This is a genomic window from Commensalibacter communis, from assembly GCF_947179015.1.
GTDB classification, from domain to species: Bacteria; Pseudomonadota; Alphaproteobacteria; order Acetobacterales; family Acetobacteraceae; genus Commensalibacter; species Commensalibacter communis.
The window spans coordinates 1-57,671 of the sequence record NZ_CAMXCM010000004.1 but is presented as its reverse complement, the minus strand read 5'-3'; the positions used below and the strand labels follow the sequence as shown (position 1 = coordinate 57,671).

General features: G+C 36.4%; 55 protein-coding genes and 1 tRNA gene (1 of these 56 running past the window's edge). 30 read left to right on the top strand and 26 right to left on the bottom strand.

Going from position 1 to position 57,671, the window contains the following annotated elements:
- Positions 1 to 320 carry the 5' portion of a hypothetical protein gene (locus PQG54_RS08305; RefSeq protein ID WP_271789982.1) on the bottom strand. The gene continues 439 nt to the left of window position 1, outside the view, so the window shows 320 of its 759 coding nt (coding positions 1–320); the start codon lies at positions 318 to 320; the stop codon falls past the left edge of the window.
- Between the two features lie 108 nt (positions 321 to 428).
- Positions 429 to 1,976: an alanine/glycine:cation symporter family protein gene (locus tag PQG54_RS08300; protein ID WP_271789981.1), complete on the bottom strand. Its 1,548-nt coding sequence runs from the start codon at positions 1,974 to 1,976 to the stop codon at positions 429 to 431.
- Positions 1,977 to 2,198: 222 nt separating this feature from the next.
- Here PQG54_RS08300 and PQG54_RS08295 point away from each other — a divergent pair, with 222 nt between their 5' ends.
- A complete protein-coding gene (locus PQG54_RS08295) occupies positions 2,199 to 2,954 on the top strand; it encodes a tetratricopeptide repeat protein (protein WP_271789980.1) in 756 nt (251 codons plus the stop codon).
- Between the two features lie 108 nt (positions 2,955 to 3,062).
- Here the strand turns inward: PQG54_RS08295 and PQG54_RS08290 are convergent, their stop codons facing one another.
- Positions 3,063 to 4,328, bottom strand: a complete 1,266-nt coding sequence (locus tag PQG54_RS08290; protein ID WP_271789979.1) for a serine hydrolase domain-containing protein — start codon at positions 4,326 to 4,328, stop codon at positions 3,063 to 3,065.
- A gap of 196 nt (positions 4,329 to 4,524) precedes the next feature.
- Positions 4,525 to 5,271 (bottom strand): SDR family NAD(P)-dependent oxidoreductase, encoded by a 747-nt coding sequence (locus PQG54_RS08285; protein ID WP_271789978.1) that lies wholly within the window; start codon positions 5,269 to 5,271, stop codon positions 4,525 to 4,527.
- Between the two features lie 119 nt (positions 5,272 to 5,390).
- Here PQG54_RS08285 and PQG54_RS08280 point away from each other — a divergent pair, with 119 nt between their 5' ends.
- Entirely contained in the window at positions 5,391 to 5,741 is a 351-nt protein-coding gene (locus PQG54_RS08280) for a DUF5713 family protein (RefSeq protein ID WP_271789977.1), read from the top strand.
- A gap of 272 nt (positions 5,742 to 6,013) precedes the next feature.
- Here PQG54_RS08280 and PQG54_RS08275 read toward each other — a convergent pair whose 3' ends face one another.
- On the bottom strand, positions 6,014 to 7,366 hold the full coding sequence (locus PQG54_RS08275) for a DUF3472 domain-containing protein (RefSeq protein WP_271789976.1): 1,353 nt from the start codon (positions 7,364 to 7,366) through the stop codon (positions 6,014 to 6,016).
- Positions 7,367 to 7,599: 233 nt separating this feature from the next.
- On the bottom strand, positions 7,600 to 9,048 hold the full coding sequence (locus PQG54_RS08270) for a glycoside hydrolase family 32 protein (RefSeq protein WP_271789975.1): 1,449 nt from the start codon (positions 9,046 to 9,048) through the stop codon (positions 7,600 to 7,602).
- 258 nt (positions 9,049 to 9,306) lie between these two features.
- Here PQG54_RS08270 and PQG54_RS08265 point away from each other — a divergent pair.
- The 6 genes from PQG54_RS08265 (at position 9,307) to PQG54_RS08240 (ending at position 13,890) form a co-directional block, all read left to right on the top strand.
- A tRNA-Leu gene (locus PQG54_RS08265) sits at positions 9,307 to 9,390 on the top strand.
- Positions 9,391 to 9,439: 49 nt separating this feature from the next.
- On the top strand, positions 9,440 to 10,618 hold the full coding sequence (locus PQG54_RS08260) for a phosphoserine transaminase (RefSeq protein WP_271789974.1): 1,179 nt from the start codon (positions 9,440 to 9,442) through the stop codon (positions 10,616 to 10,618).
- Positions 10,619 to 10,663: 45 nt separating this feature from the next.
- Positions 10,664 to 11,821 (top strand): ATP phosphoribosyltransferase regulatory subunit, encoded by a 1,158-nt coding sequence (locus PQG54_RS08255; RefSeq protein WP_271789973.1) that lies wholly within the window; start codon positions 10,664 to 10,666, stop codon positions 11,819 to 11,821.
- A 62-nt stretch (positions 11,822 to 11,883) separates the two neighbouring features.
- Positions 11,884 to 13,170 carry an adenylosuccinate synthase gene (locus tag PQG54_RS08250; RefSeq protein ID WP_271789972.1) on the top strand — a complete coding sequence of 429 codons (1,287 nt, stop codon included), beginning with the start codon at positions 11,884 to 11,886 and terminating at the stop codon, positions 13,168 to 13,170.
- A gap of 91 nt (positions 13,171 to 13,261) precedes the next feature.
- Positions 13,262 to 13,456, top strand: coding sequence for a hypothetical protein (locus PQG54_RS08245; RefSeq protein WP_271789971.1), 195 nt, complete (start codon positions 13,262 to 13,264; stop codon positions 13,454 to 13,456).
- A gap of 5 nt (positions 13,457 to 13,461) precedes the next feature.
- Positions 13,462 to 13,890 (top strand): hypothetical protein, encoded by a 429-nt coding sequence (locus PQG54_RS08240; RefSeq protein ID WP_271789970.1) that lies wholly within the window; start codon positions 13,462 to 13,464, stop codon positions 13,888 to 13,890.
- A gap of 115 nt (positions 13,891 to 14,005) precedes the next feature.
- On the opposite strand, the gene PQG54_RS08235 is transcribed toward PQG54_RS08240, so the two are convergent.
- On the bottom strand, positions 14,006 to 14,785 hold the full coding sequence (locus PQG54_RS08235; RefSeq protein ID WP_271790062.1) for an SEL1-like repeat protein: 780 nt from the start codon (positions 14,783 to 14,785) through the stop codon (positions 14,006 to 14,008).
- A gap of 563 nt (positions 14,786 to 15,348) precedes the next feature.
- The gene (locus PQG54_RS08230; RefSeq protein ID WP_271789969.1) at positions 15,349 to 16,236 is read right to left on the bottom strand and encodes a LysR family transcriptional regulator; all 888 of its coding nucleotides are present in this window, start codon (positions 16,234 to 16,236) and stop codon (positions 15,349 to 15,351) included.
- Positions 16,237 to 16,383: 147 nt separating this feature from the next.
- Here PQG54_RS08230 and PQG54_RS08225 point away from each other — a divergent pair, with 147 nt between their 5' ends.
- Complete coding sequence (locus tag PQG54_RS08225; RefSeq protein ID WP_271789968.1) at positions 16,384 to 18,027, top strand: alpha-keto acid decarboxylase family protein; 1,644 nt, start codon at positions 16,384 to 16,386, stop codon at positions 18,025 to 18,027.
- 552 nt (positions 18,028 to 18,579) lie between these two features.
- Here the strand turns inward: PQG54_RS08225 and PQG54_RS08220 are convergent.
- Entirely contained in the window at positions 18,580 to 18,756 is a 177-nt protein-coding gene (locus PQG54_RS08220; protein WP_271789967.1) for a hypothetical protein, read from the bottom strand.
- Positions 18,757 to 18,985: 229 nt separating this feature from the next.
- Here PQG54_RS08220 and PQG54_RS08215 point away from each other — a divergent pair, with 229 nt between their 5' ends.
- Positions 18,986 to 19,813 (top strand): hypothetical protein, encoded by an 828-nt coding sequence (locus PQG54_RS08215; RefSeq protein ID WP_271789966.1) that lies wholly within the window; start codon positions 18,986 to 18,988, stop codon positions 19,811 to 19,813.
- The gene (locus tag PQG54_RS08210) at positions 19,806 to 20,510 is read left to right on the top strand and encodes an acetolactate decarboxylase (protein ID WP_271789965.1); all 705 of its coding nucleotides are present in this window, start codon (positions 19,806 to 19,808) and stop codon (positions 20,508 to 20,510) included. Before PQG54_RS08215 ends, PQG54_RS08210 begins: the two co-directional genes overlap by 8 nt.
- A gap of 19 nt (positions 20,511 to 20,529) precedes the next feature.
- Here the strand turns inward: PQG54_RS08210 and PQG54_RS08205 are convergent, their stop codons facing one another.
- Together PQG54_RS08205 and PQG54_RS08200 are read right to left on the bottom strand one after the other, a co-directional pair.
- Positions 20,530 to 21,036 carry a DUF6678 family protein gene (locus PQG54_RS08205; RefSeq protein WP_271789964.1) on the bottom strand — a complete coding sequence of 169 codons (507 nt, stop codon included), beginning with the start codon at positions 21,034 to 21,036 and terminating at the stop codon, positions 20,530 to 20,532.
- 37 nt (positions 21,037 to 21,073) lie between these two features.
- The gene (locus PQG54_RS08200; protein ID WP_271789963.1) at positions 21,074 to 21,955 is read right to left on the bottom strand and encodes a LysR family transcriptional regulator; all 882 of its coding nucleotides are present in this window, start codon (positions 21,953 to 21,955) and stop codon (positions 21,074 to 21,076) included.
- A 106-nt stretch (positions 21,956 to 22,061) separates the two neighbouring features.
- Between PQG54_RS08200 and PQG54_RS08195 the strand changes: the two genes are divergently transcribed.
- Positions 22,062 to 22,499 carry a PACE efflux transporter gene (locus tag PQG54_RS08195; protein WP_271789962.1) on the top strand — a complete coding sequence of 146 codons (438 nt, stop codon included), beginning with the start codon at positions 22,062 to 22,064 and terminating at the stop codon, positions 22,497 to 22,499.
- Between the two features lie 185 nt (positions 22,500 to 22,684).
- On the opposite strand, the gene PQG54_RS08190 is transcribed toward PQG54_RS08195, so the two are convergent.
- Positions 22,685 to 22,870 carry a hypothetical protein gene (locus PQG54_RS08190; protein ID WP_271789961.1) on the bottom strand — a complete coding sequence of 62 codons (186 nt, stop codon included), beginning with the start codon at positions 22,868 to 22,870 and terminating at the stop codon, positions 22,685 to 22,687.
- 531 nt (positions 22,871 to 23,401) lie between these two features.
- Between PQG54_RS08190 and PQG54_RS08185 the strand changes: the two genes are divergently transcribed.
- Complete coding sequence (locus PQG54_RS08185) at positions 23,402 to 23,848, top strand: PACE efflux transporter (RefSeq protein ID WP_271789960.1); 447 nt, start codon at positions 23,402 to 23,404, stop codon at positions 23,846 to 23,848.
- Positions 23,849 to 24,236: 388 nt separating this feature from the next.
- Here the strand turns inward: PQG54_RS08185 and PQG54_RS08180 are convergent, their stop codons facing one another.
- The gene (locus tag PQG54_RS08180; RefSeq protein ID WP_271789959.1) at positions 24,237 to 25,301 is read right to left on the bottom strand and encodes an NADH:flavin oxidoreductase/NADH oxidase; all 1,065 of its coding nucleotides are present in this window, start codon (positions 25,299 to 25,301) and stop codon (positions 24,237 to 24,239) included.
- Positions 25,302 to 25,394: 93 nt separating this feature from the next.
- Here PQG54_RS08180 and PQG54_RS08175 point away from each other — a divergent pair, with 93 nt between their 5' ends.
- The 3 genes from PQG54_RS08175 (at position 25,395) to PQG54_RS08165 (ending at position 27,663) form a co-directional block, all read left to right on the top strand.
- A complete protein-coding gene (locus PQG54_RS08175; protein WP_271789958.1) occupies positions 25,395 to 26,297 on the top strand; it encodes a LysR family transcriptional regulator in 903 nt (300 codons plus the stop codon).
- Between the two features lie 294 nt (positions 26,298 to 26,591).
- On the top strand, positions 26,592 to 27,353 hold the full coding sequence (locus PQG54_RS08170) for an AzlC family ABC transporter permease (RefSeq protein WP_271789957.1): 762 nt from the start codon (positions 26,592 to 26,594) through the stop codon (positions 27,351 to 27,353).
- The gene (locus PQG54_RS08165) at positions 27,343 to 27,663 is read left to right on the top strand and encodes an AzlD family protein (protein ID WP_271789956.1); all 321 of its coding nucleotides are present in this window, start codon (positions 27,343 to 27,345) and stop codon (positions 27,661 to 27,663) included. The genes PQG54_RS08170 and PQG54_RS08165 overlap by 11 nt, the downstream gene beginning before the upstream one ends.
- A gap of 102 nt (positions 27,664 to 27,765) precedes the next feature.
- On the opposite strand, the gene rpoH is transcribed toward PQG54_RS08165, so the two are convergent.
- Together rpoH and PQG54_RS08155 are read right to left on the bottom strand one after the other, a co-directional pair.
- Entirely contained in the window at positions 27,766 to 28,668 is a 903-nt protein-coding gene (gene rpoH, locus PQG54_RS08160; protein WP_271789955.1) for an RNA polymerase sigma factor RpoH, read from the bottom strand.
- A gap of 449 nt (positions 28,669 to 29,117) precedes the next feature.
- Positions 29,118 to 30,107: an RluA family pseudouridine synthase gene (locus PQG54_RS08155; RefSeq protein WP_370866901.1), complete on the bottom strand. Its 990-nt coding sequence runs from the start codon at positions 30,105 to 30,107 to the stop codon at positions 29,118 to 29,120.
- A gap of 27 nt (positions 30,108 to 30,134) precedes the next feature.
- Here PQG54_RS08155 and PQG54_RS08150 point away from each other — a divergent pair, with 27 nt between their 5' ends.
- The 6 genes from PQG54_RS08150 (at position 30,135) to PQG54_RS08125 (ending at position 37,686) form a co-directional block, all read left to right on the top strand.
- Positions 30,135 to 30,512 carry a hypothetical protein gene (locus PQG54_RS08150; protein ID WP_271789954.1) on the top strand — a complete coding sequence of 126 codons (378 nt, stop codon included), beginning with the start codon at positions 30,135 to 30,137 and terminating at the stop codon, positions 30,510 to 30,512.
- A gap of 457 nt (positions 30,513 to 30,969) precedes the next feature.
- Positions 30,970 to 31,236, top strand: a complete 267-nt coding sequence (locus PQG54_RS08145; RefSeq protein ID WP_271789953.1) for an FIG domain-containing protein — start codon at positions 30,970 to 30,972, stop codon at positions 31,234 to 31,236.
- A 95-nt stretch (positions 31,237 to 31,331) separates the two neighbouring features.
- Positions 31,332 to 32,474: an MFS transporter gene (locus PQG54_RS08140; RefSeq protein WP_271789952.1), complete on the top strand. Its 1,143-nt coding sequence runs from the start codon at positions 31,332 to 31,334 to the stop codon at positions 32,472 to 32,474.
- Between the two features lie 48 nt (positions 32,475 to 32,522).
- Positions 32,523 to 33,302: a DeoR/GlpR family DNA-binding transcription regulator gene (locus PQG54_RS08135; protein WP_271789951.1), complete on the top strand. Its 780-nt coding sequence runs from the start codon at positions 32,523 to 32,525 to the stop codon at positions 33,300 to 33,302.
- Between the two features lie 224 nt (positions 33,303 to 33,526).
- Positions 33,527 to 34,699 (top strand): M20 aminoacylase family protein, encoded by a 1,173-nt coding sequence (locus PQG54_RS08130; protein WP_271789950.1) that lies wholly within the window; start codon positions 33,527 to 33,529, stop codon positions 34,697 to 34,699.
- Positions 34,700 to 35,070: 371 nt separating this feature from the next.
- Positions 35,071 to 37,686, top strand: a complete 2,616-nt coding sequence (locus PQG54_RS08125; RefSeq protein WP_271789949.1) for a GH39 family glycosyl hydrolase — start codon at positions 35,071 to 35,073, stop codon at positions 37,684 to 37,686.
- Between the two features lie 198 nt (positions 37,687 to 37,884).
- Here PQG54_RS08125 and PQG54_RS08120 read toward each other — a convergent pair whose 3' ends face one another.
- From PQG54_RS08120 to PQG54_RS08100, 5 genes are all read right to left on the bottom strand, one after another.
- Positions 37,885 to 39,132 (bottom strand): calcium-binding protein, encoded by a 1,248-nt coding sequence (locus PQG54_RS08120; protein WP_271789948.1) that lies wholly within the window; start codon positions 39,130 to 39,132, stop codon positions 37,885 to 37,887.
- Positions 39,133 to 39,263: 131 nt separating this feature from the next.
- Positions 39,264 to 39,629, bottom strand: coding sequence for a MerR family transcriptional regulator (locus tag PQG54_RS08115; protein WP_271789947.1), 366 nt, complete (start codon positions 39,627 to 39,629; stop codon positions 39,264 to 39,266).
- 36 nt (positions 39,630 to 39,665) lie between these two features.
- Positions 39,666 to 40,859, bottom strand: a complete 1,194-nt coding sequence (locus tag PQG54_RS08110) for an MFS transporter (RefSeq protein WP_271789946.1) — start codon at positions 40,857 to 40,859, stop codon at positions 39,666 to 39,668.
- A gap of 105 nt (positions 40,860 to 40,964) precedes the next feature.
- Complete coding sequence (locus tag PQG54_RS08105; protein WP_271789945.1) at positions 40,965 to 42,194, bottom strand: mechanosensitive ion channel family protein; 1,230 nt, start codon at positions 42,192 to 42,194, stop codon at positions 40,965 to 40,967.
- A gap of 271 nt (positions 42,195 to 42,465) precedes the next feature.
- Positions 42,466 to 44,205 carry a beta strand repeat-containing protein gene (locus tag PQG54_RS08100; RefSeq protein ID WP_271789944.1) on the bottom strand — a complete coding sequence of 580 codons (1,740 nt, stop codon included), beginning with the start codon at positions 44,203 to 44,205 and terminating at the stop codon, positions 42,466 to 42,468.
- Positions 44,206 to 44,559: 354 nt separating this feature from the next.
- Here PQG54_RS08100 and PQG54_RS08095 point away from each other — a divergent pair, with 354 nt between their 5' ends.
- The 8 genes from PQG54_RS08095 to PQG54_RS08060 all read left to right on the top strand — a co-directional run bounded on the left by PQG54_RS08095 (position 44,560) and on the right by PQG54_RS08060 (position 54,854).
- Entirely contained in the window at positions 44,560 to 46,734 is a 2,175-nt protein-coding gene (locus PQG54_RS08095) for a tetratricopeptide repeat protein (RefSeq protein ID WP_271789943.1), read from the top strand.
- A 74-nt stretch (positions 46,735 to 46,808) separates the two neighbouring features.
- Complete coding sequence (gene larC / locus PQG54_RS08090; protein WP_271789942.1) at positions 46,809 to 48,065, top strand: nickel pincer cofactor biosynthesis protein LarC; 1,257 nt, start codon at positions 46,809 to 46,811, stop codon at positions 48,063 to 48,065.
- Between the two features lie 127 nt (positions 48,066 to 48,192).
- Positions 48,193 to 48,684, top strand: a complete 492-nt coding sequence (locus PQG54_RS08085; RefSeq protein ID WP_271789941.1) for a DUF3576 domain-containing protein — start codon at positions 48,193 to 48,195, stop codon at positions 48,682 to 48,684.
- Between the two features lie 24 nt (positions 48,685 to 48,708).
- A complete protein-coding gene (gene leuS, locus PQG54_RS08080) occupies positions 48,709 to 51,321 on the top strand; it encodes a leucine--tRNA ligase (RefSeq protein ID WP_271789940.1) in 2,613 nt (870 codons plus the stop codon).
- Positions 51,318 to 52,031: an LPS assembly lipoprotein LptE gene (lptE, locus tag PQG54_RS08075; protein ID WP_271789939.1), complete on the top strand. Its 714-nt coding sequence runs from the start codon at positions 51,318 to 51,320 to the stop codon at positions 52,029 to 52,031. Before leuS ends, lptE begins: the two co-directional genes overlap by 4 nt.
- A gap of 19 nt (positions 52,032 to 52,050) precedes the next feature.
- Complete coding sequence (gene holA, locus PQG54_RS08070) at positions 52,051 to 53,115, top strand: DNA polymerase III subunit delta (RefSeq protein WP_271789938.1); 1,065 nt, start codon at positions 52,051 to 52,053, stop codon at positions 53,113 to 53,115.
- A gap of 97 nt (positions 53,116 to 53,212) precedes the next feature.
- Positions 53,213 to 53,389 (top strand): hypothetical protein, encoded by a 177-nt coding sequence (locus PQG54_RS08065; RefSeq protein WP_271801717.1) that lies wholly within the window; start codon positions 53,213 to 53,215, stop codon positions 53,387 to 53,389.
- Between the two features lie 214 nt (positions 53,390 to 53,603).
- Positions 53,604 to 54,854, top strand: coding sequence for a tyrosine-type recombinase/integrase (locus PQG54_RS08060; RefSeq protein ID WP_271789936.1), 1,251 nt, complete (start codon positions 53,604 to 53,606; stop codon positions 54,852 to 54,854).
- Here the strand turns inward: PQG54_RS08060 and PQG54_RS08055 are convergent.
- The 6 genes from PQG54_RS08055 to PQG54_RS08030 all read right to left on the bottom strand — a co-directional run.
- The gene (locus PQG54_RS08055; RefSeq protein ID WP_271789935.1) at positions 54,782 to 55,180 is read right to left on the bottom strand and encodes a helix-turn-helix transcriptional regulator; all 399 of its coding nucleotides are present in this window, start codon (positions 55,178 to 55,180) and stop codon (positions 54,782 to 54,784) included. The two genes, PQG54_RS08060 and PQG54_RS08055, sit on opposite strands and share 73 nt — an antisense overlap.
- A gap of 75 nt (positions 55,181 to 55,255) precedes the next feature.
- Positions 55,256 to 55,600: a hypothetical protein gene (locus PQG54_RS08050; protein ID WP_271789934.1), complete on the bottom strand. Its 345-nt coding sequence runs from the start codon at positions 55,598 to 55,600 to the stop codon at positions 55,256 to 55,258.
- Positions 55,597 to 55,887: a hypothetical protein gene (locus PQG54_RS08045; protein WP_271789933.1), complete on the bottom strand. Its 291-nt coding sequence runs from the start codon at positions 55,885 to 55,887 to the stop codon at positions 55,597 to 55,599. The genes PQG54_RS08050 and PQG54_RS08045 overlap by 4 nt, the downstream gene beginning before the upstream one ends.
- Before the next feature lie 89 nt (positions 55,888 to 55,976).
- On the bottom strand, positions 55,977 to 56,309 hold the full coding sequence (locus PQG54_RS08040; protein ID WP_271789932.1) for a hypothetical protein: 333 nt from the start codon (positions 56,307 to 56,309) through the stop codon (positions 55,977 to 55,979).
- Between the two features lie 67 nt (positions 56,310 to 56,376).
- A complete protein-coding gene (locus tag PQG54_RS08035) occupies positions 56,377 to 56,826 on the bottom strand; it encodes a hypothetical protein (protein ID WP_271789931.1) in 450 nt (149 codons plus the stop codon).
- A partial coding sequence (locus PQG54_RS08030; RefSeq protein ID WP_271807715.1) for a DEAD/DEAH box helicase family protein occupies positions 56,816 to 57,671 on the bottom strand: 856 nt, incomplete at its 5' end. The genes PQG54_RS08030 and PQG54_RS08035, both read right to left, overlap by 11 nt.

Sequence of the window (57,671 nt, the reverse complement as noted above, 5' to 3'; positions counted from 1 at the left end):
AAAGGAATTATAAAGTTATTTTTTTGCAAAATTTTTCTTTTATTACAATAATCATCAATGCGATAATTATCAGAATATAAACCTTTACTTGCTCCTTGATATTGATAGTGGTCTTTAAAATCATCTAATCTACTGGGTAAGATATGTTTAACTATTTCCAATGTAAGACTGTACCATTGTTGATAATTATCTCTAAATTTAGAAGTAGTTTGACTTGAATCTTCTGAATCACATTCACTTTGTATAGCTTGATTTAAATTTTCACCTTTTTCAATCAACCTATCCAGTTCTTCGCGGAATTTGTTTTCTCTTGCTGCCATTGGAACCTACTTAAATATTATTACGATTTATATATGGATAATATAAGTTTCGTTTGAAAAATACCATTGTTTTTGACTGAAGGTGAGGGCGATGGTAGGTGATTTAGTTTACTTCACATCCTTTTTCTCATTCCAACATTCAGTCATAAACCCATATTGTTCAGAATCAAAGGATACCCCTTTATTTTTGCGATAATCAGCAAGTGCTTTTAATACAAAGGGTAATCCCAAGAGTAACAAAGGAATATTGAGATACACCATGACGATATTCATGAGGTCAGAAATATACCATAAATTTCCCAGCTCTAATCCTGCTAGGATGGTTAAGATCCCAAAGGGAACAAATACCAAAGATCCCAATATTCGAATGATTAAAATAAAGCTGTATTTTTTAGAAATAAAATTGGCTGAAATTTCGGCAAAAGAAATCATGCCGAGCAGGGTTGTAAACGCAAATAATCCATAACAAGCACACATAATAATTTCAATGATGGTGGCAACGGACGAGGGGACAAGGGTATGAACCGAGGTCAAATATAAAGTGATTTTTGAGGCTCTGACGGACTCCCACATCATACCATCAACTGATCCAGTCCAAACATGTGCCATAATGACGATAAAACCTGTCATGGTGCAAATGACCATCGTATCGAAAAAGACCCCAAAACTTTGGACTAATCCTTGTTCACAAGGGTGACGATTATTGGCAATCGCCGCCGCCATCGTGATGGTTCCTTGACCCGCTTCGTTCGACATCAAACCTCTTTTGACCCCTTGGGCAAGGGCAGTTCCTATTGCTCCACCAAAAATGGCATGAGGGGCAAACGCACCGACAATAACTTCACGGAAAAAATAAGGAATTAATGGAAAATTAATGAGAATAATAATAATGGATATACCAATAAAGATAACGGCTTTGATGGGAACTAACACATCAGAATAAGCCACAACACGGCGGATCCCACCAAAGATAATAAAGGCGCATGCGATGACAAGAATAACTGCAATCGTATAATATAAAGTCGATTGATGGCTATAGTGATGCCCTGTTGTGGCTTGTGCAATGGCACCAATGGCAGAGAACACGTTAAACGTTTGAGCAGGGATATTAAAGAGCGCATAGGTGATAAAAACGCACGATAAAAAGAAGCCAACAAAGTGGTTATTTCCAAGCAAGCGTTTCCCATAAAAAGGTAATCCACCAACAAATTCATCACCTTTCTTTTCTTTGAAAAGCTGTGCCAATACAGATTCAGTAAAAGCAGATGCCATGCCAAAAAAGGCTGCAACCCACATCCAGAATAAAGCACCTGGCCCGCCAATGGAAATGGCGCCAGTAATACCAACAATATTCCCTGGTCCTGCACGCATTGCCAGTCCCAGCATAAATGACCCTATGGCACTAACCCCTTGTTTAGAAGGTTGTCGAGCCAGCATAATCTTGATTGCTGGGGCAAAGCTGTGTCGTTGAATAAAGCGTGTGCGAATGGTGAAATAAATCCCAACACCCATTAATAAAAGAACAGGAAAAGAGAACTGTCCTAAGATTGGGATATGTTTATACCAAGCAATATTGGTTGGAAAATCCCAAACAGCATCGGTAATTGGAGCTAGGAATGCAAAAAATTGGTTAATGAAATTGAAAATAGTATTCACAGTAGATACTCACATGATTTGTGGAATGAATATAAAGCGAATATCTGTTAATGAATAGGGATTACAGAGTTGATCGTTTGATTTTACACGTGGGCTGTGTTGATTGAGTGGCAAATGAGATCGGAGTAAAGAAATCAATATTGTATTTTATCCAAATTGTTTTTTTGATATTGGTAGAATAATGCAGATTACAGAAATTATATAACAAAACTGTTTAATTAAATGAAAAAAACACCTTACTATTTATTATTAAGCATAATCCCTTGGTTTTTCCCTATAAAAGGATTTTGTAATAATGTTGATTCATTACCGAACCCTAAATACAAGCAAGAAAATTCTAAAAGCTATTCGGAATCTGAAGCAATCAAATTTTTTACTAAAAATACTGACAAATGGAAATCAGTAAATAATTTTTCTTTAGGACTGCAATATTTTTACGGAGATAAGGTTCCTAAAAACTATTCTAGAGCTGTAGAGTTGTTTACAAAAGCTGCTAATCAAGGAGATGCAAATGCTCAAGGAATGCTTGGGACAATGTATTTACAAGGGCAGGGCGTTCCTCAAGACTATTCCAAAGCGGTGGAATGGTTTACTAAATCTGCTAATCAAGGAAATGATTCTGCGCAATATTTACTTGGCACTATGTATGGAGGCGGCAAAGCTGTTCCTCAAAACTATGCCAGAGCTGCAGAACTATTCACCAAATCTGCCAAACAAGGCAATCCAAAAGCCCAAGCAGTACTTGGGTTAATGTATCTAAAAGGGGATGGTGTAACTCAAAATTCATCAAAAGCGATAAAATGGCTTACCAGCGCTGCCAACCAAGAGGATGCAAAAGCCCAAGCAATACTTGGGGTAATATATTATCAAGGGCAAGGTATTGCGAAAGATATACAAAAATCCAAATATTTCTTAAAGCAATCTTGCCTAAATAAAAATAAAGATGCTTGTGATTTCTACGCAAATTTTATTCACTAGTTATATTTTTGTTTTTCTGTGGTTCTTATTAAAATAAGTGATAAAATTTTAAAATTTTATCACTCGAGTATAGATTAAGGCTAAATCAATTGAACTATTTTAGGTAGCTTATTTATGATCTAGTTTACTAATAATTGTATCAATGACAGTATATACGGCTGTATCATCATCGTCTTTTTCTGCAACTTTTCTAGAACTTTGTTTTACAACGACGACTTTGGCCGTTGGATCAACATAAACGATTTGGTCATAAATACCTACCGCCGCAAAGGCATGATTAGGGTTGTTTCTGATCCACCACTGATCTTTATATGTCCATCCTTTAGTTGATTCAAAATGGGCATAATGGCTGTTATCGAATGCTTCTTTAGAACCGCCTTTGATAACTTCATCAACATATTTTTTGCTGACGATTTGTTGGTCGCCTAATTTACCGTCATTTGCCATAATCATCCCAAATTTTGCTAAATCAACGGCTGTGGCATTAGATCCTGCACCACAAAAAGCCTGTCCTTGACGGTCAACAAGAAGATAAGCATCTCGTATCGTGGATAATTTTGACCATAAATTTTGATCAATCAGAGTTTCAGCATTTTTTCCAGAGGCTTTTTGTGCAATCCAGCAAAGAACATCGGTGTTTGGGGTTGCATAATTGAATATTTTCCCGTGTTCGCCTTTGCCTTTTTTAATCCCTTGCAAGAATTTGTGAATACCAATCGTATTTTTAAATTCTGTGTCAGGGGCAGTAAAACCCATCGCTCTTAAATAGTTATTAAAGCCTGATTTTGGATCATCATAGTTTTCGGTATAATCAAGGCTGACCAACATATCTCTGACTTGTTGAACAGTCGCATCTGCCCATGCAGATCCTGCAAGCTCAGGGACATATTTGGTAACTTTGGCATTCGGATCGATTTTGCCTTCATCAATCAAAGGTTGAATGGCTGTTGAGCTAATGGATTTTGTAACAGACATCATTTGATGACGAGTTCTCTCATCTTGTCCATTTAAGTATTTTTCATAAATAATTTGACCATCTTTGACAACAACAAATGAATCTGTATAGGTTTCTTCTAAATATTGGGTAAGTTTAACTTGTTTACCTCGGCCATCTTTGACCATCAAATCATCTAGATTTTGTAATTTTTTAGGTAAACCGTTGGAGTAATGTTGACCGTCGACATTTGCAGAGGGATATAATTGTTGCATATGTTGGTATGACCATCGATTGGCAGGATAATAAAATCCATTTCCAGCATTTGCTTTGACGCTTTGTCTGGTTTCGCCGCTTTGTGTTGTGTTAGCATGTGCAAGATTTTGCAATGATACCAACATTGTCATTGATAATAATGAAACGCTTAGTATTTTTTTCATATAAATTCCCTTATTGCATATATATAGATACTTCAAACGTAAATTGTATTTAATATTTTCCAAATCATATTATTGTCATGAATAAGGTTAAAATGAGTCTAATTATATTTGACGATGTTTATTATCTTATTAATATTAAAGGATAAAATATTCTCATTTTATCCTTTAATGAAATGAACGATCACGTAATATTGTTTTATTGTGCGACATATCCACCATCAACCAAGAGCGCAGCACCATTGACAAAAGATGCCTCGTCACTGGCAAGGAATGCCACAACATTGGCGACTTCTTCTGGTTTTCCAAGACGTCCAATAGGGTGTAATTCTTCAAGAGATTTTTTGACAGTTGCAGGCAGGATTTTTAATAATGGTGTATCAATATAGCCAGGGCAAACGGCATTAACACGGATATTTTTGGCCGCATAATCAATGGCCAATGTTTGGGTTAATAATTTGACCCCTCCTTTGGATGCGGCATAAGCAGTAACGCTTTGTTTGCCAACCCAAGAGTGAATCGAACCACAATTTACAATCACGCCAGGTTTGTTTTGATTTAACCAATATTCAATGGCATATTTATCTAATAAATAAACGGCGCTCAGGTTTATATCGATGGTTCTTTTCCAATGTTCAAAGTCTAATTTGTCAATAGAGTTGTCATTAGCAATGCCTGCATTAGCAAAAACAATGTTTAAATCCCCAAAATGCTGTACGGTCTTTTCTATTAACATTTTGTTTTCATCTTCGCTGGTGACATCAATCTTAATAAAAAGGGTTCTATGACCTTCAGTATTCAGATTATCAGATAGAGCTTGTCCTTCTTTATCATTAAGATCTGCAATAACAACATTGGCACCGAGTTGACAAAATTTTTCAACGGTTGCTTTTCCAATACCACTGGCACCCCCAGTGATAATAATTGTTTTATTTTTAAAACTCATAATTCCCTCTTGGTTACATAGTGAATGGATATAATCATATCTGTATATAATATGAATTTGTTGATTTTAATGATAGTGTCACAACATGTTGATTCAATTTTTATTATGAAAAGGGTGCAATGATGGCAATTCAAAATGCAACCATGCAGCAATATAATTTTTTAACAGAGATGTATAAGGATAGTTACTTTCCAGACCATCTGGTTAAAAAAATTGAAGACACTTTGCGTCATTTATGTGAGCAAATTGAAAAGCAGCAACCTAAAGATATGAAAGCATTATGCGTTTTAACGCATGCAGCTGTTGAGGCGATTAATAATATTCAAGAAGAATTTTGGGAAGCAGAGAGTGAATTGGAAACAGCTGCCAGAGAATGTATTTGTGGAGATTTTATTTTTATTTTGAAAAATTATGGTTTTGATTTGGATGAAGATCAATATGAAGAGGCAATAGAAAATAGAGATTGGTAATGATTGTTTTTAAATTAATATATTTTAATAGATATTTAAATTGATTTCTTATTTGATGCATTGTCAGCTCACACGTCTGTAATAAAAGCTCATTATACAGGGCAATAAAGAATTGAGAAAATTTCCAATTTTGTATAGTATTTCGTTCTAATTAAAAAAAGTAACGTTGTGTGATAAGATAAATAGCTATGTAACTATCCTCTATCTATTAAAAATTGCATTTATGAAAATAGATAGAGGTATAGGTAAAATTATTTTAAAATATTAGTGTATTATGGATTATACCCGAAAAACTGCCAATACTGATTATCTGTTGCAGTTGTCGGAAAATACCAATAGCTACCAGTGTTTTTAAGAATAAAGTACATTTTTGTTGAAGTATCGTAGTACAGCTCTCCTTTTTTGCCTGAGTGGTTGCTGTCGTTCCAAGTGTGGACAGGAAGATTATTATAAAGATTTTCGCTACTTCTTGAATAACGACCTACATACTCCCAACCATTACCATTAGTTTTATCGGTAGGAAAATATCCTGGATTTGTTTGGGTCAATTTAAAGTATTCTGTGTCTAAGTTGATTGGGTTATGATAAACAAAATAGTCACCAATTTTAACATTGCTGTTTTTTAGTTCTTCCCATTCATAAACTCTTTGGTTACGAAAATATAAATCATTAATAATTGGGTATCCAATGCCTATGGATTTCCAATCTTTATTATCCGCACCCTTGGCAGGAAAGGCCCCATATACACCATCATGTAAAGCCTCATATATATAAGGTTCTGCTACAGTTGGATTGCTAGCAAACATCATACCTTTTTTGGCTTGTTTTTGATATTTTCCCCATTGATGAATACCACGATAATTGTTGCCTAGTAAGGTTAGTGTGCCTTTGTTATTAGATGCAGTTGAACCGTGATCTGCTTCTGTCATATTGGGTAACAGATATTCCTGACCACAAGTATGTGGGTTTCCATAAATTGAAGCATTTGACGAACTTAAAGCTGTTTCTTTGCCATAATTACCTTTAATTTGTCCCATAGTTGTTTTTGAATGACGTAAAGAGTTACATTGGTATGGTCCTGTAAAATATTCAAGGAAAACGCCATTGTAATTTTTCAGCCCATTCCATTTCGGTGTTTTTAATTCGCCTAGAATATCAATGGTACCTGTAGTTAAATCAGCAAGTGATATTTGCCACCAATCTCCAGCGTTATCTGATGGTGTTCTAGGGCTTTTTTCTACACGAAAACGATATTTGTGTCCAACTTTCCAATTGTATTCACCTTTGATACTGGAACAGGATCCAAATTCATAACAATTTACAGTGGGTAAAATACCAGCTTTTGCACCAGTGCCATCCCAGATAGAGGCTAGAGCAATTTTTTTTCCGTTGGCACGTTGTAATCCCAGATACCCACCACTGGCATTATTAAAAGTAATGTATTCAGCCCAGTAAACAGAAGATGGTGCATAACCAGCACCGCTATATTGTTCTCCAGGATCAACATCTACTCTCATAGAGTAATCTTTTACTGTTGGGCTGCTTTTTTGTAACGTCCATTCCCCCGAAGGTGTATAGGCACGTGAATTGATTACACTACTGCCTTGTGCAATAATGGTCCACATTAAAATAAATAAAATTCTTTTATACTTAATCATAATAAGGTTTTCTAAATATAGTTGAAATAAAGTTAATTTTTAATAATAATATTAATACGTATTTATAGTGTAAATAATGGATTAATAAATTTATATTTAATAGAATAAAATATGATAAAATGTTAATTTTGTAAAAAATTAAAATAATCCCTCTTTTACTTATTTTCGTCAAGTAAAAGAGGAAATTATACTAATAATAATTAGCAGTTGGAATAAATATTAGATAGCTTCCAAAATTCTGCAGCAGAAACACGTGCTTGCCCGCTATTTGCGTAGAATGTGAATTTACTATCTCCATTCGTTGGATAGAAATTGCTGGTTAAAGAATATTCTCCATCATTAACGAACACTTCGATAGAAGACGCATCAACAAAAATATGTAAATTAATTTTTGAACATGCAATTAGTGGAATGCTACGCTCTGTATTTAATACGGGATTCTTACTCTCGCGTTTTAATACAAGACGTTGAGATTGTGCATCAATAAATAATTTAGCACCATCACCAATCATAATACCATATTCTTCTGCTGTACTATTCGCCAAATCAAAAGAGATTTTATATTCTTGGTATTGCTGCGCTAAGCCCATATGAATATTGGTAACGGTAAACGGTTTGAATATGTCGTGGCTGGTTCTTAATTGCTCTAACTCGACAATTGGTGTGCACAGCAAACGACCATGTTCATTATAATTGACCTCACGAGGAAGGGTAAATGCGCCAGCCCATCCATGTTTTTGCGTAGGCATGGCGGTATTCCACATATTCATCCAACCGACCATAATACGACGACCATCAGCAGCCGTAAAGGATTGTGGCGCATAAAAATCGTGACCATGATCGATTTCTTTGAATTCTTCTTGAACTGTAAAAGATGAATCTTGTTCCCAAACGCCACAACGATAACCGCTTTGATATAGATTGCGATAATCATACCCTTGGGCTGGTATCCCTTGTGGTGAGGTAATTAAGATGTCTTTGTTATTCACATTAAAGAAATCAGGACATTCCCACATAAACCCTTCGGCTGAAGTTTGTGCTTGATCCAAAATTCTCACAAAAGTCCAGTCAGTAAGGTTAGAAGATTGATACAATCTGACTTCGCCTAGATTATTTTCTGGGCGTGCGCCAACAACCATCCACCATGAGTCCCTGGCACGCCAGACTTTTGGATCACGGAAATGCATAATCCCTTCGGGTGGATATAAAACAGGACCATGTTTAACAAAATTGATACCATCAGTGCTGGTCGCCATACATTGAACTTGGCGAATATGGGTATCATCGCCTTCAGCACCTAAATAGACATTGCCTGTATAGATTAAGGTCAAAACACCATTATTATCTACAGCTGAACCAGAATAACATCCGTCACGGTCATAATCTTGGTCAGGGTAAAGGGCGATTGGAAGATGTTCCCAATGTACCAAATCTTTACTGATTACATGACCCCAATGCATTGGACCCCATTCGGCACTATAGGGATAATGTTGAAAGAAGAAATGATAAGTACCGTTAATGTAAATCAAACCATTTGGATCGTTAATCCATCCAGATTCTGCAGCGACGTGAAATTTTGGGTAATATAAATTATCAAGTGTTTTTGCAGTATTTTTCACAAAAATATCTGCTTGTGATAATGTTTCCATTGTAAATTCCTTTTTAAATAAAATAAAAAAATTAAATATAGTATAAGTTGAAATATCTATACTTATATATAGTTTAATATCGTATAACTATATATAATTATTAGTATATACTACTTTAAGTATATTTAAAATACTAAATTCATTATGTTACAAAAATAAATTTTAAATATATTAAATAATAATACTTGCAATTTTTCTTGTTTTTTTTTAAAAGAACATTGTCTTTTGATACGAATATCTGTTAAGAGAATTACATAAGCGAGAGTGACGGAACGGTAGACGTAGTCGACTCAAAATCGACCGCCGCAAGGCGTGGGGGTTCAAATCCCCCCTTTCGCACCAAATTGCATATTATACAACATGAATATGCGTGATGTAATTGTGAGCTCTGATGTCAATGACAATTTCAAATATACCCCCAAAACCTCATCAAAAACCAAATAATCCTTCTTTTTCTTCTGGACCATGTGCAAAACGTCCTGGTTGGACTTTGGATGTGTTAAAGGATGCACTGGTTGGTCGTTCCCATCGTTCGGCAGAAGGGCGTCAGAAATTAAAAGACGTCATTGATCTATCTGCTGACATTCTGGGTATTCCAAGCGACTGGAAAGTTGGGATTACCCCTGCATCGGATACGGGTGCGGTTGAGCTGGCATTATGGGCTCTGTTGGGGTCACGTCCTGTTGATATGGTTTCTTTTGACAGTTTTTCAGCCGAATGGGTGACGGATATTGTCAAACAATTAAAATTACCTGATGCAACCCTATTACATGCGGATTATGGTGATTTGCCTGATTTGAGTAGAATTAATTGGGATCATGATGTGGTGATGGTTTGGAATGGAACGACCTCTGGGGTTAAAATTCCAAATGATGATTTTATTCCACAACATCATGATGGTTTAATTATTTGTGATGCAACTTCTGCTGCGTTTGCGATGGACTTACCTTGGTCTAAACTGGATATTGTGACGTGGTCTTGGCAAAAAGCGTTGGGTGGGGAAGCTGCCCATGGAATGATTGCGTTATCTCCTAACGCAATTAAACGGTTGGAAGAAACCGAGCAACTGCGTCCATTACCAAAGATTTTCCGCTTGTTAAAGCAAGGAAAGTTAAATGACAAAATCTTTGAAGGGGATACGATCAATACGCCTTCAATGTTATGTGTCGAAGATGCGTTGGATGGGTTGCGCTGGGCGCAATCTGTTGGTGGATTACAAGGGTTAAAAAAACGTTGCGATCAAAACTTAGCGGTTATCGCACAATGGGTTGCCAAAACGCCTTGGGTTGAATTTTTGGCAAGTCAAGAAGAGTTTCGTTCGAATACATCTATTTGCTTGAAAATTATTGATCCGTGGTTTGTGGCGCTAGATGCAAAAGAACAACAAGTTGCATTTACTAAAATAACAAAATTAATTGCCCAGGAAAAAGCAGGGTATGATTTAGCCAGCTATCGTGATGCACCATTAGGGTTGCGTATTTGGGGTGGGGCAACGGTTGAAACCTCTGATATTGAATTATTATTGCCGTGGCTGGACTGGGCATTTGCTTTTGTCAAATCTAGCTATTAATATGTCCAAATAGTCTTTTAATAAATTAAAGTAAAGCAAGACCCTATGATTGATGATCCAGAGATGAGCAATGCTCTGCTACCGATTGGTTTTCGTGATCTTTTACCTCCATACGCACAGAATGAGGATGAGATCGTTCAATGGATGATTGATGCGTTTTCTGATTACGGGTATGAACGGGTCAGCCCTCCTTTGCTAGAATTTGAACAAAGCCTTTTGTTACATGCAGGATCAGGGATTGCTGAACAAACGTTTCGAGTGATGGATCCTGAAACGCATTATATGATGGGTCTGCGCCCAGATATTACGCCACAAATTGCTCGGATTGCAGCAACACGTTTAGTCAATTCACCCCGTCCGTTGCGCTTATCTTATGCGGGTCCTTGTGTGTTGGTCAGTGGCGCAAAGCACAGTGCTGCCAGACAAATTTTACAAGCTGGGATAGAGCTTATTGGGATTGATAGTCCACAAGCAGATGCAGAAATTATTATTGTGACTGCTGAGGCGATGGGTGTAGAAGATCTCCTTCCGCCTATTTCTATTGATTTGATGATGCCACAATTGGCAAATAGTATTATTCAAACCGAAAATTTTGACGAGCAACAAACGAAATTATTAATGCGTGCGTTGGATCGCAAAGACGTTGCAGCAGTTCAACAATATGGTGGTAGTCTTGCTGGTATTTTAACAACAATGTTGCAAGCTGCGGGGCCAGCAGATCGTGCTATTGAGATGTTAAAGGGGCTAGACTTACCTGCAGATTCACAGCAACTATTGGATCGTCTATTTACTGTGGTTCAAGCAGTCAAAACACATAATCCTCTTTTACAACTTACCATTGATCCTGTTGAATTTCGTGGTTGGGATTATCATACGGGTTTATGTTTCTCGGTTTATATGAGTGGAATTAGTGGTGAGGTTGGACGTGGTGGTCGTTATTTATCGAATAATGGTGAGCCTGCTTGCGGATTGACATTACGACCTGATCTTTTATTACCTTTGATTAATGATGATGATTGCTTTCAACGTGAACGTGTTTTTATTCCATTTGGATATACAATAGAAGAAGTCCGTGGCTTGCGTCAGGATGGGTATATTCTGCTTATGGGATTGACCGAAGAAGAAGATGCGTTAACAGAAGCACGTCGGTTAAACTGTAATTATATTTTGCAAGATAAAGAGTTAAAGGCTGTTGCCGATTAATCTTTGATTGCATTTTAGGTGCTTTGATTCAACTTTTTAATATATTTGGTAGGAAAAATTTTATGTCCAGTGTTACCATCGTGGGTTCTCAATGGGGTGATGAAGGAAAAGGTAAAATTGTCGATTGGCTAGCCAGCCGAGCAGATGTCGTTGTTCGTTTCCAAGGGGGACACAATGCTGGGCATACGTTGGTGATTGATGGAGAAAGTTATAAGCTTTCTTTGTTGCCTTCTGGTGTTGTACGTAAAAAAACAAGCGTGATTGGTAATGGGGTTGTGGTTGATCCACAGGCTTTATTGAATGAGATTGCACGGTTTAAAGATCAACATATTGAAATTACGCCTGATTGTTTAAAAGTTGCTGAAAATTGCCCTTTGATTTTACCATCTCATGTGGCATTGGATCAAGCGCGTGAAAAAGCGCGTGGTGACAAGAAAATTGGCACAACAGGTCGTGGTATTGGCCCTGCTTATGAAGATAAAGTTGCGCGCCGTGCTATTCGTTTATGTGATTTGACGGAACCAGAAACCCTTGATTGGCGTTTAGACGAGTTATTGGCTCATCATAATGCGTTATTGGCTTCTTTGGGTGAAAAGACCTTTACCAAAGAAGAAATTTTGGCATATTTAATGGATATTGCCCCTAAGGTATTACCTTTTATGGCGCATGTTCCTGAATTACTCGCAAATGCTTTGGAACAAGATAAATTTGTGTTGTTTGAAGGGGCTCAGGCAGTCATGCTTGATGTCGATCATGGCACATATCCTTTTGTCACCAGCTCTAATACGGTTGCTGCACAAACAGGCGTTGGCAGTGGCACGGGTCCTCGTGCGGGTGGATATATTTTAGGGATTGCTAAAGCCTATACTACTCGTGTTGGTGCAGGGCCTTTCCCAACAGAATTATTTGATGATGTGGGTAAATTCTTGGGCGAAAAAGGTCATGAATTTGGCACAGTCACAGGTCGCCCACGTCGTTGTGGTTGGTTTGATGCGGTACTGGTCAAACGTGCCGTGCAAGTGGGTGGTTTGGATGGGCTAGCCCTCATGAAACTGGATGTTCTGGACGGGTTAAAAGAAATTAAAATCTGCGTTGGGTACGAATTAGACGGTAAGCAAATTAATCGTTTCCCTTATACTTTAGAAGCTCAAAAACGTCTGAAACCGATTTATGAATCTATGCCTGGTTGGGATCAAAGCACATATGGGGTCAGAAGCCGTGATGGCTTACCTGATGCAGCTAATAATTATATCAAACGGATCGAAGAATTAACGGGCGTCAAAGTTGCTATTATCTCCACCAGCCCAGAACGTGAAGATACGATTAAGTCTGAGGATTTTGTGGCTTAATTATTTTATATAGAAAACATTTTTATTTCAAAAGGATAGTCGAAAGGCTATCCTTTTTTTATGATTTATTCTGCATAAAGAGTCGTTTCTCATGAATTATTTTTTAAAGAGACTGGGATGTAAAGAAGACCGTGTATCCGTTGGGTTGCATCGTTTAAATATTGCGTTGATTATATGGTTATGGATAGCATTGGTTATTCGACTGATTATTTTTGAGGGCAGACCTTATCTAATAGTAGAGGTTTGTGTGTTGACTGTTATTTTATATTTGTTTTTTTGGTATTAGTATTATTGATTTCAAGAGTAAGATATGGTCGTTTTCGTCAAAACATAGTCGTTCAAGAGAATAATTTTCCTAAAAGAAAAATAAATATATTTTTCTTTTTCTCTTTGAAACAAATGGGCATTAAAACCAGTGCTTTTTTTTATGTTTTACAAGGATTAGCAGCTGGATGTGCCGTCATGATTCCATTACCTTTTATCTTTTTTCTTGTGAACACATGTTATGAATGTTTCAAGGATATGAATAATTTATCCGAAGAAGAGATGAAGATGTGGGTTGGGATACAAGATATCGGATTTGTCACACACCCATCCGAGGTAATCTCTGGTGTTGCATTTATGGTGATGATCGGTTTCTTTATTTATTTAACATTGCTTTTGGGAATATGGGTTTTGTCGGGATGTGTGTATGGTAAAATCAGACGTATATCAAGATGAGTGATAATCTTCAGTGATTGTTTAACTCTGTAATGCCTTATTCTTAATGATGTATAGTTACAAAGCCTGTTGAAAGAATAAAATTTTCAACAGGCAATGGGTGAGATCGTATAAATTATTCTTGGTTAAGCATTTTATAAAGATCACATCCTTTTTGACTTTTATTTAAGCATGCTTGTTTATAATACGCTTTTGCTTGGGATTGATTTTGGGGAATGCCCTGACCCTTGTAATACATGTTGCCCAGACTAAATTGGGCTTGTGCATAGCCTTGATCGGCAGCTTTTTTGTAATATTCGACAGCTTTGAAATAGTCTTGAGGTAAGCCTTGACCATTTTCATACATGACACCTAGATTAAGTTGGGCTTGTGCATTGCCTTGATCGGCAGCTTTTTTGTAATATTCTACGGCTTTGAAATAGTCCTGAGGCACGCCTTGACCCTTGTAATACATGATGCCCAGATTAGATTGGGCTTTTGCATTGCCTTGGTCGGCAGCTTTTTTGTAATATTCGATGGCTTTTGCCTTGTTCTGAGGCACGCCTTGACCATTATCATACATGACACCCAGATTAAGTTGGGCTTTTGCATTGCCTTGGTCGGCGGCTTTTTTGTAGTATTCGAAGGCTTTGGCATCATTTTGAGGCACGCCGTGGCCATTATCATACATGACACCCAGATTAGATTGGGCGTTTACATTGCCTTGATCGGCAGCTTTTTCGTAATATTCTACGGCTTTGAAATAGTCCTGAGGCACGCCTTGACCCTTATCATACATGATGCCCAGATTATATTGAGCTTCTGCAACGCCTTGGTCGGCAGCTTTTTTATAATATTCTACGGCTTTGAAATAGTCTTGAGGCACATTTAGACCTTTGTAGTACATGAGATCCAGATTAAACTGGGCGCCTGCAACGCCTTGATCTGCCTATTGTATGGTGGTTTGAAAGTCTGGTGGAGTGTTGGGATCAGCTGCAAATGATTGTGTGGTTAAGCAGGTAAAACCAATAACAAAGGCTGCGATATATTTGAATTTTCTCATCTTTTTATATATTTTCTGTGATTGGGGTTTCTGACTATAATAAATTTATATTAATGAGTTTTGTAATGAAAATATATGATGGTTTATTGGATTGTATAATATATTTCATATATGTAGCGTTATTGCTATCGTCTTGTAATTTCTTTTGAAAACCATGATTGATACAGCGATATGTAGCTCTTGCTTTGTTCCCAGATACTAAATTTTAAATAAAAATTAATGCCGTATATATAATTAAAAAATAGTCATGATGGCTTGATTGCGTGGTATAATTTTATCATCATTAGGCGCTAATAAGCATTGGTAGTATTCTCCAGTCAATTTCTTTTTATGAAAACGATAACGAGGTTTTTTTAATTCAAGCAAGGTCATTCACCATGGTTTATGACGATAAGTACTATCTCGGTTTAAATCGCTTATTTCGATAGGAATTTATCTAGCACTAATTGATTCCATGATTGGCAGCTGCGGCTTTGATAGATGCTTCTGACATTGACCAGCGCAATTTCATAGGAAAGAATGGGATCAATCACGGGAATAATCACCAAGTCCTCTTTGGAATTCTGTTCCCACATACTTTCGGGTAATAAGGTAATACCAACGCCTGCTTTGACCATAGCGGTTATAAGGTCTAGATGATTGCTGCGTCCTGCAATGATGGGTTTTGCTGAATGAATACCACAGGCACTGATAATCAAATCATTAATACGAAAATCATCAGCGAATAAAATTAAAGGTTGTTGAAGCAACTTAATAAACTGAATTTCTTTTTTTGAAGCAAATGAATGAGATTTATTGACGATAAGGGCTAGTCGCTCTGTGGAACATTTTTGAATATCAAAATTATGATCTGAAAGTGGTAAAACAACGGTGGCGGTTTCAATGGTGCCTTCATTTAATGCTTTGATAATTTTGTTGGTACCCATTTCAAAAATCTTCAGCTCTACTTGAGGGTGCAGTTTGGTAAAGGTTAAAATAATATCAGCAAAATAAGTCGAAGAAATAATCGGTGGAATCCCAACATTTAAGGTGCCTTTTAAGGGGCCAGATTTATCTTTTAAAGAATGTTTAATCGCATTAAATTGGCGCAGTAATTCTTTGGCTTGATCAAATAAGATGTTCCCTTCATCGGTCAGCTTTACCCCATCAACTTCACGAATTAACAGCTTAAATCCTAACTCGTCTTCAAGATGTTGAATCGTACGGCTGATTGCGGGTTGAGTAACGCATAATGTATCAGACGCACGGCTAAATCCGTTTAATTGAACGACTTCGACAAAATATCTCAGTGCACGAATATCCATGATCTATAACCCCTCTATACCTTTTAGTTATAGCTTATATGATTATAAACCATTTCCAATCAAAAAAAATTATTCGTAAGCTGTAATCAACAAGTCAATCAACGATTGATGGTTTTTATTTTAAGTTCATAAAATCAGGAGAGTAAAATGCAAATTACCGTTATTGAATATGTATTATCATGCTTAGATGATTTAGGGATCGATGATGTTTTTGGAGTTGCTGGAGATTATGCATTCCCGATTGAGGATGCAGTTTGTAATAGCAATACAATGCGTTGGATTGGGAATTGTAATGAATTAAACGCTGCTTATGCTGCGGACGGATATGCCCGTGTCAAAGGCGCTGCTGCACTATCTACTACTTTTGGAGTTGGCGAGTTAAGTGCAATGAATGGGATTGCGGGGGCTTATGCTGAAAACCTTCCAATCTTTCATTTGGTTGGGATGCCAGCTTCAACAGCACAAGAAAACAAAAAACTAGTTCATCATACATTGGGTAATGGTCAGTTTGATATTTTTTATAAAATGAGTCAAAATGTTGTTTGTGCGCATGCAATCATGACTCCCGATAATTGTATAGAAGAAACAAAACGGTTAATTGCTTATGCACTCAAAGAAAGAAAGCCAGTTTATATGGGATTTCCTTCTGATTATGCGGTTTCACCGGTCAAAGAACAAACGACAACAAAAGCTGTTACCTTTCCAGAAAGTGATCCTGTAACTTTAGATAAAGCAGTAAAAAAGATTGTTGAAAAATTAACCAATAGCAAAACGGCATGCGTTATGCCTGGTATCTTATCTGCGCGACTAGGGTTCGCAATCGAAGTGCAAGCCATTATCGATCAGTCGAATTTACCTTATACCACGATGTTTATGGATAAAAGTGTTTTAAGTGAAGCTAATCCTCAATATATCGGGATGTATAATGGACATTTATTAAACAAAACTGTTCAAGAATATGTTGAACATTGTGATTGTATCTTAGGGATCGGTGCGATGTTGACGGACTTTAATACTGGCAGCTTCACAGCGCAAATACCGAATGAACGATATATTAATATTATGCCCGATCATGTTAAAATCGGATTGGCAGTTTATCATAATATTTATATGAAAGATGTGTTGGCTAAACTGAAAGATTCTTTACCTAAATTCTCTATGAATGCGCCAAAAGCAACAGGTCTGGGTGAGCCAGTCAGTGGTAAAGATGGAAAAATTACAGCAGAATATTTTTATGCTCGTTTGGAAAAAATGTTCAAAAAAGATGATATTATTTTTGCAGAAACAGGAAATTCCTCTATGGGTCTAGGGTTCGCACATTTGCCTGAAAATGCTAAGATTTATAATCAAACCTTGTGGGGATCTATTGGATGGGCAACGCCTGCTGCTTTTGGTGCTGCTGTTGCTGAACCTAATCGTCGAGTTATTTTAATTACGGGTGAGGGGTCTCATCAATTAACGGCACAAGAAATCAGTCAATTTGCTCGTTTTGGGTTAAAACCAATTGTTATTGTGTTGAATAATGATGGATATTTGATTGAACGTCTTTTGTGTAATGATCCTGAAACCTATTATAATAATTTAGCCCAATGGAATTATTCAGAACTGCCAAAAGCCTTAGGATGTAATGATTGGGAATGTAAACAAGTTACGAATTGTCAAGAGTTGGATGCTGCCATTCAACAAGCTGAACAATCCGAGCATGCATCTTATATCGAGGTAATGACTGATCGATATGCAGCATCAGAATTAGGCGAAAAAATGAAAGAGTCAAAAGATACATTATATTAGTATTTATCAACTCAAAAATTAATTTCAGTCTTAATATTCCAGCCTTATATTTAAAAAGTGAGGCTGGAATATTTTGTATAGTATTATGTATTAAAAACCAAAAAAGTGGAGATTGATGATATTATTTTTTAACTTATGATTGTTAAGAAATGAGTTGTTATGGAAACTATTGTCAATCAAAAAAATAGATGATTTAAATACAAAAATTAAACAATCAGGCAGATGGCTTGATTGTGCCATGTGGTCATATAATGGTTAGCAATTAACAATTATTGGTAGTTTTGATCTACAGGCAGATTTGTTCGTTAAAGCCAATGTGGGCTTAATAGAGGATTTGGATAAGATTAAAAGATTGACATTTTATCAGGATTGTCATGAAGTTTTTATGGTAGAAGCCTGCTAATTTTCTGTTCGTTTTGATACGGTTTTTCATTATAAAAGAGATAGATGATTTAAAGCCAAATGAGCGCATTGCCGATTGGGTTAAGGATTAGAGAAGTGATCTTGATCCAGCCATTCAATTACCCATCCAGTCTCATTAAAATATTTTATTTATGCCTGTTGGTTTGGCACCCAATCATCAAATCCAATAGATGGGTTAGTTGGGTCTGGGGTCAGTAAGATCGAGAAGCTATTATCTTCATTCAAAATGACTTTGATATAGTTTCCTCTATCTTCTCCATTAAGTATTTTTCCAATTTTATTGATTGGGAATATTGTATTCATCATGGATATTCATAAGTAATTTTGAAAGATTGTAATTAATATCATAGATTTGAACTTAACTGTAATTCAACTATCATTATATTGTTCAAAACAGTAATAGATCAAAGTGAGTAGGGGTATTTCTGAACGGATTCAATGAATTTATATATTAAATAAATTCATATTTATATTCGTTTTTAAAGTGTAAGCTGTTAAGCTCATTTTATTCAAATGATGTGCAGAGATTATTTCAATGGATAAGCTTAAAAACTTGGCTGCAAAAATGGAACAACGAGAGATATTGCGTCATAAGATATACAAGGTTTGTTATCAATATTTAAATCCTAAATCTGACAAAGAATTAACCTCTGATATGATCTCAGATTTAGAGGAATATGATTTAAGTTATTTGAATGATTTGGATGCCCCTTATTTAATCCATGAAGCAGGCAGCGCGATTGACTTGCCTTATGAGATTATTTACTGGTATTTTCCGTATTTGGATTATTATGAGTGTAGTGATCCTAAACCTATCAATGTTAAGATTTTTGCGGATGTTTTCATAGAATTATTTGAAGTCTATCATGCTCAATGGCAACGATTTAAAGAACTGCCCCAACAAAAGCAAGATGCTTATTATAATAAAATTTATAATGTAATTGGAAATTTTACTGCCATCAAAAATATTGCTGCATCTTCTCACTTATTGATTAATAGGAATGGACTTGGGATTGATGGATATAAAGCAAAAAGAATGATTAAAACTGTTTTATGGGTGACGGGTTTAGAGAAAAAGATGTATGATGCTTTTGACCTTTATTTTAACTTTCCGATAGAGTGGAGTAGTATTCCTCTAGGTATGTTTTTTATTGGGTTGTCAAGCCTTTGCTTCTATGCAGGCACGATATTATCTATAATTTTTGGTGTTCTTTTTCTTCTTTTTGGATTAATGCATCTGTTTCGCCCCTCTACGGCATCAAAACCCTTAACAATCAAAGAATTCGCCGATAAGATCGTTGGATTACGGTTAATGCAATCTTATCAAGATACTCAACAATCAAAAGGACAACATAATGACTAAAATTATTCAGTTTTCAACGATTGGGGCTTTGATGGCAGGACATGTGCAAGGCGAGAGAGATTTTGCTAAGCTCAGTTGTGGATGTAATTTTGGTTTGGGATGTTCGGCGAATTTAAATGGCGAGCTTACGATTTATGACGGCACAGCCTATGAAGCCACCGCAGGTCAATCCTTGGAAACATTGGATTATGAAGAAAAAGTTCCTTTCATTCAATTAACCAACTTTAACCCTGAACATGAATATGTTGTTGAACATGTGAACCATAAGAATATTGAAGCATGTTTAAAGCGTTTTATTCAAGCGCAAAATATTTTTATTGCAGTTTCCTTGCAAGGGGTTTTCGAACAAATTATTTTTAGACGCCCTTATTCTTTAGCAGATGGTGAAGAAAGAAATGTTGATGAACTGGCAGAAACGCAAAAAGTCGACACTTTTCATCAAATTGAGGGACGGTTGATTGGCTTTTGGACACCAGAATTATTTGGTCGTGTTTCTGTTCCTGGTTTTCATTTTCACTTTTTGGATGAGAGCAAGCAAATTAGTGGTCATGTCTTGGAATTCTATATGAATTATGCGCAATTAAGTTTCCAAGAAAAACAAACTATCGAAATTACGAACCCTAAAAGTAACTCTTATAAAAAGATGAATATTGATGTGAATATGTTGGATGAGATGATTCAGAAAATAGAAAAATAATACTCTGCTTTTCTATCTGTTAAGGTGCTTTATACCCGTATATAGTAAATATATTTCCTGTTTCTTCATAAGGGATGTTCAGACGCTCTAAGATTGCTCTGAACTCGTTAGTCTCGTCGATAATTTCGGGTTTGATTAAGGCTCCTCTGAATTTTTCAAGTTGGGGACGGACTTTCATCCATTCAATGTTAAACAGAGGGGGTAACCCTTCGCAATAATAGTTTGACCAACATCCGAACCATGAGGGTATTTTTTCTTCCAATATTGCCATTGCGTTGACAGATTCTGGATGATTTTCTGCATCTGTCACACATCGTACAATATTCGCAGGAGGAAATAGTAATGTATGAATAGCAGTTTGTAGTTCAAGCCATTTGGTTGTGTTCATACAGGAAAATAGACGTTTTTTTGTAATAAGAGCGGTAACGTTTTCTCTTAATTCTTTAAAATATTCCCTGTGTGCAGTGTAATGCATGGTGTATTCTTCATATAAGGTTGTTGCACCTAAAAGGAATGTTTCGGTCATTTGATTGATCTCAGTGTGAGTATTGAATTTTACCTTATTATTTTTGATTAAAAAGTTCACTAATATAATTTTTAACCGCTTTAATTCTGGCACTGGATCTTAATCCACTGTGAATGGACAACCATATTTCTTTATCCAGCTCTGGAATATGTGGTATCACAGGATGTAACAGGTTTGGGATTTCTGTTCCAACAAACGTATCCAAGACACCCAGTCCGTTATTGTGCGTAATGCCATCAAATATCCCCAGAGCATAGCTGCATCGCATCCACGGTGTGGGTGCATTGGGTAAAGATCGTAACCATTTTTCGGTTTCGAAGTGAGCGCGTACTTCGTCAAAACCAACAAAATCCAATTTGCCCCAATTTTGTTTTTCGATATTTACTTTATGTTCTTTGTAGTAATCTTGCCCGCAATATAAACCATAGGAAAGGGTGCCTATTTTTTGAATAATTAAGTTCCCTTGCTCTGGACGGAATGTTCGAATACCAATATCTGCCTCCAGCTTGGTTAAACTATAGGCACGGTGGGAGGTGATGATTTCAATTTCTATATTGGGATGTAATTTGTGAAATTCTGCAAATCTTGAGGTTAAAAAATAAGAGATTAACTCGTTGGCATTGATTTTGACGGTTCCTTCGACCTCATGAAAATCTTGTTGATCGACCGTGCGCTCAATTTCAAAGGCAATTTCCTCCATATCTTTTGCCCAGTCAATGATTTCTTCACCAGCTGGGGTTGGGATACATCCTGCTTGCACGCGCTCTATTAATTTAACGCCCAGTTCTTGCTCTAGTTCATCAATACGTCTTGAAAGTGTTGCTGGGCTAATTCCTGTTTTTTGTGCAGCACGCCGAAGGGTCTTGGAGCGTGCAACGATGACGAGGATCCTGAGGTTATCCCAATTCATATGTTTCATAAGTGAACCACCAGAGCTTATTTGTTGATATTTACATCTAAAAATAAAGCATATATGCTATGTGTGGGAAAAGTAAATCACTATATAAAGATAAAAAGAGTAACATATGCGTAGCTTTTGGGACAGAATCCGTCATGCCATCATGTTTGAGATTTTAGGATTAGTTTTATTTATTCCTTGTTCTGTATGGGTGTTTCACCATTCAGTAACTGATATGGGGGTTATCGGTATTTTTTCCTCATTGGCGGCGACTATTTGGAATTTTGTTTATAATTTAGGGTTTGATAAAACTTTATTGTTTTTTTTGGGCTATGTGAAAAAGAACTTATTAATCCGTGTTCTTCATACAATCCTTTTTGAGGTCGGATTGACTTTGGTTACTTTGCCGATGATTGCTTGGTATTTGAATATTAGTTTCCTAGATGCGTTGATTATGGACATAGGGATCGTTGTTTTTTATCTTGTTTATGCGTTCTTTTTTAATATTGCTTATGATTTTATCTTTCCAGTTAAAGAGAAAGAAACGATTATTCGCACGAAATAGCTACAAAGGATGTTCGTCAATCTGATTGGCTGACATAAACTGATCGAGTATTAAATTGCGGTGGTTTAAAACTTTATTAACTTATTGATTGAGTTTAAATAAAAATATTGACCAATATGATCGTATGAGGAGTCAAAACTATTTTCAATATCGGATTTCAAAAATGAGGATTTACGATCTCTAAATCATGCTCGTTCAATGGGACAAATATAATGATATTTAGAATGTCCTAGCATCGCATAATTGTCTGTTCGAAGGGGGTAAATGGGTTTTAATTGATCCTGTAATGAGAGTTCTAACCAAGCGATATAATCTGTAGCTTCAGATTTACTTTGTAAAACAAGATTTTTCCCACTTAGTAACATGTTCATTATAGAGCTCATTATAATTACTTACAGAGGCTTGTATTCATTAATTTTAGGTAAATCTTATGTTATCAATTAAATTTAATTCATTAGTAGGGGTGCTAATGTTTTTGAATAAATAGATTTTACCAAAGAATAAACCTTTCGAAAATCATTATTCTTTATTTACAAACGATCATTTTAGACAATTAGACATCAAACAAAAAAATTTTTATTTATTGAATAATGTTATTTTTATCAATCGAACGGCATTTTTAAAATGATTGCTGGGTAGGGCATGGTTACCCCTTAATTTGTTGATAGATGGCGGTAATTATTAATCATAATTTTGGTGTGCCACGATGTTTAGTGTTTCAAAAATGAAGCACTATGGGTGATTTGTTGTTGTTTACTTCTAAAATCAGAGCAGATATACTTATGGGTAAGTAACAACAGAGTAAAAAGAAGAAAAAAAATCAAACCCAAATAAAAAAATACAAACTTAGTAATTGATTTGTCAAAAACGAAGAATATAAAACTAATAAAGAGTATTTTAAAATGCGTAGTTTCCGAGATAGAGTTCGGCATGCGATTTCTTATGAGATAATTGGACTATTTTTATTTATACCCGTTGGTGTATTACTATTTAACCAACCTGTCACCGAAATGAGTGTTGTTGCAATTGCTTCATCATTGGTTTCAACAATTTGGAATTTTATCTACAATATATCCTTTGATAAAATTATGGTTTACTTTCGCGGTACAACCGAAAAAAATGTAACTATTCGTGTATTTCATGCAATCTTATTTGAAGCAGGGCTGACTATTTCCCTCGTTCCAGTAGTTGCGTGGTATCTGGGAATAAGCCTGATTACAGCCTTTGTAATGGATATCACCATCGTCTTGTTTTACTTGGGATATACATTCTTTTTTAATCTTGCTTATGACTATATTTTTCCTGTTGACGAGAAGAAAGGTAAGGTGCAATATTCTCTTAATCCTTAATAGCTAAACTGACTAACCATTCGTTTTATTTATTTATTCTTATTTGAGTTTAATCCTCCTGGATTGAACTCTTTTTTTATAGAACTGAATACAATTCGGTATTTAAAAATAAATGGTTAGAAATGGGCTATATACAAGAAAAACTCATTTTTTGCTCAAAATAGTATGATCTCACGGCAATGCTTAATATCGAAACGGACACGTAAACAAGTCAAGGCAATATAAGTAGTTCTGCGATCTGGACTTTTATTTGGGAAATTCCAATCTATAATCTGGTTTTTCCAATAATCCATTAAGATTGGCACCTCTATGCGCATTTTGAAATGTTATTAAGAAAAACCATCATAGAGCATGGTTTTTCTTATAAAAAAGTTGTTCTGAATAAAGCCTAGTAAGCTTGTTGATAAGATTTTGGAGTAAATTGCACCTCATTACTAGGTGTGTTGTTGTCATATTGACTGTTTAATGCCCAGTAAGGATCGCGCAATAAGCCTCGACCAACGGCAATTAAATCTGCATCACCAGAAGCTAGAATATAATCTGCTAATTCTGGATCTTCCAATTTTCCAACAGCAATCACAGGCACGTTGGTTGCTTGCTTGACAGCTCTGGCAAAGGGTACCTGATAACCAGCATTGAAGGATGGATGATGATCTTTATCCAATTGGCCATCACCACCACCGCTGACATGAACAACATCAACACCTGCGGCGACAAATTGTTTGGCAACTTCGCAACCATAGGCAAGGTCAAAGCCATTCTCTCCGAATTCTTGTGCAGAGATTCGTATAATTAGTGGCATTTCTGCGGGCATAACTTCTTTAACAGCTTTAATAATTTGTTTGCCAAACAGGAATTTATCTTGACCATATTCATCCGTGCGTTGATTTAGTTTGGGTGAGTAAAATTGATGAATTAAATAACCATGTGCGCCGTGTAATTCTATGGCATCAAAGCCGATTTCGATCGCACGTTTTGTAGTATCTTGGAATGCTTGAACCAACTTGGCGATCTCTGGTTGACTTAGTTCTTTTGGCGTTTTATATGCCCATTTTCCATCGCCAGCATCAGGGTTACCTTCGTAAATCATTGGTGAGGAGGAAACAACATTTTCCTCGCCCAACGATTTGCGTCCTGCATGAGCGATTTGAATAGCAATTTTGCTGTTATAAGCATGTGCTGCATCAACGATTGGTTTAAAGGCATCGCGTTGCTCATCATTCCATAATCCAAGGCAATTTGGAGAAATACGACCATTTTCAGCAACGCTGGTCATTTCCACAATGATAAACCCAACCCCACCTACAGCACGAGATGCATAATGCACATAATGCCATTCATTTGCGATGCCATTTCGGGCTTGGTACTGACACATAGGTGGCATCACTACACGATTTTTCACGGAAAGTCCTTTGATTTGATAGGGGGTGTTTAAATGATATAATTTGGTCATTTATTTTGTCTCGCCTTTATAATTGAATTATCTATGAGTATAAGAAGAATGCTGATATAAATATAATAAAGCTTTTATATAAAGATTATAAATATGGATAATATCAGATCATTAGATTTTAATTTACTAAAAGTCATGGATGCATTACTGGATGAACGTAATGTTACCCGTGCCGCAAAGAAATTATCACTAACTCAGCCAGCCGTCAGTATTATGCTAAATCGGTTACGGGATAAATTCAATGATCCCTTGTTTGTGCGTGCGTCTCATGGGATGGTGCCGACTGATCGGGCTTTATCTTTGTCAGAGCCGATAAAAAAAATATTGCTAGAGATTAATCTTTTAATGCAGCCTACGCAGTTTAATCCGTCTGAATTAAAAATGACATTTACGATTGCTGCAAATGATAATGATATGATGGTAACGGGAATTCCTTTTGTGATGGCTTTGAAACAACAAGCCCCCAATGTAAAGGTTGCTTTTGTTTCATATCATAAATTAGATGTTCAATTGATGTTGGAACGTGGAGAGTTGGATATATTACTAACGGATCCATATTATTCCCCTGAATTTTTATATCAACGCGTTTTATATCAAGAACGCTATGTTTGCGTGATGCGTAAAGATCATCCTTTGGCTCAATTAAAGCAGATGAATTTAGAGGACTTTTGTAATTATGAGCATGTGCTTGTTTCTCATCATGGTGGGCAATTTTGTGGGGTTACTGATACGGCATTAAAAAAATTAGGGCTCAATCGTAAAGTGGCATTATCTATTACCAGTTTCTTGCTGTTACCTTGTGTGTTGGAACAAAGCAATTTTATTGCAGTTGCCCCAGAACGTGTTGTAAAAAAATTTACTAATATGATAACAGTTGATGCACCTATTGAAATACAAGGTTTTACTAAAATCATTGCTTGGCATGAACGCAACCATCGTGATCCAAGGCAACAATGGTTAAGGCAATTAATAGCTAACATATCGAATGAAGCATAGAGCAGGGGATTGAACATTGGCATGGCTAACATGATAAAATCATCATGCAATAGCGTCATTCAGTCTTTTGGTATTTTCATAACTGTTTAATTTTTGGAAAACTAGTTCTAAGTTTATTACAATCAAAAATATGCGTGATTATGTCTTGTTTGTACTATTTTAAACCGAATAGTTTGTAGGTAATATAGTTTTATTTATGTCTATATTTTCTGTAATATTTTTGTACGAAATCATTTACTTTATGGGTGGGAAACACTAAGGTTTTTCCTTAACTTTTGAAAGTAGGAAAAGGAAATGTCTCCTCCATCTTCTGTTGCACAGCAGAAATTAAAACATCACATTCGTCATGAATGTTTACGTGCGTTTAAAACAGCTATTCCCTTAATCATCAGCTTTATTCCTTTTGGAATGATGTTGGGTGCCCAAGCCAAGATGAAAGGGATGAGTTGGTTGGAGTTAGTTTTGATGTGTGGGGTGAATTTCGCTGGTGGTTCAGAATTTGTGGCGATTGGTCTGTGGCAACAAACGCCACCTTTGCTGATGATTGTCTGTATGACATTGTTGGTGAATTGTCGCCATATATTAATGGGTGTTACCATGATCCCAATATGTCGTAGGCAACCTGTGCGTAAGATGCTGTTATCTTTCTTTTTATTGTGTGACGAAACATGGGCGCTTTCGTTACAAGATAGCTATCGAAGAATGGAAGAAGGGTATCGTGAACCTTTTAGCTATCCTTATTATATCACAATAGCGATCTCTTTTTACATTACTTGGATCATTACAGCACTTTTGGGGCTATTGATTGGGCCTTTGTTGGGGGATTTAACCCAGTATGGGTTTGACATGGCGTTTCCAGCAGTATTTATTGTTTTGTTAAAAGGGATGTGGAATGGATGGCGTCGAGGAATTCCTTGGGCTTGTAGCTTGTTGGTTGCTTGTGTCGTTCATCTCCTGATCCCTGGGCAATGGTATGTGATGGCAGGCGCGATGACAGGATTGTTGATTGTGTTATGCTTACCTCCAAGTTTTTTCGAGATCAATCATGCTAGATAATTTAATTAATCACCATGCATTTTTAACAATTTTATGTATGGGTATGGTGACCTATTTAACGCGTATCAGTGGATATCTGTTATTAAGGAATAGAAATTATCCACGGTTAACAAGAATTCTTGAGATATTACCAGGATGTGTGATGATTTCTTTGATCGCACCTATTTTTGTAACAGGTAAACTGTCTGATTTCATCGCAGTTATTTTAACGATTTTAGCTGCAATGCGTTTTTCTTTTTTAATGACATTAATTGTCGGTATTGGATCAGCAGGTGTATTAAGACATTTCTTGCCAATGATATTGCATTAATCACATTAAAAAGAGATTTATATACAAATATAAATCTCTTTTAGAAAAAATCTCATTTAACTTTAGTATTCTATTTTATTATTTAACTTCAGTATTTTTAATTCATGCAATGGCGTGGTTACTAAAATTATTATTTTGTGAACGACTGACATTGCCTTGTATAAGCTCTTGTAGTTTCTCAAACGCTCTTACTTCAATTTGTCGAATACGTTCCCTTGATATATTGTATATTTGGGAAAGCTCTTCAAGAGTAGCAGGCTTTTCTTTTAATCTCCTTTCTACTAAAATTTCGCGTTCCCTTGGTTTAAGAGACTTCATTGCTTCTTGAAGCATATTCTTGCGGTTTGATAACTCTTCTTGTTCGGCATAATTTTCCTCTTGATTGCTGCTTTCATCAACCAACATGCTTTGCCATTCGTCATAATCATTATCATTCCCAATAGGTGAGTTTAAACTATGATCATGTGCGCTTAGGCGTTGGTTCATGTTTTGCACTTCAATTTTGGGCACTCCTAAAGATTTAGAGATCATCTCTAGTTGTTCAGGATTTAGGTCATTTTCACCAAGGGCTTTGATTTGGCTTTTCAAACGGCGAAGATTGAAAAATAGTTTCTTTTGCACGGCTGTTGTACCAATTTTAACCAAAGACCAACTGTGTAAGATATATTCCTGAATAGCAGCTTTGATCCACCAAATGGCATAAGTTGTAAAACGAAAGCCTTTTTCGGGATCAAATCGTTGGGTTGCCTGTAACATCCCAATGTTGCCCTCGCTAATTAACTCGTTCAAAGGTAAACCATAGCCTTTATATCCAGCTGCGATTTTGACAACCAGCCTTAGATGGGCGGTAATCAAACGGTGTGCGGCTTCGATATCTCCCTCATTTCTCCATTTTGTTGCATATTCATACTCTTGCTCTAACGTCAAAAGTGGAAATTTGCGTGTGTACTGCATATATTGAGTAAGGTTTGTATCCGGAGATACTTTTAACATTGAAGACACCATAAATTTATGCTCCTTTATGATATTAACTTTGCTGTCGCAAAATTGTTCTATAGATCTTTTTAATTTCGATATACGACCTTGTTTGGTCGCTTTTGTTTTTGATTGAGAAATTATCACTCAATGATTATTTTCTACCAGACCAAATTAGTCCTGTCAAAAGAAATACGCCCTTTATTTACGCTTTTTGATCGATAAAAACGATTTTGGATCGCAATATTATTAATCGTTAATAAATCATATCGCACAGACTTGCATTTAAAATAACTGTATGACACATAATAAAGGCTTTGTTAATAAAAAATTAACGAAAAAAATTATAAGTTTTTAAGAATTTGTAACGTTTTGAGAGCGATTAAAATGATTCGTTACGGGGCGAATCGGAGATTCTTTGAAATTGGACTTGATTGTTTTTATTTGTCATCATTATGAATTTTTTCAATTACACGATTTTATGAATTGACATATAATTTGTACATCAATTCTGCCATGTCTGGGGGCAAGTCGCTTTCAAATTGCAGATATTGTTGTGTAATTGGATGTGTAAATCCTAAAAGGGTCGCATGAAGTGCTTGGCGTGGAAAATCCAAAGCATTATTTTTTTGTTCTTGTGGAATATGTTTAGAGATCGCCGGAACTCGCTTTAAATAAACAGGATCACCAACCAAAGGATGTCCTTCTTTAGAGAGATGAACACGAATTTGATGGGTCCGGCCTGTATCAAGCTTACATTGGATTAAACTGATGGCAGGATTAACGATTTTTAGTGTTTTATAGTGGGTTCTGGCGAATTTTCCGCCACGTTTGACGACAGCCATTCTTTTGCGATCATAAGGATCGCGTCCTATATTGCCCTCGATACTGCCATTGGTAGGATTTAATACACCCCAACACAAAGCAAGATATAACCGATCAATATTTCTGTTGGCGAAATCTTCGGATAGTTTTGTTAATGCTTGCTCGGTTTTTGCCACGACAATGATGCCTGAGGTATCTTTATCTAGTCGATGTACAATGCCTGGACGTTTTTCCCCACCAATACCCGTCAACTGGTCGCCACAATGGGCAAGCAATGCATTGACTAATGTACCGTCTTCGTTCCCAGGGGCAGGATGAACAACTAAGCCTGCGGGTTTATTAATCACGATTAAATCGTGGTCTTCGTATAAAATATCAAGTGCGATATGCTGAGCTTCAACAATATATGGTTTTGCTTTTGGAATAGACAACTCAATATGATCGCCTTCTCTGACAGAAATTGATGGATCACGAACGATTAAATGATTGCGTTGGCACAGTCCTTGCTCTATTAGCGATTTAATACGAGATCTGGAATAGTCATCGCATGTTTGGGCAAGGAAACGATCAAGACGGATATTATTGTTTTCTTTTGCAACGAGGGCTACAATAGAAGACTCAATCATATTATTTATATCAGACATAGAGAAAGTTCCAAAAAAGAGATGAATATGCCACCAGAACAAACAACAGAGCCTTTAACATCGAAAAACAAAGGAATGTTAGCATTAGTTATTTTCCTTGGGGTGTTGATTATTATTGCGACGACCGTTCTGATTTTTGTCATCGTCAGTCGTATTCTTCATAAAAATGACCATCCAGCTGTTGCTAATGTTACAAGCTCTGCTCCCTCTATTACTCGTCCAGTCAGTGTTTTACAAGAGCCTAATGGTACCCATATTACCCAAGTGTTTCGCCAATCTGATCAAACGATGGCTATTTCTCTGAGTGGTGGTGGGCTGCCTGATCGTGTAATTATTTGGGATGTTGCTAATCAACAAAAGTTATCTGAAGTAAAATTATCTGAAACGCCATCTTCTGGGCAATAACACTGATATAACATGATAAAGGGCGTTTGAATTGGTCTATAGATAGTATTATTAGGTTCAATCACGCTCTATCATATTGGCATTTCAGTTAAGGTTTGGTGATGTATATTATCCAGTAATATCATTTTTGAGATCTTAATTGTTGCAGTAAAACTAAGTATTTCATTTAAGTTTATTTGATGGTGGATTTTGTGAAGCGCTACGTCTTTATATTTTCCGTGATAATCAAGTAATTTAGTATTTTTTCAATTCCAAAATGCTTTTGACTGATCATAAATATATAAATTATCATAATCTATCATTTAAATATTGCATAAGATATCATAATATATCATTTTGTCTAAGGAAAAACGATATAAAAGTGAGAACAAAACGGTCAACTCTTCTTTTCCCTCATTTGATTTTTTTTGGTCTGATGGGCAAATCGTGGTTCTTTGGGCGTTTAGGAATCATGAGAATGAGGACAAGACAAGAAATTATGCTTCATCAAGCTATTTTACATATAACTGCTCCAGAATCTGTTGAGATTTATCCAAATAATCGATTTGATGTGTTAAAAGATAAAGTCTTAATCGCCCGATATGGCGGCGAATGTTATGTAATGGCTATGCTGGCTGCGGGGCATATTGACATTTGTGTAGAATATTCTTTGCAACCTTATGATATCATACCTTTGATTCCAATTATTGAACATGCAGGCAGGGTTGTAATTACTCTTGATTGAAGCAGACCTGAACAAGGTGGGGCTGTGGTGGCAACGGTAAATTTAGAGTTGCATCAACAAGTGTTGCACTTGTTAAATATAGAAAGATAATATGGATGTTACAAAAATATATCAATGATCGGCATTCAACACGGATTGCTTTTTTTATTGCTGGATTGGTTACAGCAATTTGGGCCGTGATTGTGCCTTTTGCAAAAATGAATACAGGGATTAATGATGCTGTATTAGGGACATTGTTGCTCTGTTTGGGAACAGGGGCATCACTTGCGATGCCAACGGCTGGTCTTTTAACGTCTCGTTATGGATGTAAGAAGGTAATTATTGCTTCGGTTTTCATCATTTTAATAACGCTCCCATTTTTATCTTTGATCACCCATTCAATTTTATTAGCTATATTTCTTTTTGGTTTTGGAATTGGCATTGGATTGTTAGATTGTGTTGTTAATATTCAGGCAGTCATGGTAGAGAAAAAAGCTCAAAAAGCTCTGATGTCTGGATTTCATGGCATGTTCAGCGTTGGGGGGATTGCAGGGGCTGGTTTAATGACTGGTTTTCTTAATGTTGGTGTCAATATTGTTATTGCAACATTAATGATGATGTTACTTTGTATTGCTTTTCTTGTCGTATGTGTTCCGCATTTAATATCGGATGTCAGCCCTACCAAAGGTCCAGCGTTTGCTATTCCTAGGGGGGTTGTTTTGATTATAGGTATTGTTTGCTTTATTGTATTTATGGTTGAAGGGAGTGCATTGGATTGGAGTGCCGTTTATTTAGTTGATTCAAAACATATCAATGATTCATTGGGGGGCTTGGGCTATGTATTTTTTGCATCTTCAATGACTTTGGGGCGCCTGACAGGGGATTATATTATTGGCAAATTGGGTGCAATGCGGGTTGTGATTGCTGGTGCAATTATCACCGTGATTGGATTTTATTTTGTGATTACGGGTGTTGAATTATATACGCTTCTTGTAGGATATTTATTGATTGGTAGTGGATGCGCTAATATTGTTCCCGTGATGTATAATCAAGTCGGCAAACAAAACACAATGCCACAAGCTGTGGCAGTACCTGCAATAACAACTTTGGGATATTTAGGCATCTTAGCGGGACCTGCGGGTATTGGGTTTATTGCCCATCACAGCTCTTTGTCCCATGCGTTTATCTTTGTCGCTATGTTAATGGTGGTGGTGTTGATTATGGCGATCGCTTTGCGAAACCATCTGAAAGCTGGCTAAAGATTACTAAAATATATTGTTTATTTGATTTTAAAGAGAATAAAACCGATGCTCGATTATGCTGCTTTCCCTCAACAAAGACAAGAATTGATCCATCGAAGACTGTTAAAAAACGGTAGTGTGGTCTGTGCTGTATTAGCAGAAGAATTAAATGTATCAGAACATACGATCCGTCGTGATTTACAAGAACTGAGCCAGCAAGGAATTTGTAAAAAAGTTTATGGTGGAGCCGTTTTATCCGCATTAAGGAATGATAATTTTGTTGATAGAAAACAAAGTAATTATGATGAAAAAAAACAAATAGCGCAAAAATGTATAGAATTTATTCAAGATAATGGTTGTGTTTTCTTGGATGCCAGTACAACAAATCTTGCTTTGGCTAAGGCATTACCCAAAGAGATCAAGGGAACTTTTGTCACGAATTCTCCTGAAATTGCAGTATCCTTATTACAACTTGAATATTGTGAAGTCATTTTATTGGGCGGAGAGATCCATCGTGATACAGGGGGTTGTATTGGTGGGATGGCGATCCAACAAATACAAGAAATGATTTTCGATCAAGTCTTTATCGGAGGATGTGCGATGGATCATGAGGTTGGATTAACAGGATTTTGTTATGCAGATTGTGAATTCAAAAAAATCGTCATTAAACAGGCTAATCAAGTGATTGTCCCATTAACAAAAAATAAGATTTCGATGGTTGCGCGCTACGTAGTGGCAAGATCAGAAGAAATTGATATTATTGTTATGAGTACCGCATTAGATGCTACATTATCTTCACAATTTAAAAATAATATTCGTTTTTATCATACCAATCAGGAAAAATAAGGCTTTATTTAGTATCGTTATACAAATTCTAATTATAGGTTGTCTTGCATTTATAATACAGAATATTATGCTAGTTGATAAAATTGTTTTACAACAATTCAAATTAGAAAATGAAGTGGCAACTATTATATGATTTAGTTTATTTAACACGTGCTACATTCGTTTAAAAATGAAAGACTATCATTCTTCGAAATAATTTTTGGTCGGTTGATTGGACGTAAAAAATGAATAGAATTCTAGATGTATTAACGAAAAATAAAGATAAATATACTGAAATTCGTCGTAAAATTCATCAAAATCCAGAATTAGGATTTGAAGAACAAGATACCAGTAACCTGGTTGCAAAGTTATTAGCAGAGTGGGGGTATGAAGTTCATCGTGGTTTAGCAAAAACGGGTGTCGTTGGCACCTTAAAGGTTGGCAGCAGTGATAAAGTCATTGGACTTCGTGCGGATATGGATGTTTTACCAATCCTAGAGAAAAATGATAAACCTTGGATCAGTAAAATCCCATATAAATTTCATGGTTGTGGTCATGATGGACATACCACGATGCTCTTATGTGCTGCTGAATATTTGGCAAAAACCAAAAATTTTGATGGCACCCTTCATTTGATTTTCCAGCCTGCCGAAGAAACCTTATATGGTGGCAAGCACATGATGGATGATGGGTTGTTTGATTTGTTTCCATGCGATGTTATCTATGCCATTCACAATATGCCTTCTTTAAAAAAAGGTGAATTTTATATCACCAAAGGGGCAATGATGGCTTCTTCTGATACAGTTCATATTGAAGTGACTGGTTTGGGTGGACATGGGGCAATGCCAGAACGAACGATTGATGCTGCGGTGGTGGCTTGTCATATCGTGGTGGCATTACAGACGATTGTATCGCGCAATGTTGCTCCACAAGAGGCTGCGGTAATTACGGTGGGCAGCATTCAATCAGGCGATGTCCCGAATGTAATTAATGAAAAAGCATTATTAAAATTAAGTGTTCGCAGTCTGCATCCTGATACACGTTCATTATTATTGAAACGCATTACTGAAATTGCTGAAGGACAAGCAAAAAGTTTTGATGCCAGTGTTAAGATAGATCATATTAATGGTAGTCCTGTTTTGGTTAATGGTGATCAAGCGGTTGATTTTGGGGTAAAGATTGCCACAGAATTATTTGGTGCAGAGAAGGTGCATACTGATTTATCCCCAGTCATGGGCAGTGAGGATTTCGCATTTATGTTAGAAGCCCATCCAAATGGGGCATATTTCTTTGTTGGGAATGGTGATCAACCAGGAAATTGCATGGTACATAATCCTGGATATATCTTTGATGACGATATTATTATTCCAGCAGCAGCTTTTTGGTGTGCTATTACTCAAGAATATTTAAAAAAATAATAGTCTATATTCGGGTTGAGTATCATTTTTATTAATCTGAATAGTATCTATTTCTGCGTGTTATACTCGAAGAATTGCTTTACATATGGGACAGGCGCTAAAATTCTTTGAGAAATATTATAATATATTTAATATATACAAATAATAATTGAAATAAATTAAAATAAAAATACTTTTATTTTAAATACTTATAATTAATTTGATTGTATAAATAAAATTATTACATTAAAAATTACTTTTAATATTTAAAATAAGACAATTTATGATATAATAATACTATCTTTACTAATAAGTTTTCAATTTATAGTTGATATTTTTTTAAAAATTAATAGTAAAGATTTTTTTAATTATAAATTTTTTAGGTATTTTAAATGGTATTCTTAGTTAATATTAATAAAAATCAAATTAATACTTCTGCTGGTAAAGCTGGTAAAATAAAAGACGTTGGTGGGGTGAATGGTTCACCTATTTCAATTGCGCCTGGTTTTCCAGATCTTGAAGATCAATTTAACCAAATGGGTGTTACCCATATTCGCTTGCATGATATTTTTGGAATAGGGGATATTGATAATGGTTTTGTTGCTAATAGATCAAGCAATCAAAATCAATTAATGATTAATGTGCCAAGTGCTTCACAAGCAAAAGCAAGAACTTTTATTGCAGAATATGCAAATAAAAGAACAATCTTTCCGTATGCTGCGGCGGGGATGAGAGCAAAAAATCTTTCTCTTGCGATGCAAAACGTAAATTATAAACCAACCGACAGTTATATCAAACGTATATTAGATAATAATCCGTCTGTTAACCCTAATAATATCCAACGAGAAGTTATGTTTCGTGTTGGACGTACTTTGGATGGTGGTTACGAAGTTCCAGAGAATTTCGATATTTATGCTAGCTTAGTGGGAGAGGTTGTAAAACGTTACTCTTTAAATTATCAATCTATTGGCTTGCCCAGAAAAGTGACGTATTGGGAAATTTGGAATGAACCAGACCTGACGTTTTTTTGGAATAATAATAACCCACAAGTCTATTACGAATTTTATTCAAAAGTAGCACGTATGATTAAATCCATTGATCCAGATGCTAAGGTCGGCGGTTGTGGTGTAGCCAATGGTTATAATCCAGGTGGGGCTTATATTGATGGTTTGTTAAATTATTGTCGTACAACAGGTACTCCTATTGATTTCTTGTCTTGGCATTTTTATGGCAACTTAACTGCGGATCCACAAAATGTTATTGATATTGGGAATGCTATTCAAACCGCTTTAACCAAATATGGTTATAGCAATATTGAAAGTATTTGTACAGAATGGAACTCTTCTCCTTTTGGTAGAGCGAATATTCTTTCTAATGTTCAATCAGCAACAAATGCGGCTTATTTGACATCTGCGTTAATTTTTATGCAATATTGTAAAACAGATAAAGCCTATTATTATCGTGGTGATGCAAGTTCTTTTGGATTATTTAATGATCAGCCTAATCCAAGTGACGCGAAACTTAAGAATTTTTGTACATGTGCTGCACAAGGATTTTATTTATTCAACAAAATGCTTGAAACCCCAAATATTCTTAGTCACGATAACCAGTTTAATACTGGACTTGCAACGATGGCTGCACAAAATGATGCTGGTAATAAAATCAATATTATTGCAGCTAATTATCAAATTGACACAAGCTTTGTTTCTGGAAGTTCAGCTAAATTTAATTACAAACAACATTATTTAGATACGAACAGAACAGTTAATCAGTTAAATGATAGCTGGAGTATAAATGAATGGTTTGGTGGTGTTGATCCAAATACGGTAACTTTTAACAATGCTGTGACACAAAGAACGGTTGTTCCACAATTACCTGTTTCTGGTTATTTACGAGCCAAAGCTAGAACTTATACCCAAAGCAACACAGGGGTTGGGTTCCAAGTTAATAATATATCAAGTGGTTATACAAGTTTTAAATTGACCGCATACAGAGTGATCGAAGGTACGCGTCTAGATCGTATGACTGCGTCAGAAGTATCTGCATCAATTCAAACCTCTTTTGCCGGTGGTGTCCTTAAAATTACGGATACTGGTGCAAAACCATCTACTGTTACTTTATATACTATCGAATTGATCGGTAATGATGGTAATAATAACGGCAACAATAATGGTGATAACGGCAATAACGGCAACGATAATGGTGGTAACAACGGTGGTAATAACGGTGGTAACAACGGTGGTAACAATACCGGCAATACCAGTGGTGTTGTAAGGCATACTGTTAAACTTCCGATTGGTAAAAGATTAGCTATTCGTGATATCTTGCCACCTAATTATGTATTTACTGCAAATAAAAGATATAAAATTGCAATTATAAGTAAATTTGGAGCAATATATGTATGTCCTGGTACTACGGTTTTCAATGCGGAAACACAAAATTGTGGTTCTACTCTAGCAAAAACCTTTGATATTGAAACGGGCACTTTAATTTTTACGCCTTATATTTCTGGTGTTTTATACCAAAATCCAAATCTCAATGGTAATGAATTCATAGGTGGAGGAAGCTCTTCATCAGCTGGTGCAGATACGTTCACTTACGTATTAATTCCTTTGGATGAAGATATCAATGGTGGAATTTATGGTGATGGTACAAGCGGTATTGTAAGACACCAGTTTAAAGCACCATTAAACAAAAAATCGCCAATTCGTGACTTTTTACCACCTAACTATGTATTTACTGCAAACCAAAAATACTTCATCGCATTCATAAGTAAGTTTAGCCCTATATATTCATGTCCTGGTAGTACGATCTTTAGTGACGCACAACAAAGTTGTGTTACTAATATCTCAAAGACGTTTGATATAGGAGATCGCTTAAGTTTTGTACCTTATATTTCTGGTGTTTTGTATAAAAATACAAATCTTAACGGTAATTCTTATGTTGGTGCGGGACAATCTACACCTGCTGGATATGATACAATTGATTATGTGTTAATTCCTGAATAAGATTGCTTCGTTAGTAGGAATAATTATACTCTTTTTCAGTCAATATATAAATTATATTGACTGAATTCATATACTCCAAAGCAATCTAAATTGATGGCTAAAGAAATATATAAAACTAAAATATGTTGTTTCTATTTTAAAGGGGTAGTCCCTTAGCTTCAAGCTGATTGTTGATTAAATCAGCTTGAATTATATTTATTATGCTTTTGAGTTGTAAACTATAAATTGACTTGGATGCAGGTCGGATACAGATCCGCCTTGGATGATAATTTCATGGTTGCCCAAATTTAATACAGCATCACCGCTAACATCATTTTGAGAATTTTTTAATAGCGCAGATAAAGAGCTGCGATTTAAACCATAATTAAAGAGTGCAATTTGGTTATCTTCAGAAGCAAGAAAATCGGTAATAACCGTTGAACCATTTGCTACATCACTGCTGGTAAATGCAAATAAATTGGATCCTGCACCCCCTGTGAATGTAGAGTTTCCAACACCAGCCGTTAACGTATCATCACCGCGCCCTCCCACAGCCACCAAAGAAGATCGACTGCCAGATACTGTGTTGGCATAAATCCCAAATGCGCCTGTTGATCCTGCGGCGTTTAATGTTTCATTCCCATCTTGTGCAGTAAATATATTACTTTGAGCATTATAGGAATTGATTGTCATATTCAGCCCATCAGAGCCTTTAATATTAACTTGTCCTTCAACATGAAAAACATTTGTATTGCCAGTGCCGCCTGAAAAAGAAAAATCTTTGCCAATGTAATAAAAGTCGTTGTTATGACCACCAGAGACGACAAGATTATCATAAGCAGACCCAATAGTACTATTATAAGTATTTTTTAGAACACTTTTGCTTATCTTAGATGGATCTGATTCGTTGGTTGTGTTTCCTAAAAAAGAGATATAATTTTGTTGTCCGCCAATCACATGGCTGTTTGAACCGACATAGATATAGTTATTGATGTTTCCTGATGCTGGATCATTAACAGGGTTGCTCATGTCGTAGACATAAGCTTGATTTGAAATATTGATGTTTGAATGACCCCCATTAATTGTAACATAATTATAGGCATTAGGTTTATAATCCCCATAACTATAAACAGTATCAGTACCATTTAGCGTTAAAGAATTATTACCCATTCCTAGAGTTATTCTGTTACTTCCATAACCTGTAAGAATGGTGTTGTTTCCATCTCCAACTTGGATTTCATTGTCACCATTGCCAATCTGAAGCTTATTATTCCCATTACCAAAAAGAATATAATAGTTATCATCATCTAAGGTTAGATTTGTGTCGCTGTCTCCGATAGTAATATTATTTACAGAGGTAGTAAAAGTAATTGCATTTGTGGTTGATTGTAAGAAGACAAAATTAACCAATTTTTCGGAACCACTGTTAGCATTTTCAACTAGTTGTGCAGATGTATTGCGCCTCATACCTAAATCCTAACGATATATGTTAAAATAATAATAGAACAGTCATATTGATGACTAATATATTATTAAAGTAGAATTATTCTATTAACAATACATGTTATTTATAATTTGTATGGATCTTAATGAACGTATTACAATGATTTTTTGGCTTCTTCGTAATATTTTCGTTTGTATTTTACAACTTTTAATACTTCTTGTAACTCAGCCAGCTGTTGTTCAACATTTCTTTGATGGTTCCTGAAAAATTCCAATCGTTGATTAATGGTGCTATCGCCTTGGACGACCCAATCAATAAATTGTTTGATATCTTTTAATTTCATACCAGAGTTTTTCAGGCATTGTATTAAAGAAGCCCATTCAACATCGGTTTCTTGAAAGATGCGCACACCAGCGGCATTACGATCGACAAAGGGAAATAATCCTTCTTTGGCGTAGTAACGAATGGTATGAGGATTGATATTTAATTTCTTGGCTACTTGATGAATGGTATATGACATGATTACTTTCCTTGACGTATAACAGTACTATTTAAATTATACATGATTTCCTGTTGTTTTATAAAATAAAGAAAAGCTGATAATGGTGCAGAAAATGGCAAAGATAAAGATCGCTGCCGATGCAATAAACAACCCATTTAAACCATAATGATCGAAAATCATACCGCCGATTGCTGCTGCCAACGTAATAGAAAATTGAATGGCTGCAACCATTAATCCCCCTGCAATCTCTGCTCGGTCGGCTAAGGTTCGGGTAATCCATGTTGACCATCCGACGGGAATAATACCAAAGATAAATCCCCAAAGCATTATTTTGGTTAGATCTGCTGTAATCTGATGATTGATATAAAAGAATATTGCCACAATACACAGAATCACATGAATGACGATCATTGTGATACGGAAAGATTTATTCAAAATAAATCCTGCCACAAAAGTTCCCAAACAATTCACGACACCAAAACCCAGTAAAGTTAGCGATAAAGCATTATTGGTAAAATGAAGTTTTCCTTCGATAAAGGGTCTGAGATACGTAAAGACGATATGGTAACCTGAAAAGCTGAAGAACATTGCAAAAAGCCCAAAACAGACCCATGGCTGTTGTGTTAATGCAAATATGGCGTTGAAGTTGCTGTTCTTTGAAACAGAGAGTTGCGGTAACGATATGGCTTGCCAAATTAACGTGACGACCCCAAGCAATGCCGCAAGATAAAAGATCATTCTCCACCCCAATAAAAGCGCTAGATAATTAGCAAAAGGTAAGGAAATAATGGTTGCGACAGACACTCCAGCATAAATAATACTTAATGCACGGGGAACATCTTTAGTCGGTGCAAGGTCAAGGACAACAGCAGAGGTCAAAGACCAAAAGCCACCCACACATATCCCTAACAGGCATCTTCCCAGTAAAAGCACGTAATAGCTGTCAGTGATTGCAACGATACTGTTTGAAAAGATAACTAAAACAGAAAAACTGAGTAATAATGTTTTTTTGTTAATCTTTTGACTAATCGGCGCAATTAACAAGCTAGTGATGACGGCAAAAATACCAACGGCGGTGACGGCTTGTCCTGTTTGCCCTTCGGTAATATGTAAATCATGGGCAATAGGGGTTAATAGGCTGATCGGCAAAAACTCAGCGGAGATCAAACAAGTAACCCCCATAAATAAGGATAGAATAGCGCTCCAATAAGGGGTTTGGCTTGGAATATCAGAGGATGGAACAGTCATTAAAAGCTCTCTTCGTATAGCATAAAGATCAATATCTTTAAATCATACGTTTGAGAGTTTACTCTCAGTCAATAGGGGATAAAATGCTTTTTTGTACTTTATTCATTAATTCAAATCAACTGAACTATTGGCTTGTATCGAAGATGATTTTTGAATATCGGTCCCTGAGGGTTTTTGATAAATACCCAGTTTAAAAAAGGTCGCGGTGGCATACATAAATTCAAAAATCTCTGACTGAGTTTCTTCATATTCGTTCCAAAAGACATTCGATGAAAAGCAATAAATCTCGATAGGTAGTCCTTCAGAAGTTGGGCTGAGTTGGCGAACAACAATATACATATCTTTGCAAATATCTTCTCGATTTTTAAGGTAATCGAGAATAAAGCTGCGATATAACCCCAAATTTGTAATATTTTTAAATTGGGGTAAAGCCATCTTGGTTTCTATATGGTTTTTTATATTATTGACAATCTCACCATCACAGGATTTAAGGCTATTTAATAAATCATCGTTAAAAAAAATAATGCTGGATTGATCGACAAAGAAGCTGCGTTTAATTCTGCGCCCACCAGATTCGAACATTGGCTGCCAATTGGTATAGGTTTCCGTAATGAAATTTTTGGTAGGGACTTGAGAAATTGTATTATCCCAGTTTCTAACGGTAATGGTGTGCAAGGCAATATCAGTGACTTCGCCGCTAATATTGACAACGGGCATTTCAATCCAATCGCCCAGTCGAATAACGTTCGAAGACGAAACCTGAATATTAGCAACCAGTGAAATCAAGGTATGTTGAAAAACCAACATCAGCACGGCTGCGATAGCACCCAAACTGGAGATAATAATGATTGGGGATTTATTAGATAACGTTGCGATAATTAAAATTACCGCAATCGAGGATATGATAATCTTACCAATCTGAATATAGCCTTTGATGGATCCCGATTTGGCACCATGTTTTTTTGCATAGGCATCCTTAGTAATATCCAGCATTTCGTTAATCAATATCGTGATATTTATGATTAATATCACAGCACATATTGTATGAATGGCCTCGACCAGACCCACGGGCAAGCCCTGGATCCACAAAGACATAAAATATACAGTAATAACAGGAGCAATATGCGACAGCCGCTCTGTAATGCGAATGTCTTTTTTTTGATCGTCACTGTTTGTATTTCTGTGTAAAATAAACTGACGAACAATGCTTAATAGGAAATATTTGCAAATAATGGATGCAATGAATCCAGATAGCAACATCAATACAATGGATAACAAAGAAAATACTATTTTATTGGAATAAATCCAATCCAACATTGATGCTAAACTCTGCATGATTAAACCTTAATGATTAAAAACAATTTCTTTAGAAGGGCTGTATTATAATTTCAATCATTAAACCACGAACAGGGAATTTTTTAAAATAATAATATATTGTTGTAGGCTAATTGCGTTGGAGTTGAAATTAATAATTATATATAATTTCTATTTTTCTAAAATATATACTCTTGCAATTATCTTTGATATAAGTTTGTAACGGATAAAGTTTCTTCTAAAGAAGAAATATTCAAATCGACTTGGTTAACCGATTTGAATATATTACAGGTTATTTGTTATTGTAAATGAAGAATTGGTTGGTATTTAGATCAGATACAGAAACGCCTTGGAGGGTGACTGAGTGGTTTTCAAGATTTAAAACAGCATCACCATGAGCATTATTTTGGGAGGATTTTAGGAGTTTAGATAATGAATTGCGATTTAATCCATAATCGAACAGAGCAATTTGGTTATCTCGAGATGCAGAGAAATCAGTAATGACTGTGGTGCCACCAGCAACATTCTCTTTGGTAAATGCAAATAAGTTTGATCCAGTTCCTCCAGTAAATACTGAATCTCCACTTCCAGCTGTGAGCGTGTCGTCTCCGCTGCCACCAATTGCAGTTAGGGCAGTTCTTTCCTCTGATGTTTTTTGATCAACATTGGCATAAACTGCAAACGCCCCTGAAGAACCGCTGCCATTTAATGTTTCATTTCCATCACCAGCTGTAAATATACTATCTTCTTTACTGAATGTTTTAAAAGTCGTATTTGAATACCCAGAGCCTTTGATATTAGCAGTTCCGCCTGTAAAGTAATTGACGGTGGCACTAGCGCTAGATAAATTGATGTTACCATTAATATAGTTAAATTGATTGCTATGGCCACCATCTACATCTATGTTTCCATATAAGGCATTAACGGTTGTATTAATACTGTTAGTCAATAGGCTCTTACTATCGTAATTTCCACGCAGTAAACTTATGTTTGTGTCTACACCGCCAGTGATTGTAGTGTTGCCATTTAGATCCAAATTTTTAATAAGAACATTATTAAAAATAGATTTTCCATTAATGCTTACTGTTTGATCTGTTTGTAAACCAGAAATAGTTGCATTGCCATTGACGTTTAACGGGCTATTATCATTTCCTCTTCCATATACGAGATTAACATTACCCGTTAAATCTACTGCATTACTTCCACCATTGATAGTAGCAGCAATGTAAGAATTTGCAGATCCTCCTGTAATCGTATGCATTCCCATTGTCGCTGTTATTGTGGCATTTCCCGATCCTATATGTATGTTATCAGAGCCGTTACCTGTTACGAATTGATTATTACCACCACCAACAGTTACGTTAGTGCCTCTAATATTGAAACTATTGTCTCCATCACCTACATGCAGATTTCCCAATCCATAATTGATTATATTATTTCCACCGCCAATAGTGGTATTTCCACTGCCGTAAGTAATAGTGTTGTTTCCATTCCCTATGACCATATTATCGCTACCTATAGTAATCGTATTATTACCATTCCCTACAATAGCATTGCCACCTTGCCACGTTCTTATGGTATTATCACCTCCGCCTATAGTAACATTTCCACTTCTTACATCAACGTCGTTATTTCCATCCCCTATAGTAGTATTACCACCTCTAGCTTCGATATGATTATTTCCATCTCCGAGTATATAAATATTGTTGGTTGGATTACCAGAAGTGATGGTGTTATTACCGTTACCAAATATATAAGTGTTATATCCTCCATAATTTTCACTAAGATTGTTATCGCCATCTCCTAATGTGACTTTGGCATAAGAACCGTGTTGAGTGATGGTGTTATTGCCATTTCCACCTGTAATATCACTTTTGTTCCCAAGTTTTAGGAGATAATTCTTATCATCTAACTGAATTGGTTTTTTGCTTCCCGTAATAGGTGTGTAAGCGCTGTCATCTATTGTGATCGGGTCATTTTGAAGAGCATCTTCTAAGATTACGTCTGTTTGATCTGTTGTATTTTCGCTCATGTTTTAACCTTTCCAGATAATGATATTATAATAAAATTTGATTGCTAAGGATTAAGTCTATAGTAATATCCAAATTATGATAATTATCATATATTAACAATATCTATTTATTAATAATATACAATATGTGATAATAATAATCACAATTAATTTAACTATATGATTCCATTGCGTATTATTTGTGATAAGGTTTGCAGTTATCTAAATAATAAAATTTGATAAATAAAACTATTGAACATGTTTTGATTATCCAAAATTTTTAATATACCATCATTAAAGTAAATAATTTATTTTCTTAGGAAAATCTTATGTTATGGTTCTAAATAGTATAGCCAATATAAGGAAAATCGTTAAATGAAGCGGTCTATCAAAATTATGCTTTATTGTGCAGGATTGACTGCATTAACATCGACAATAGCGATTGCATGTGGACCGTATTTTCCTTGGCAGCTTTTAGATAACCGCAAAGAGACTTTATTAAATTTGCCTGCAATAGATAGTTTTTCCCAGAAAGTAAAAACTCTTGGTGTTGTGACAGCAGAAGAAAAGAAGAATTTATATTCTGCGACCAATCTGAATGATCCATATATTGGTCAAACAACTTGTCCCAATACAGATGAAGCCTATAAAAAAGCAGCAATCTTATTTCACAATAAGCAATGGGAAGATGCTTATTCAGCATTTTCAATGTTGGCATATAATAGTAACCCAGCCCAGCAAGTCTGTGCAAAATATACGTTAGGGCGCATTGAAAAAGAGTTAGGACATTTTGAGGATGCGGTTCAATCGTTTAATAGCACCGCCTATTTAGTTGCTCATGGTGCGCCTGACCCATTACATTTGGGAATTGCTGCTTATGGTGAGGCTGCTGGAGTAATATTAGATCAAATTGGCATGCGAAGCATAGATAAAGATGATGTAGTTTATTGGCAAGTTGGTTCTATTAAAGAGGATAGTTTTTTACAGTTACAAAGAGCCGTAGAATTATACCTTAAGCAAGCAACATTGGGTGATAATGATGGTGTAAGTTCTGTTATGATTATCTTGCAGGGTTTAAGTGATCCTAATAATCTCAATGCGAGAGAATTGCTGAAGCAAGCTGTTCAAAATTCTTTGTTAAGAAAGCTTTTATTAGCTTATGTTTTAACAGATGAAATTGATTATAAAGTTTATTCTAAAGCTAAAATACAAAATATTTTGCAAGCCTTTATCCAAACTGGTCTAGACCTAAAAAATAATTATGATGATATGGGGTCTTTGGCTGCTTTTGCTTATCAAAATAATGATGTGGACAAAGCACAAGCATTTGCGGAATATGATTGGAACAGAAATCAAAAAGCCCTTGATGCGTGGATTTTGGCTAAGATTGCATTAAGAAAGGGTGAGAAGATAAAAGCCCAAGACTATTATCATCAAGCCATTAGCCATTTTAATGATGAAACTTTGCAGACACGCAATAGGCAACGTGTGCAAGGTGAGCGTGCCGTTCTAACGTTATCCCAAGGGAATTTTGTTCAAGCATTGGAAGAATTATGGTCAGTGCGAGATATTTATTGGGGAGATATCGTTTACCTCGCTGAAAATGTGTTGACACCCGATGAGTTACGCCAGTTTGTAAATAGCCATACAAACGTTCCTAAGGATAGTAAGGCAGCTTGTAATCGGGACATTGAAGAAGATTATGTTGATCAAAATGCTGCTGAAACTTCTGACGATGAATATAATATGAGGTATAGCTTAAATGGTCGCTCAATGGCGTTACGTCATTTGTTGGCTCGTCGTTTAATGCGTGAGGGGCGTTTACAAGAAGCAATTCCATATTTTACTCAGATTGGTGATGCAAATTGTAAAGGTACGCCTCAACATGTTCAGATAGAGCGATCTTATATCAAAGCAACAACAGACATGCATAGAAGCTTTTGGGCAACCGATCGAGCCAAGGCTGCATGGAAAGCAGCAACGATTTTGCGTCGTCATGGAATGGAGTTAATGGGAACCGATGGATATCCAGATCAAAATCCTGGAACATATCCACAAGGTATTGGTCAGATGATTGGTCCTGCAAATGATCTTAATAATGAACCTTGGAGCGTGCCAGCAGAACAAGTCAGAACGGGGGCTTCTTGGCCTATTCCTAATCGTCGTTTTCATTACCGATATTTAGCAGTCGAAGATGTATTATATGCCGCAAATTTAATTCCTTATCAATCTCAAGCTTATGCAGCATTATTATGTCATGCGAATGGTTGGATGCAAAAGACGTCATATTATGATGGTGTATCTATGGCTAAAGATACAGAATCACCATCTTCATATATATCATTAGGTGCTGTGAACGACCCTCAATTTGCTTATGCGAAATCCAGAGAGCTTTATAATCTTTATTTGAAAAACGGTGCTGTTGTTCCTTTTGCAAAAGATTTTGGATATAATTGCCCGCAGCCGAAATTTGGCGCAGTTCCGAAGTTAAAGCGTGATTTATTCTGGAAAGAAGTCAAAAAATCGTTACAATCGCTTAGGGGACATTAGCCTTTTGTTTCTTCATCAATCATTGTATACTCAATAAGCTGAATACATAAAGTGACTTACGAAAGAATAATCTTGTGAAAATAGGGTATCTGGACTGTTTTGCAGGGATGAGCAGCAGTCGATTTATTGGGGCTCTGGTGGATGCTGGTGTTCCTGCGGAAATATTGTATGAAGCGGTGGATGCATTGGATATCGGTGTTCGGCTTGATTTAATGCATATTAAGCGGAACATGATTGAAACCATCAAAGCGCATGTCAGTCTCGTTTCAACAGAGATTGATTTAGAGTCAACGCCTTATTACGAGTTGCCTATTTTTATAGAACGACATGAATCACCCGAAAATTTACAGTTGCTGAGCACAATTATTGCTTTGATTTCGAATGCGCCTATCTCCGAAAAAGCAAAAGAATTAGCGATTGATACCTTTACTTTTCTGGCTCAGGCAGAGGCAGAGGTGCGTGCTTTGCCCATTGAAGAAATTTATTTTCATGAAGTCAGAGCCTTAAACACGGTGGTAACGGTGACTTTGTGTTGTGTGGGGTGTGATTGGTTACATATTGATCAATGGTATGCATCACCTTTGAATGTAGGTTCAGGAATGTTGAAATACCCACAAGGATCGTTACCTGTGCCAACTCCAGCAACCTTGCAACTGTTGGGGGATAAAGCCTCTATTTTTTCTGAAGGCCCTCAAAAAGAATTGTTGACCTCGACATGTGCAGCGTTATTGAAAGCATTAAAAATCAAGTTTGAACCTTGTCCAGCTATGTGCATTACGCATGTTGGATATGGTGCTGGCAGAATAGAATATGATAATCTACCTAATTTTCTAAGAATCTGCATTGGCGATACAAAAGTTGGAAAAAAACAAACGATGAATCATGAAGTCATTGTTACCGAGGCAGAATTTGCGGATATACAACCAGAACGTATTCAAAAGTTACAACAAGAACTCTACTCCAGAACAGCACAATTAGTCTATACGCAACCCATCGTTTCTTTTACCCACAAGGTAACAGACAAATTAACGGTTATTTCCTTGCCTGAGGATGCGGTGACAATACGTCATTACCTATTTTCTCAAATCCCGTTGTTACATACGGTGCATTGGCATACTGAATATTATGAGGATTTAATTCATTCCGAGGAATTGGTTTTAACGCCTTGGGGGGAAATTAAAATAAAAGTAGGTCAATTATTGGATAATAAAATTATTTTCGTGATTCCAGATGGGCAAGTATGTGAATCTGTTGCTCAAAAACATGATTTACATCCAGATCAGATCAGTAAAACGGTAAAAACACTTTTTTTAACAAGAAAAAATTCATAATATCAAGAATAAAGATTTAAAAAATTATATAAACTCTGTATAACAAACGTCAATATTATTGTAACGTTTTTGTTGAAAACCATCAACGTCAGGTCACTGATTTGGGAATAGTGGAGCGCCATAAACTATGAATTTTGTATCCTCATTGTCGTTTTCTCGACTTTTATTAGTGGCAAGTGCCTTGTCTTTGGGGCTTACAGCATGTTCAAAAGACAAAAAACAAGAAAATTTGGCATTTCCAGACCAACGTTTAGTTGGTGTTGATCGCTCTGCAGTGGGTGGGGATGACAGTTTGCAAGGCGGCGTTAATGCTTATTTATGGCGCGCTGCGGTGGATACGTTGTCTTTTATGCCCTTTATATCTGCTGATGCGGTTGGAGGCACCATTGTAACGGATTGGTATCAACCCGTTCCAGCAAACGCAGAGCGTTTTCAAATTATTTGTTCGGTCTTGGATCGCCGTTTACGCTCTGATTCGATTAGCGTTGTTGTTCACCGACAAGTAAAAGAAAATGGCGAATGGGTGGATGCGCCAGTGGCCAATAATACGGCATCTGACATTACCAGTAAGATTCAAGTTCGCGCGCGTGAATTACGTGCTGATAAATATAAAAAATAATTAACAGATACTGATTAAAATATTATGAGTGACTCTTCTTCTTTTTCGTATAATTTTCAACATACAGAACCATTTTGGCAACAAGAATGGGAAAAGCGTCGCTTATTTGACGTTCCCAACGTTCCTGATGTGAATGCTCCTAAATATTATGTCTTGGAAATGTTTCCTTATCCTTCAGGACAGTTGCATATGGGACATGTGCGGAATTATACGCTGGGGGATGTGGTTGCTCGATATAAACGAGCCCGTGGGTATAGTGTTTTGCATCCAATGGGTTGGGATGCTTTTGGCTTGCCAGCAGAAAACGCAGCCAAAAGTCGTGGTGTGTCCCCAGCAAAATGGACGATGGAAAATATCGCTGCCATGCGTGCAGAGTTAAAACGTCTTGGTTTTTCTTTAAATTGGGATCGTGAATTCGCAACTTGCCAACCTGAATATTATGGGCAACAACAAAAACTCATCCTTCGTTTGATGAAGGAAGGGTTGTTGGAACGCCGTGAGAGCTGGGTGAATTGGGATCCTGAAGATCAAACAGTTTTAGCCAATGAACAAGTCATTGATGGCAGAGGGTGGCGTTCTGGTGCATTGATTGAGAAGAAGCAGCTTTTTCAATGGTTCTTTAAAATCACCAAATTTGCACAACCTTTGTTGGATGGGTTGAAAACATTAGATAATTGGCCTGAACGCGTTAAAACCATGCAAGAACGTTGGTTGGGACGATCAGAAGGAGCAAAAGTTAAATTTGCTCTGGACAATGCTCCAGCCGATTTCGAAGAAGCAATCCAATCTGTTGAAGTCTTTACCACGCGCCCTGATACTTTATTTGGTATGGCATTTTTGGCGATTTCGGCAGATCATCCGATTGCTGCAAAACTAGCCACTAATAATCCTAAGATTGCTGATTTTATTGCTGAATGTCACCGTATGGGGACTTCTGAAGAAGTCATCGAAAAAGCCGAGAAAAAAGGTGTGGATACTGGCTTATATGTTATTCATCCTTTTATGCCAGATCAAAAATTCCCTATTTGGATCGCGAATTTTGTGTTGATGGATTATGGTACGGGTGCTGTATTCGGATGTCCATCAGGCGATCAACGTGATATTGATTTCGCCCTTAAATATAACCTTTCCTTTAAAACCGTGGTGATGCCTCAAGGTGAAGACCCAGCGCAATTTGTCGTCACAGACAAGCCGCATACGGGAGACGGCATTTTAATTAATTCCGATTTCTTAAATGGTTTAACGATTGCCCAAGCCAAGAAAACAGCCATTACACGTTTGGAAGAAATGGGTATTGGCGAGAAAATTGTTAATTGGCGTTTGAGAGATTGGGGATTATCCCGTCAACGTTATTGGGGTTGCCCAATTCCTGTGATTCATTGCCCGACTTGTGGTGTTGTTCCTGTTCCAGAAGATCAATTACCTGTTGTTTTACCAGAAGATGTTGATTTTTCTTTATCTGGCAATCCATTGGATAACCATCCGACATGGAAACATGTCAATTGTCCGAAATGTCATGGCAAAGCACAAAGAGAAACGGATACGTGCGATACATTTGTGGATAGTTCATGGTATTTTGCACGTTTTACAGCGCCTCATTCAAATGATCCAATCGATCATGAAGCGGTCAATCGTTGGATGCCTGTTGATCAATATATTGGTGGGATTGAACATGCAATTTTGCATTTACTTTATGCTCGATTCTTTACGCGTGCATTAAATACGATTGATGAAGTTGGGATGGAGGAACCATTTAAAGCACTCTTTACACAAGGTATGGTAATGCATGAAAGCTATAAAGATGCTGCGGGTGAATGGGTTTCTCCTGACGAAATCAAAAAAACGGATGCTGGTTTTGTAAAACATGATACAGGGGAAGCAATTACCGTTGGTCGTGTTGAAAAAATGTCCAAATCTAAGAAGAATACGATTGCACCTTCTGTAATTATTGAACGTTTTGGAGCAGATACGGCTCGTTGGTTTATTTTATCTGATAATCCACCAGAACGTGACATGGAATGGACAGAAGAAGGCGCTGTTGCAACTTCTCGTTTCCTACAACGTTTATATCGTGTTGTGTCTATTATTGCACAAGATGTTCCAGCTGATGTTGCTTTGCCAGAGCAATTGGCTCAAAGTGCAGATGATTTGCGTCGTATGACCCATCGTACAATTGTTTCAGTGACTGAGGCTTTGGATGGTTTTGCAATGAATGTGGCGATAGCACGTTTACATGAGCTGACGAACGCAGTTGCAGATGCTGAAAAGCAAGCCAAAGAAGTTGGAATGGATTTTGCCCGTCGTGAGGCTGCTTATATGCTCAGTTTATTATCTGGGCCATTAGTTCCACATATGGCTGAAGATATGGTGCGTTTATTAGGCGTTTCAGAGCTCGTTGCACAAACCGCTTGGCCAACTGCAGAGGAGTCTTTGCTGGCGGCAACACGTGTTGTGATTGCGGTGCAAATCAAGGGGAAATTAAGGGGAACGATCGAAGTTGCCCCTGATATGGATAAAGGTGCCGTGATAGAGCTGGCACGCGCGGAAAAAACAGTTGCAAAATTCTTGGATGGACAAACAATTGTGAAAACAATTTATGTTCCAAATAAGATCGTTAACTTTGTGGTAGGCGGATGAAAATAATCAGTAAGTTTCTCAAAACCTCTGGTATCTTATTGGGTATCGGGGTGATGGTGTCAGGATGTGGATTTAAACCCATGTATGGCAAAACAGCAAACTTAGATGTGAATGACGAGCTACAGAAAATTTATGTTCCTGTGTTGGCCAATCGTTACGGACAGCTTGTGCGTCAAGCCCTGCAACAAAATCTTGCGGGTGCAGGCCCAGAAGATCCCAAAACATATCAATTGGATGTTTCTCCTAACCTATCAGAAGAAGCTATTGATATTCATTATGATAACTCTTCTGGTCGTGCAAGGATGATTGGCACTGCGCATTGGGCGTTAAAGACGATTTCTATTAACCCTGTCGTATTGGCGCAAGGGGATGCACAGACAATGGATGGTTATACCGTTACTTACGAGCAATATTTTGCGCAAAGTTTAAATGACGAAACGGCTCAAGCACGTGTTGCAAAAAATCTGGCGGATGAAGTTACACAACAGGTCGCAACTTGGTTTAGAAATAACGATACTTATCAAACCAGTGTAAAAACACCAAATACACCAAAACCAACCTATATGTTGCCCAGCATGAATCCTGGAACCAATGGGGCGGCTACACAGGGAGTTGGAGTCGATGGCCTGCCTGCAATGGCTACGGGTCGAAATACAATGATCCCTGTAGGAATGGATAATATGACGCCTGATGATGTGCCTGGTAATTAAACTCCGACAGGTTTAGAGCATGAAAATAGACGCACGAAATATAATAAGTCTTTTACAGGGGCCTATACAATTTCGTGTCTATTTGATCTATGGTGAAAATAGTGGGCTTGTTCGAGAAAGAGCGAGCCATCTTGTTAAAAAAGTTGCTGGTCGTTTAGATGATCCTTTTCAAGTCTGTGTGCTTGATAAAGACCATCATGAACGATTGAAAGAAGAAGCAACTGCCTTGTCTTTGATGGGAGGACAACGGGCAGTGTGGGTACGTGAAGCGACCGACACTCTTGCGAAAACGCTTGAAACATTTTGCGCTTTATATCCTACAGACCAAAAAGATGCTTCTGGTTTTGATTCTGTCGTGATTATTGAAGCAGGCAGTTTATCCCCCAGAGCGTCCTTGCGCATTTTAGCAGAAAAACATCCTTTAATTGCTACTATTCCTTGTTATGCAGAAACTGGGCGATCATTGGAAGAAACGCTGCGGGTATTATTAGGGAAAAAAAGAATTGCATCTGATGCTTTTCGTTATTTATTGGCTATTTTGGGTACCGATAGAGCATTAATACGAAATGAAATTGATAAATTACACTTATATGTTGGATCGGATCCTGAAATCACCTTAATTCATGTGCAGCAAGCGATTGGGGATGATGCTGAATATTCCGTTGAAGATGTAGTTTACGCTGCAATGTGTGGACAGCCAGTGATGGTTGATAAAGCGTTGACCAAAGCGATCAAAGAAGGGGTGAATATGGTTGCTTTGACGCGTAGTCTATTGCAGCATATTGATCGCCTACTTCAAGCGCGGTTTTTATTTGAAGAAGGTACGCCTGCTAAAGTTGCAATTTCTAAATTAAATCCACCTGTTTTTTTTAAACGCACTGACAGTTTTTTAAAAGCGATGGATAGTTGGAATTCTGATTCATTATATCCTTTATTGCGATATGCCCAAAAATTAGAATATTTGTGTAAACAAACGGCAATTCCAGCAGAAACTTTGTGTCAACATTTCATGCTAACCATTGCACAACATGTAAAAGAGAAAAAAGTTCAGTTAGATGAATACAAGCTCTTTTCAAATTTATAAAGACGCGTTAAAAGGTAAAGAAGTGTCTGCGTAGCTCAGCAGGATAGAGCACAGGATTCCTAAATAAAAATTGGGCGCTTTATTTGGAAACGATAAAGTGGATCCACTCAAATTCGGGGAACGTTTCGGTAGTCTTTACCATACCAATCCCGAGCCAAGCCTTATTTTATATAAGGAAGGTGTAGAGACTGTACGGGTGGTGCCTAAGGGATATATCCTAGGGCAAAGAGACAGTCCAGCTTACAAACATTGTGTTTTATCACAATGGCGATGAAAATCGTAGTGAGATGAATCCTGGGGCCGTGGGTTCGAATCCCGCCGTGGACACCATTGATAACTTAAACAGAGTTAAATAACCTAAAATAACCCCAGAAAATAGCGGATATATCAATGTTTCAACTTAAATAAGGTAAAACATAATAAGGTTGAATAAAGATAAAATGTAGGTATTATTGTCGGTATCGTTTTGGAAAATGTAGGTATCATCAATGTCACACGGCAAAAAAGGGAAAATCTTAACAGATCGTGATGTTAAGAATGCAAAACCTAAAGATAACAATTATAAGTTATACGACTTTGAGGGTCTACATATTCTTGTTAAAAAAAATGGTTCTAAGTTATGGCATATGGATTACAGATTCGCTGGAAAGCCGAATGTGTACACAATTGGTAAATACCCATTAGTTTCATTGGCGCAAGCAAGAATAGAAAAAGATAAAGCAAGAAAATTAATAGCCAAAAATATTGATCCCAATAAGGAGAAAAAGCGTCACCAGTTGACGCATGTGGACAATAATTTTGAGGCAATTGCTAAAAAGTGGTTTGGTATTAAAAAAACGCTATGGAAAGAAAAACATGCGACTTCAGTATGGCGCAGTTTGGAAAGATGTATTTTTCCATATATAGGAAAAGTCGCTGTGAATGATATTGATACGCCTCTTATTCTATCGGTCATCCAGAAAATAGAAAAAAATGGAGCTACGGATACGGCCCATCGTGTTAGACAAAGAGTTGAATCAATTTTTAATTATGCAATCTCTATCGGCATTGTAATGCATAATCCAGCTACTGTTATTAAGGGTGCCTTGAAGCCAACAATTAAAAGAAAACACCCTGCCGTTACAGATATCGATAAATTACGTGAAGTAATATTTAGAACGGATAATACACCAGCGCACCCTTTAACAAAACTAGCATTAAGGTTTTTGGCTCTGACAGCTGTTCGTTCAAGTGAGTTAAGGGGAATGACGTGGGATGAAGTTGAGGGCGATGTTTGGACTATTCCTGCTGAACGTATGAAGCGTACAGAGATTAGAAAAGAAACGAATGAACCCCATATTGTCCCATTATCTAGGCAAGCTTTGGAAACATTAGACGTTGTTAAGCAACTTACTGGACACCAGTCATTTGTTTTTCTTAGTATAAGTAATCGATCAGAAAAATTAAAACCTATGAGCGAAAATGCAATGGGATATTTATTAAATCGTGCTGGTTACCATGGCAGACATGTCCCGCATGGGTTCAGAGCTTCTTTCTCTACAATTATGAATGAACACTTTCCAAGAGAAAGCTATCTTTTTGAGAAGATGCTTTCTCATCAGGAGAAAAATAAAGTTGAGGCTGCATATAACAGGGCTCAACACTTGGAGCGTAGGAAAGAATATTTTCAATTTTGGGCAGATTTGCTTTTCAAAGATTTGGTTGCACCCGACGCTTTACTTCCTTTAACAAGACGTTGAACCATTGTTTGGTTTAGGATCCATTGATTAATTTGACTTTCTGGATATCTTACACATCTAGCGGAAAAGGTAATTCCAGGTGGAAAATTTTTAGTGTTGATCCATTCATATATTGTTGGTTCTGATACGCCAAATTTCTCACATAGTTTTGTTATTGGAATATAATTTTCAGAATGATTCAATGATTTAATTAATATCTCTAACAATGTATTAAAATCATTTTTATGAATGGAAATATTTTCGTCTTTTATTTGAAGTAAGTTTGTAAAATCAACACTACTTTGAATATCTTTAGTAACTTTTTTTTGCTCTATTGTTTCCATCATCTATATCCTGTGGTGTTTATTTGTAGGGTTATTGTTTATCAAATGTTTTAAGAAAAGATTGATACTGGTCTGTCATTATGTAATCTCTATATCTTCATTTGAATCATAATTTTTCCCCAAATACTCATGTTTAAAAAATGTTTGAATGTCTTTTAACTCTTGTATTTTCTCATCAATGGTTGCATAAAGCAATTTAACCATATGAGTGATAAGGAGGCTTGTTGGATTAAATTCTTCCATTGTATGAACACATACAAGAATGTCGTGATAGGTAATATCAACATTTCTATCTATATCTTCAATACGAAAATTATCATTATTATATTTTATTAATATTTTATCAAATTTAGAGTGGGTGATATTATTTTCATCTAGGAATTTGATTAATATATCCTTAAATTTCCGTTTATCGCACATCATTTATTCCTCATGATTTCATCAAAAGTCTTAGCATCTGCACTTGGGTTTCTGTGGAGTGCGACCAATAGTTGATAAGAGTCAGTGCTCAGCAAATCGTACCAATATATATAATTTGTTGTATATGCTTTGAATTTGTCCATATCGATTTCGTTATCATATCCATCCCAGTCATATTGCCACACTTTTTGATAAACTTGGTTTATATCACCATCAATCACCAGTGTTTTTGGGTCTTCGCCCAATCCTTTGATCTTATCGATTAAGATGTCTATCCATAGTCTTTTCATGATTTTTCTCTACAATTTATTAAAAAAGCTGCTAAAAAACTTGAAAAATAAGATTGCTAAAATGGATAATATAGCATCATAGATTTTATTCATTCTTCACCATTTTCTTCGGAAACTATTTCTATGAATTTTCTGATTACTTTATAAACTGAAGATCGAAAACCTTCTATTCCGAATGCATGTAGCTCATCTTTTACTTCCAAAATAAAAAATAAATTCACATCATCGATATATATTTTTCCCTGTAAATCAAAATGATTCTTGTCATATGCCCATATATCAATGTATGTGCTATTGATGGGGCAAGATATGCGGACACCTTCTAAATCTGCGAAGGTGGAAAAATATTGGAATAATAAACAGGCATAAGTCGGCAATTCTTGCTCGTCTAATCCTATTCTTTGTAAAAAATTATTTATCATTTCCCACATCCTTTTATAAAATCGTTGAATGCATATCCGAGCCAAAAGCTGGAGATTATGGTGAGTATTATTGCGGTGAGCATGGGTTATAGCTCCTTGCATGGTTTGGTTTTTGTGTTGGAAGGATGATAAAGTATGTTACATCGTCAAGATATGCTGTTCGTTTTTCATCATCTGTATTGTAGCCTTCAAAGTGCTCGTAGGGATATTCACCGCAACTGATGCTATATCCATCAATCGTGAACCATTCTGGGGTTTCGTAGGTATGTGTATTTGTGCTTTCTTCATAGTGAACGGGGCGTGCAAAAACTTTGACGATAATTTCAGAATTTCGAACGATGGTTTTTAAAAGGCGGCGTGAATACTCATTGCCAAAATGATACTTGATACCTTCATCGACGTTCAGCGTTTCTGTATAATGAGGCTTACCCTGTCTTTGAAAACTGTGTGTATAGAAATCAAAACGGTCAAGGCTGTCGAGCTTATCTTGGAAATCTTGAATGGTGTTACGAAGCATTTACTTGTGCCTCCTCGTTATCAAATTCACGGAGCGCTTGTTCAATTAAGGTATCAATAATACCAGCCCATATGGGCTCTTTTTCTGCTAATTCTTTGCGAAGGTTGATGGTTGCTTTGTGACCTGTAATTTTCTCTAATTGGGTGCGATCTTTAACTTGTGACAGCGTATTTGCAAGACGTTCATAGTTTTGCTCAAGTTGTGATTTTTCTGGTTTAACATTTGGTGTTTCTCTAACTGTTTGAACTGTAGGTATAATTGTTTCACCAGTTTCTGCCCATTGTTTTAAACGGCGACCATGTTCAATTGTCACAAGATTACCATTGGTAAAAATGGACTGCATATCATTATTAAGTTTTTTATCTAATTTATAATCAGGGCAGCCTGGTTTAATAGGGGTCATTGTAATAGAAGCGGTCATTTCAAACATGAAGTTTTTTTCACAAATAGGTTGAAACCCTATAGGTTCTATAGTTTGTTTACCATTTTTGAAGATCATCTTAACCTTTTCTTCAGCGCGCAGACAAAAAATAATATGGCATTTTACTTGGGTTAGTTTTGCCATCATTCTTTTATGTTGCTTTTTAGGTTCTGCCCAAGAAAGAAGTTTGACCGCGTTCAGTGTATTATAGTCGATTTCCCCTTTTTTATTTGTTGCTCGGGATAGTGCATTTTGTTCAGCGGTTTCAGTAACACCACCTTCACCATTCCATTCATGAGATGCGCTGTCGATAACAATCACAGATGCCCCAGCTTGCTCGCAGGTTTGGATCGCTTCTATGTAGCGTTCTGGTGTGAAAGGAGGTTGAAAGTCTAAATGAAGAAAATCAAACGTTCCTTTGTTA

What these genes read in the sequence shown, in the direction of transcription:
- PQG54_RS08085 (WP_271789941.1), top strand. Translation starts at nt 48,193, where the DNA reads ATGAATTTTGTATCCTCATTGTCGTTTTCTCGACTTTTATTAGTGGCA.
- PQG54_RS08295 (WP_271789980.1), top strand. Translation starts at nt 2,199, where the DNA reads ATGAAAAAAACACCTTACTATTTATTATTAAGCATAATCCCTTGGTTT.
- PQG54_RS08225 (WP_271789968.1), top strand. Translation starts at nt 16,384, where the DNA reads ATGCAAATTACCGTTATTGAATATGTATTATCATGCTTAGATGATTTA.
- PQG54_RS08220 (WP_271789967.1), bottom strand. Translation starts at nt 18,756, where the DNA reads ATGATGAATACAATATTCCCAATCAATAAAATTGGAAAAATACTTAAT.
- PQG54_RS08140 (WP_271789952.1), top strand. Translation starts at nt 31,332, where the DNA reads ATGTTACAAAAATATATCAATGATCGGCATTCAACACGGATTGCTTTT.
- PQG54_RS08215 (WP_271789966.1), top strand. Translation starts at nt 18,986, where the DNA reads ATGGATAAGCTTAAAAACTTGGCTGCAAAAATGGAACAACGAGAGATA.
- PQG54_RS08095 (WP_271789943.1), top strand. Translation starts at nt 44,560, where the DNA reads ATGAAGCGGTCTATCAAAATTATGCTTTATTGTGCAGGATTGACTGCA.
- PQG54_RS08120 (WP_271789948.1), bottom strand. Translation starts at nt 39,132, where the DNA reads ATGAGGCGCAATACATCTGCACAACTAGTTGAAAATGCTAACAGTGGT.
- PQG54_RS08250 (WP_271789972.1), top strand. Translation starts at nt 11,884, where the DNA reads ATGTCCAGTGTTACCATCGTGGGTTCTCAATGGGGTGATGAAGGAAAA.
- PQG54_RS08180 (WP_271789959.1), bottom strand. Translation starts at nt 25,301, where the DNA reads ATGACCAAATTATATCATTTAAACACCCCCTATCAAATCAAAGGACTT.
- PQG54_RS08055 (WP_271789935.1), bottom strand. Translation starts at nt 55,180, where the DNA reads ATGATGGAAACAATAGAGCAAAAAAAAGTTACTAAAGATATTCAAAGT.
- PQG54_RS08145 (WP_271789953.1), top strand. Translation starts at nt 30,970, where the DNA reads ATGAGGACAAGACAAGAAATTATGCTTCATCAAGCTATTTTACATATA.
- PQG54_RS08185 (WP_271789960.1), top strand. Translation starts at nt 23,402, where the DNA reads ATGCGTAGTTTCCGAGATAGAGTTCGGCATGCGATTTCTTATGAGATA.
- PQG54_RS08285 (WP_271789978.1), bottom strand. Translation starts at nt 5,271, where the DNA reads ATGAGTTTTAAAAATAAAACAATTATTATCACTGGGGGTGCCAGTGGT.
- PQG54_RS08290 (WP_271789979.1), bottom strand. Translation starts at nt 4,328, where the DNA reads ATGAAAAAAATACTAAGCGTTTCATTATTATCAATGACAATGTTGGTA.
- PQG54_RS08200 (WP_271789963.1), bottom strand. Translation starts at nt 21,955, where the DNA reads ATGAAACATATGAATTGGGATAACCTCAGGATCCTCGTCATCGTTGCA.
- rpoH (WP_271789955.1), bottom strand. Translation starts at nt 28,668, where the DNA reads ATGGTGTCTTCAATGTTAAAAGTATCTCCGGATACAAACCTTACTCAA.
- PQG54_RS08035 (WP_271789931.1), bottom strand. Translation starts at nt 56,826, where the DNA reads ATGCTTCGTAACACCATTCAAGATTTCCAAGATAAGCTCGACAGCCTT.
- PQG54_RS08270 (WP_271789975.1), bottom strand. Translation starts at nt 9,048, where the DNA reads ATGGAAACATTATCACAAGCAGATATTTTTGTGAAAAATACTGCAAAA.
- PQG54_RS08275 (WP_271789976.1), bottom strand. Translation starts at nt 7,366, where the DNA reads ATGTGGACCATTATTGCACAAGGCAGTAGTGTAATCAATTCACGTGCC.
- PQG54_RS08245 (WP_271789971.1), top strand. Translation starts at nt 13,262, where the DNA reads ATGAATTATTTTTTAAAGAGACTGGGATGTAAAGAAGACCGTGTATCC.
- PQG54_RS08165 (WP_271789956.1), top strand. Translation starts at nt 27,343, where the DNA reads ATGCTAGATAATTTAATTAATCACCATGCATTTTTAACAATTTTATGT.
- PQG54_RS08205 (WP_271789964.1), bottom strand. Translation starts at nt 21,036, where the DNA reads ATGACCGAAACATTCCTTTTAGGTGCAACAACCTTATATGAAGAATAC.
- PQG54_RS08045 (WP_271789933.1), bottom strand. Translation starts at nt 55,887, where the DNA reads ATGAAAAGACTATGGATAGACATCTTAATCGATAAGATCAAAGGATTG.
- PQG54_RS08130 (WP_271789950.1), top strand. Translation starts at nt 33,527, where the DNA reads ATGAATAGAATTCTAGATGTATTAACGAAAAATAAAGATAAATATACT.
- lptE (WP_271789939.1), top strand. Translation starts at nt 51,318, where the DNA reads ATGAAAATAATCAGTAAGTTTCTCAAAACCTCTGGTATCTTATTGGGT.
- PQG54_RS08255 (WP_271789973.1), top strand. Translation starts at nt 10,664, where the DNA reads ATGATTGATGATCCAGAGATGAGCAATGCTCTGCTACCGATTGGTTTT.
- PQG54_RS08210 (WP_271789965.1), top strand. Translation starts at nt 19,806, where the DNA reads ATGACTAAAATTATTCAGTTTTCAACGATTGGGGCTTTGATGGCAGGA.
- PQG54_RS08195 (WP_271789962.1), top strand. Translation starts at nt 22,062, where the DNA reads ATGCGTAGCTTTTGGGACAGAATCCGTCATGCCATCATGTTTGAGATT.
- PQG54_RS08100 (WP_271789944.1), bottom strand. Translation starts at nt 44,205, where the DNA reads ATGAGCGAAAATACAACAGATCAAACAGACGTAATCTTAGAAGATGCT.
- holA (WP_271789938.1), top strand. Translation starts at nt 52,051, where the DNA reads ATGAAAATAGACGCACGAAATATAATAAGTCTTTTACAGGGGCCTATA.
- PQG54_RS08280 (WP_271789977.1), top strand. Translation starts at nt 5,391, where the DNA reads ATGATGGCAATTCAAAATGCAACCATGCAGCAATATAATTTTTTAACA.
- PQG54_RS08150 (WP_271789954.1), top strand. Translation starts at nt 30,135, where the DNA reads ATGCCACCAGAACAAACAACAGAGCCTTTAACATCGAAAAACAAAGGA.
- PQG54_RS08050 (WP_271789934.1), bottom strand. Translation starts at nt 55,600, where the DNA reads ATGATGTGCGATAAACGGAAATTTAAGGATATATTAATCAAATTCCTA.
- PQG54_RS08115 (WP_271789947.1), bottom strand. Translation starts at nt 39,629, where the DNA reads ATGTCATATACCATTCATCAAGTAGCCAAGAAATTAAATATCAATCCT.
- PQG54_RS08170 (WP_271789957.1), top strand. Translation starts at nt 26,592, where the DNA reads ATGTCTCCTCCATCTTCTGTTGCACAGCAGAAATTAAAACATCACATT.
- PQG54_RS08105 (WP_271789945.1), bottom strand. Translation starts at nt 42,194, where the DNA reads ATGCAGAGTTTAGCATCAATGTTGGATTGGATTTATTCCAATAAAATA.
- PQG54_RS08175 (WP_271789958.1), top strand. Translation starts at nt 25,395, where the DNA reads ATGGATAATATCAGATCATTAGATTTTAATTTACTAAAAGTCATGGAT.
- PQG54_RS08190 (WP_271789961.1), bottom strand. Translation starts at nt 22,870, where the DNA reads ATGAACATGTTACTAAGTGGGAAAAATCTTGTTTTACAAAGTAAATCT.
- leuS (WP_271789940.1), top strand. Translation starts at nt 48,709, where the DNA reads ATGAGTGACTCTTCTTCTTTTTCGTATAATTTTCAACATACAGAACCA.
- PQG54_RS08155 (WP_370866901.1), bottom strand. Translation starts at nt 30,107, where the DNA reads ATGTCTGATATAAATAATATGATTGAGTCTTCTATTGTAGCCCTCGTT.
- PQG54_RS08060 (WP_271789936.1), top strand. Translation starts at nt 53,604, where the DNA reads ATGTCACACGGCAAAAAAGGGAAAATCTTAACAGATCGTGATGTTAAG.
- PQG54_RS08135 (WP_271789951.1), top strand. Translation starts at nt 32,523, where the DNA reads ATGCTCGATTATGCTGCTTTCCCTCAACAAAGACAAGAATTGATCCAT.
- PQG54_RS08040 (WP_271789932.1), bottom strand. Translation starts at nt 56,309, where the DNA reads ATGATAAATAATTTTTTACAAAGAATAGGATTAGACGAGCAAGAATTG.
- PQG54_RS08230 (WP_271789969.1), bottom strand. Translation starts at nt 16,236, where the DNA reads ATGGATATTCGTGCACTGAGATATTTTGTCGAAGTCGTTCAATTAAAC.
- PQG54_RS08110 (WP_271789946.1), bottom strand. Translation starts at nt 40,859, where the DNA reads ATGACTGTTCCATCCTCTGATATTCCAAGCCAAACCCCTTATTGGAGC.
- PQG54_RS08260 (WP_271789974.1), top strand. Translation starts at nt 9,440, where the DNA reads ATGTCAATGACAATTTCAAATATACCCCCAAAACCTCATCAAAAACCA.
- PQG54_RS08125 (WP_271789949.1), top strand. Translation starts at nt 35,071, where the DNA reads ATGGTATTCTTAGTTAATATTAATAAAAATCAAATTAATACTTCTGCT.